The organism is Caballeronia sp. LZ016 (genome assembly GCF_031450805.1).
GTDB lineage: Bacteria > Pseudomonadota > Gammaproteobacteria > Burkholderiales > Burkholderiaceae > Caballeronia.
In genome coordinates, this window is the sequence record NZ_JARTVY010000005.1 from 634387 (window position 1) to 692057 (window position 57671).

The 57671-nt window shown below is 63.7% G+C and carries 50 protein-coding genes and 2 pseudogenes (2 of these 52 only partly in view); 27 read left to right on the forward strand and 25 right to left on the reverse strand.

From position 1 onward, the window contains the following. The 7 genes from P9220_RS26695 to glcD all read right to left on the reverse strand — a co-directional run. Positions 1-643 carry the beginning of a sugar efflux transporter gene (locus tag P9220_RS26695; protein ID WP_309768856.1) on the reverse strand. 653 nt of this gene lie to the left of the window's left edge, so the window shows 643 of its 1296 coding nt (coding positions 1-643); it begins with the start codon at positions 641-643; its stop codon lies beyond the left edge, outside the window. 108 nt (positions 644-751) lie between these two features. Beyond that, complete coding sequence (locus P9220_RS26700; RefSeq protein WP_309768857.1) at positions 752-1843, reverse strand: histidine kinase dimerization/phosphoacceptor domain -containing protein; 1092 nt, start codon at positions 1841-1843, stop codon at positions 752-754. Between the two features lie 216 nt (positions 1844-2059). Continuing rightward, a complete protein-coding gene (locus tag P9220_RS26705; RefSeq protein ID WP_309768858.1) occupies positions 2060-2461 on the reverse strand; it encodes a heme-binding protein in 402 nt (133 codons plus the stop codon). 75 nt (positions 2462-2536) lie between these two features. Beyond that, positions 2537-3865 (reverse strand): MFS transporter, encoded by a 1329-nt coding sequence (locus P9220_RS26710; RefSeq protein ID WP_404980221.1) that lies wholly within the window; start codon positions 3863-3865, stop codon positions 2537-2539. A gap of 37 nt (positions 3866-3902) precedes the next feature. Then, positions 3903-5120: a glycolate oxidase subunit GlcF gene (gene glcF / locus P9220_RS26715; RefSeq protein WP_309768859.1), complete on the reverse strand. Its 1218-nt coding sequence runs from the start codon at positions 5118-5120 to the stop codon at positions 3903-3905. Between the two features lie 34 nt (positions 5121-5154). Further along, a complete protein-coding gene (gene glcE, locus P9220_RS26720) occupies positions 5155-6228 on the reverse strand; it encodes a glycolate oxidase subunit GlcE (RefSeq protein WP_309768860.1) in 1074 nt (357 codons plus the stop codon). Continuing rightward, positions 6228-7727 (reverse strand): glycolate oxidase subunit GlcD, encoded by a 1500-nt coding sequence (gene glcD / locus P9220_RS26725; protein ID WP_309768861.1) that lies wholly within the window; start codon positions 7725-7727, stop codon positions 6228-6230. Before glcD ends, glcE begins: the two co-directional genes overlap by 1 nt. A 244-nt stretch (positions 7728-7971) precedes the next feature. Between glcD and glcC the strand changes: the two genes are divergently transcribed. The 5 genes from glcC (at position 7972) to P9220_RS26750 (ending at position 11940) form a co-directional block, all read left to right on the forward strand. Beyond that, positions 7972-8727 (forward strand): transcriptional regulator GlcC, encoded by a 756-nt coding sequence (gene glcC / locus P9220_RS26730; RefSeq protein ID WP_309768862.1) that lies wholly within the window; start codon positions 7972-7974, stop codon positions 8725-8727. A gap of 67 nt (positions 8728-8794) precedes the next feature. Further along, the gene (locus P9220_RS26735) at positions 8795-9862 is read left to right on the forward strand and encodes a tartrate dehydrogenase (RefSeq protein ID WP_309768863.1); all 1068 of its coding nucleotides are present in this window, start codon (positions 8795-8797) and stop codon (positions 9860-9862) included. A gap of 33 nt (positions 9863-9895) precedes the next feature. Then, positions 9896-10168 (forward strand): hypothetical protein, encoded by a 273-nt coding sequence (locus P9220_RS26740; RefSeq protein WP_309768864.1) that lies wholly within the window; start codon positions 9896-9898, stop codon positions 10166-10168. A gap of 368 nt (positions 10169-10536) precedes the next feature. Continuing rightward, on the forward strand, positions 10537-10833 hold the full coding sequence (locus P9220_RS26745; RefSeq protein ID WP_309768865.1) for a DUF6723 family protein: 297 nt from the start codon (positions 10537-10539) through the stop codon (positions 10831-10833). A gap of 489 nt (positions 10834-11322) precedes the next feature. Continuing rightward, positions 11323-11940: a recombinase family protein gene (locus P9220_RS26750; RefSeq protein ID WP_309768866.1), complete on the forward strand. Its 618-nt coding sequence runs from the start codon at positions 11323-11325 to the stop codon at positions 11938-11940. On the opposite strand, the gene P9220_RS26755 is transcribed toward P9220_RS26750, so the two are convergent. Next, positions 11924-12562 (reverse strand): aldolase, encoded by a 639-nt coding sequence (locus tag P9220_RS26755; RefSeq protein WP_309768867.1) that lies wholly within the window; start codon positions 12560-12562, stop codon positions 11924-11926. The genes P9220_RS26750 and P9220_RS26755 overlap by 17 nt on opposite strands. Beyond that, positions 12562-13863, reverse strand: coding sequence for a 3-oxo-tetronate kinase (gene otnK / locus P9220_RS26760; protein ID WP_309768868.1), 1302 nt, complete (start codon positions 13861-13863; stop codon positions 12562-12564). The genes P9220_RS26755 and otnK overlap by 1 nt, the downstream gene beginning before the upstream one ends. Before the next feature lie 10 nt (positions 13864-13873). Here otnK and P9220_RS27130 point away from each other — a divergent pair. Both P9220_RS27130 and P9220_RS26770 read left to right on the forward strand, forming a co-directional pair. After that, a pseudogene (locus P9220_RS27130) lies at positions 13874-14164 on the forward strand (permease DsdX); the annotation flags it as partial. 70 nt (positions 14165-14234) lie between these two features. Further along, a complete protein-coding gene (locus tag P9220_RS26770; protein WP_309768870.1) occupies positions 14235-14570 on the forward strand; it encodes a hypothetical protein in 336 nt (111 codons plus the stop codon). Positions 14571-14699: 129 nt separating this feature from the next. Here P9220_RS26770 and P9220_RS26775 read toward each other — a convergent pair whose 3' ends face one another. Both P9220_RS26775 and yghU read right to left on the reverse strand, forming a co-directional pair. Next, on the reverse strand, positions 14700-16280 hold the full coding sequence (locus P9220_RS26775) for a catalase (protein ID WP_309768871.1): 1581 nt from the start codon (positions 16278-16280) through the stop codon (positions 14700-14702). Positions 16281-16460: 180 nt separating this feature from the next. After that, a complete protein-coding gene (gene yghU, locus P9220_RS26780; RefSeq protein ID WP_309768872.1) occupies positions 16461-17330 on the reverse strand; it encodes a glutathione-dependent disulfide-bond oxidoreductase in 870 nt (289 codons plus the stop codon). A gap of 254 nt (positions 17331-17584) precedes the next feature. Between yghU and P9220_RS26785 the strand changes: the two genes are divergently transcribed. From P9220_RS26785 to P9220_RS26805, 6 genes are all read left to right on the forward strand, one after another. Then, complete coding sequence (locus P9220_RS26785) at positions 17585-20134, forward strand: filamentous hemagglutinin N-terminal domain-containing protein (protein WP_309768873.1); 2550 nt, start codon at positions 17585-17587, stop codon at positions 20132-20134. After that, positions 20131-20310, forward strand: coding sequence for a hypothetical protein (locus tag P9220_RS26790; protein ID WP_309768874.1), 180 nt, complete (start codon positions 20131-20133; stop codon positions 20308-20310). Before P9220_RS26785 ends, P9220_RS26790 begins: the two co-directional genes overlap by 4 nt. An 87-nt stretch (positions 20311-20397) precedes the next feature. After that, positions 20398-21777, forward strand: a complete 1380-nt coding sequence (locus P9220_RS26795) for a hemagglutinin repeat-containing protein (RefSeq protein WP_309768875.1) — start codon at positions 20398-20400, stop codon at positions 21775-21777. Positions 21778-21824: 47 nt separating this feature from the next. Further along, the gene (locus P9220_RS26800) at positions 21825-22850 is read left to right on the forward strand and encodes a hypothetical protein (protein ID WP_309768876.1); all 1026 of its coding nucleotides are present in this window, start codon (positions 21825-21827) and stop codon (positions 22848-22850) included. Then, positions 22847-23173, forward strand: a complete 327-nt coding sequence (gene imm45, locus P9220_RS27135; RefSeq protein WP_404980222.1) for an Imm45 family immunity protein — start codon at positions 22847-22849, stop codon at positions 23171-23173. The genes P9220_RS26800 and imm45 overlap by 4 nt, the downstream gene beginning before the upstream one ends. A gap of 283 nt (positions 23174-23456) precedes the next feature. Then, the gene (locus tag P9220_RS26805; protein ID WP_309768877.1) at positions 23457-25253 is read left to right on the forward strand and encodes a ShlB/FhaC/HecB family hemolysin secretion/activation protein; all 1797 of its coding nucleotides are present in this window, start codon (positions 23457-23459) and stop codon (positions 25251-25253) included. Positions 25254-25330: 77 nt separating this feature from the next. Here P9220_RS26805 and P9220_RS26810 read toward each other — a convergent pair whose 3' ends face one another. Further along, complete coding sequence (locus P9220_RS26810; protein WP_309768878.1) at positions 25331-26437, reverse strand: helix-turn-helix domain-containing protein; 1107 nt, start codon at positions 26435-26437, stop codon at positions 25331-25333. A gap of 310 nt (positions 26438-26747) precedes the next feature. On the opposite strand from P9220_RS26810, the pseudogene P9220_RS26815 reads away from it, so the two are divergent. The 6 genes and pseudogenes from P9220_RS26815 to P9220_RS26840 all read left to right on the forward strand — a co-directional run. Further along, a pseudogene (locus P9220_RS26815) lies at positions 26748-28325 on the forward strand (methyl-accepting chemotaxis protein); the annotation flags it as partial. A 55-nt stretch (positions 28326-28380) separates the two neighbouring features. Beyond that, a complete protein-coding gene (locus tag P9220_RS26820; protein WP_309768879.1) occupies positions 28381-30267 on the forward strand; it encodes an EAL domain-containing protein in 1887 nt (628 codons plus the stop codon). A gap of 78 nt (positions 30268-30345) precedes the next feature. Beyond that, positions 30346-30690, forward strand: a complete 345-nt coding sequence (locus P9220_RS26825; protein WP_309768880.1) for a hypothetical protein — start codon at positions 30346-30348, stop codon at positions 30688-30690. A gap of 226 nt (positions 30691-30916) precedes the next feature. After that, positions 30917-31735: an ABC transporter substrate-binding protein gene (locus P9220_RS26830; RefSeq protein WP_309768881.1), complete on the forward strand. Its 819-nt coding sequence runs from the start codon at positions 30917-30919 to the stop codon at positions 31733-31735. A 94-nt stretch (positions 31736-31829) separates the two neighbouring features. After that, positions 31830-32561, forward strand: a complete 732-nt coding sequence (locus tag P9220_RS26835; protein ID WP_309768882.1) for an amino acid ABC transporter permease — start codon at positions 31830-31832, stop codon at positions 32559-32561. After that, positions 32558-33286 carry an amino acid ABC transporter permease gene (locus P9220_RS26840; RefSeq protein ID WP_309768883.1) on the forward strand — a complete coding sequence of 243 codons (729 nt, stop codon included), beginning with the start codon at positions 32558-32560 and terminating at the stop codon, positions 33284-33286. The genes P9220_RS26835 and P9220_RS26840 overlap by 4 nt, the downstream gene beginning before the upstream one ends. Here P9220_RS26840 and P9220_RS26845 read toward each other — a convergent pair. The 11 genes from P9220_RS26845 to P9220_RS26895 form a co-directional block, all read right to left on the reverse strand. Then, positions 33283-34209: an ABC transporter permease subunit gene (locus tag P9220_RS26845; RefSeq protein WP_404980223.1), complete on the reverse strand. Its 927-nt coding sequence runs from the start codon at positions 34207-34209 to the stop codon at positions 33283-33285. The genes P9220_RS26840 and P9220_RS26845 overlap by 4 nt on opposite strands. Next, the gene (locus P9220_RS26850; protein ID WP_309768884.1) at positions 34155-34934 is read right to left on the reverse strand and encodes an ATP-binding cassette domain-containing protein; all 780 of its coding nucleotides are present in this window, start codon (positions 34932-34934) and stop codon (positions 34155-34157) included. Before P9220_RS26850 ends, P9220_RS26845 begins: the two co-directional genes overlap by 55 nt. After that, a complete protein-coding gene (gene tauA / locus P9220_RS26855) occupies positions 34931-35971 on the reverse strand; it encodes a taurine ABC transporter substrate-binding protein (RefSeq protein WP_309768885.1) in 1041 nt (346 codons plus the stop codon). The genes P9220_RS26850 and tauA overlap by 4 nt, the downstream gene beginning before the upstream one ends. A gap of 153 nt (positions 35972-36124) precedes the next feature. Beyond that, on the reverse strand, positions 36125-38506 hold the full coding sequence (locus P9220_RS26860; protein WP_309768886.1) for an EAL domain-containing protein: 2382 nt from the start codon (positions 38504-38506) through the stop codon (positions 36125-36127). A 155-nt stretch (positions 38507-38661) separates the two neighbouring features. After that, a complete protein-coding gene (locus P9220_RS26865; protein WP_309768887.1) occupies positions 38662-39108 on the reverse strand; it encodes an SgcJ/EcaC family oxidoreductase in 447 nt (148 codons plus the stop codon). Between the two features lie 203 nt (positions 39109-39311). Continuing rightward, positions 39312-40034 (reverse strand): FadR/GntR family transcriptional regulator, encoded by a 723-nt coding sequence (locus tag P9220_RS26870; RefSeq protein ID WP_309768888.1) that lies wholly within the window; start codon positions 40032-40034, stop codon positions 39312-39314. A gap of 8 nt (positions 40035-40042) precedes the next feature. Then, positions 40043-41077: a galactofuranose ABC transporter, permease protein YjfF gene (gene yjfF / locus P9220_RS26875; protein ID WP_309768889.1), complete on the reverse strand. Its 1035-nt coding sequence runs from the start codon at positions 41075-41077 to the stop codon at positions 40043-40045. After that, positions 41077-42132, reverse strand: coding sequence for an ABC transporter permease (locus P9220_RS26880; protein WP_309768890.1), 1056 nt, complete (start codon positions 42130-42132; stop codon positions 41077-41079). The genes yjfF and P9220_RS26880 overlap by 1 nt, the downstream gene beginning before the upstream one ends. After that, the gene (locus tag P9220_RS26885) at positions 42125-43666 is read right to left on the reverse strand and encodes a sugar ABC transporter ATP-binding protein (protein WP_309768891.1); all 1542 of its coding nucleotides are present in this window, start codon (positions 43664-43666) and stop codon (positions 42125-42127) included. Before P9220_RS26885 ends, P9220_RS26880 begins: the two co-directional genes overlap by 8 nt. 6 nt (positions 43667-43672) lie before the next feature. Next, positions 43673-44632, reverse strand: coding sequence for an ABC transporter substrate-binding protein (locus P9220_RS26890; RefSeq protein WP_309768893.1), 960 nt, complete (start codon positions 44630-44632; stop codon positions 43673-43675). A 329-nt stretch (positions 44633-44961) separates the two neighbouring features. Continuing rightward, positions 44962-46461: a tyrosinase family protein gene (locus P9220_RS26895; RefSeq protein ID WP_309768894.1), complete on the reverse strand. Its 1500-nt coding sequence runs from the start codon at positions 46459-46461 to the stop codon at positions 44962-44964. 453 nt (positions 46462-46914) lie between these two features. Between P9220_RS26895 and P9220_RS26900 the strand changes: the two genes are divergently transcribed. Continuing rightward, positions 46915-47808 (forward strand): ATP-grasp fold amidoligase family protein, encoded by an 894-nt coding sequence (locus tag P9220_RS26900; RefSeq protein ID WP_309768896.1) that lies wholly within the window; start codon positions 46915-46917, stop codon positions 47806-47808. 10 nt (positions 47809-47818) lie between these two features. Here P9220_RS26900 and P9220_RS26905 read toward each other — a convergent pair whose 3' ends face one another. Beyond that, on the reverse strand, positions 47819-48460 hold the full coding sequence (locus tag P9220_RS26905) for a CpsD/CapB family tyrosine-protein kinase (protein WP_309768946.1): 642 nt from the start codon (positions 48458-48460) through the stop codon (positions 47819-47821). 298 nt (positions 48461-48758) lie between these two features. On the opposite strand from P9220_RS26905, the gene P9220_RS26910 reads away from it, so the two are divergent. The 4 genes from P9220_RS26910 to P9220_RS26925 all read left to right on the forward strand — a co-directional run bounded on the left by P9220_RS26910 (position 48759) and on the right by P9220_RS26925 (position 52657). Continuing rightward, positions 48759-49361 carry a DUF1326 domain-containing protein gene (locus P9220_RS26910; protein WP_309768897.1) on the forward strand — a complete coding sequence of 201 codons (603 nt, stop codon included), beginning with the start codon at positions 48759-48761 and terminating at the stop codon, positions 49359-49361. A 22-nt stretch (positions 49362-49383) separates the two neighbouring features. Beyond that, complete coding sequence (locus tag P9220_RS26915; protein ID WP_309768947.1) at positions 49384-50175, forward strand: DUF2182 domain-containing protein; 792 nt, start codon at positions 49384-49386, stop codon at positions 50173-50175. 179 nt (positions 50176-50354) lie between these two features. Further along, positions 50355-51017: a carbonic anhydrase gene (locus P9220_RS26920; RefSeq protein ID WP_309768898.1), complete on the forward strand. Its 663-nt coding sequence runs from the start codon at positions 50355-50357 to the stop codon at positions 51015-51017. An 80-nt stretch (positions 51018-51097) separates the two neighbouring features. Further along, on the forward strand, positions 51098-52657 hold the full coding sequence (locus P9220_RS26925; RefSeq protein ID WP_309768900.1) for a SulP family inorganic anion transporter: 1560 nt from the start codon (positions 51098-51100) through the stop codon (positions 52655-52657). A gap of 21 nt (positions 52658-52678) precedes the next feature. Here P9220_RS26925 and P9220_RS26930 read toward each other — a convergent pair whose 3' ends face one another. Further along, positions 52679-53185, reverse strand: a complete 507-nt coding sequence (locus P9220_RS26930; protein WP_309768901.1) for a hypothetical protein — start codon at positions 53183-53185, stop codon at positions 52679-52681. A gap of 463 nt (positions 53186-53648) precedes the next feature. On the opposite strand from P9220_RS26930, the gene P9220_RS26935 reads away from it, so the two are divergent. The 3 genes from P9220_RS26935 to P9220_RS26945 all read left to right on the forward strand — a co-directional run. Then, entirely contained in the window at positions 53649-54434 is a 786-nt protein-coding gene (locus P9220_RS26935) for an SDR family oxidoreductase (RefSeq protein ID WP_309768902.1), read from the forward strand. A gap of 47 nt (positions 54435-54481) precedes the next feature. Next, positions 54482-55816 (forward strand): MFS transporter, encoded by a 1335-nt coding sequence (locus P9220_RS26940; RefSeq protein ID WP_309768903.1) that lies wholly within the window; start codon positions 54482-54484, stop codon positions 55814-55816. Positions 55817-56028: 212 nt separating this feature from the next. Next, positions 56029-57671, forward strand: the 5' portion of a protein-coding gene (locus P9220_RS26945) for a TonB-dependent receptor (RefSeq protein WP_309768904.1). It continues 562 nt past the right edge of the window; only the first 1643 of its 2205 coding nucleotides appear in the window; it begins with the start codon at positions 56029-56031; the stop codon falls past the right edge of the window.

Sequence of the window (57671 nt, forward strand, 5' to 3'; positions counted from 1 at the left end):
CTTCGAGCGACGATGCCGGATCGCCCGCGTAATGCGGCTCGGCGGACGCGGAGATTCGCGCTGCATCCTTCATGCGCCATACGATGACCGAACACGCCGCGAACGATACCGCGGCAAACACGAAAAGCCCGTGAAAACCGGCCCCGGCCAGAACCAGAGCGCCGACCGATGGCCCGAACACCCAGGCCATCGAGAGCACGGTGCGCAGCGTCGCGAGCGCGAGCGATCGTTCGGCATGGCTCGTGACCGGCAGCGCGACGCGTGCGAACGAGAACACGAGAGACATCGCCGAACTGCCGACACCGAGAAACACGATGCCGATCACGAGCAGCGACGCGTAACTGCGCAACAGGCACAGCAACAGAAAGCCGAGCGACGATGCGATCAGCGCGCTCATGAGCAGCATGCGATGACGCCCGTGCCTGTCGGTCCATTTTCCCGCCAGCGCGCTCGCGAGAACGCCGCTCGCCGCGATGAGCGTCATGAAAAGCCCGAGCTGAAGCGGCGTCATGCCGGCCTCCTGCACGCTGAAAAGCGACAGGTAAGGCGCGGTGAACGACATGGCGACGCCCAGCATCAGCGTCGCGCCTGCGAGAGGCAAGAAGGAATGCAGGCGCGCGAGGCGGAAGAGGCGTGCGTCCATCGACGGATGTGTCCTTGGGATGAGGGAAGACAGCGGGAACGTGCCGCAGGTTAGCGCAATCGGCGTTCCGCCAGTGTGGAAGTTTGAAGAAGGATGCCTAAGCGAACTTCAGGACGGCAGCGTCACCGACAGCAGCCATCGGGTTCCGGCGCCCGCTTGCGTTTCGACCGCGAGTTCGCCGCCTATGTTGCCGATCAGACGCCGTGCAGTTGCAAGCCCGGTGCCTTCGGTCGCGCCAGCCGCATAGCCGCTGCCGTTGTCGCGCACTTCGACGATCAGCGCCCGTGATGTGCGATGCATCGAGATGCGAATCTCGCCCGCCGCGCCGTTGAACGCGTGCTCGACGGCGTTCGCGACAAGCTCGTTGACCACGGTGCCGATGGCCGTGCAGGTATCGATGCCGAGCATCACCGCGCCTTGCTCGATGGATCGCGCGAGCGTGATGTGATGGCCCGCGAAGTCGTAGAAGCCGTCGAAGCTCGCGCACATCGACTCGAGGTACACGCCGGGGTCCACCGATTCGCCGTGCTCGCCCAGCCCGAGCAGGTGATCGTAGAGCGATGCCATCGCGAACACGCGCCGCTCGACATCGTGATAAGCCTTCTGCACGGACGGGTCCTGCGAATTCATCGCCTTCTGCGCAAGCAGCGCGGCGATCATCTGGAAGTTGTTGCGGATGCGATGCTGCTGCTCCCGCAAGAGCGTGACCTTCGCATCGCGGTCCTCGATCAACGCTTCGCGCTGCTGCCGGGATTCGATGCCGTCAGCGAGGATCGCGGCAACGGATGCGAGGAACGATACGTGGGACGCATCGACGGCATGCACGGTGTCGTAATCGACTTCAAGGATGCCGTACGCGCCCTCGGCGGCGATGAGCGGAAGGTTGATCGTCGTGACAACGGAGCATTCGCGCAGAAGATCCGGCACGGTGTCGCCGCGTTCCTTCATGACATCCGCCACGACGACGGGCCGGGCGGTGATCAACGCCTGTCCCGGTGGATTGCCGGCTTCGGCGGTGCCCGCGTCGCGTCCGATGACCGATGCGTCAAGGCCGTATTGCGCCTTGACGATGAGGAAATTGTCGGAGTGCCGGAGTTCCAGCACCTTGGCCATCGGCGCATTGCAGCCTGCTGCCGCGCATTGCACGGCGGCGTCGAGCAGTCGCGCGATGGAACGCTCGCCCTGAAAAGCATCGTGCATGACGGCTAACGCATTGCGTTGCCGAACCAGCAATGCGATAGGGACGGTGTCGTTTTCGGCGAACTGGAGGTCGCTTATCGATGCGGCCCAGGTCGCTCTGCGCGCGAAGCTCATTTGTTCTGACGATAGGTGGCTGACACGCCTGTCGATTCGACAGGGATCGTTACCGCGCATGCGGCAGAGATGCTCCGCATCCGCCATGCCACCGCACGCCGTTCACTGCAGCGCGCCTGCTCCCGCCTTGGCCACCTGCGCGTCCTGATCGGCCTTGACGCCCGATACGCCCACTGCGCCGATCACCGCGCCATCCGCCACGACCGGCACGCCGCCTTCGAGCGTCCCGACAAGCGGCGCACTCAGGAACGCGGTGCGGCCGTTGTTGATCATGTCTTCGTATTGCTTCGATTCACGCCGGCCGAGCGCGGCCGTGCGTGCTTTCTCGGTGGCGATATACGCGCCGATGGGCGCGCAGCCGTCGAGGCGCAACAGGCCGAGCGGATGACCGCCGTCGTCGGTCACGGCGATCGTTACCGCCCAGCCGTTCTTTTCCGCTTCGGCGCGCGCGGCGTCGAGAATACGTGTCGTTTCGGCGATGCCGAGGATCGGTTTGCTTTTCATGCGCTTCGCTCGTTGAGAGTTGAAAATGAACGCGCCGCCCATGAAGGCGGCGCGGTAAGTATGAAGCGTCAGGCGTTATCCGGCGAGACGCTCCGAAGCACGCGCGGCCTGCCGCGTTTGCAGCAACGCGAGCACCGCGCCGAAGATGAGCGCGCCCGACACGCAATAGATGCCTGCGTTCGTGCTATGCGTCACGTCCTTCAGCCAGCCGATGATGGATGCGCTGACGAAGCCCGCGAGGTTGCCGACCGAATTGATCATGCCGATGGCCGCCGCTGCCGAACCGCCCGCGAGGATCGCGCTCGGGTAGGTCCAGAAGACGGGCATCGTCGCCAGCATGCCGGCGGTGCCCACGGTGAGCGCGAGCATCGCAAGGGGGATGTTGCCGGTGAGTTGCGTGCTGACATAGAGTCCGATGCCCGCGAGCGCGGCGGGAATCGCGAAGTGCCAGCGGCGTTCGTTGGTGCGGTCCGAACTGCGCGCAACAAAGAACATGCTCGCCACTGCGACCGCATACGGAATGGCCGTCAGCAGGCCGACTTGCAGCGCGCTTTGCACCCCCGTCGCCTTGACGAGCGTCGGCAAATAGAAGCTGATGCCATAGAGGCCCATCATGCAGCAGAAGTAGATGATGGCCATCTTCCAGATGCGCAGATCGGTGAAGACCTTGCCGAGCGCTTCGTGCGTCTTGCCGGCATCGTCGCGCTGAATGTTCGCTTCGAGCACGCGCTTTTCTTCTTCCGTGAGCCACTTCGCCGCGCGAATGTTGTTCGGCAGGCAAAACAGCGTGACGACGCCGAGCACGGCGGAAGGAATCGCTTCGAGCAGGAACAGCCACTGCCAGTTCGACCAGCCGCCCACGCCCTGAAACGCGGCCATGATCCATCCCGACAGCGGCCCGCCGACCACGCCCGCCACCGGAATGCCCATCATGAAGAGGGCATTCATGCGCGAGCGCCGCGCGGCCGGGAACCAGTAGGTGAGATAAAGCACGATGCCGGGGAAGAAGCCCGCCTCGGCGACGCCGAGCAAGAAGCGCATCACGTAGAACATCGTCGGTGTCTTGACGAAAAGGGATGCGGCGGAGATGACGGCCCACGTGATCATGATCCGCGCGATCCAGACTCGCGCGCCGACGCGATGCATGATGATATTGCTTGGGACTTCGAAAAGAAAATAGCCAATAAAAAAGATGCCCGCGCCGAGACCATACACGGTCTCGCTGAACGACAGGTCGTTGAGCATCTGCAGCTTGGCGAAGCCGACGTTCACGCGATCGAGGTACGCCGCGACGTAGCAGAAAAAGAGGAAGGGCAAAAGCCGCCATGCGGCTTTCGAATAGGCGCGCGCTTCGAGTGCCGCATAATCGCGCGCGTTGCTGTCGGGATAGGTGTTGCTTGCCACGGTGTGTGTCTCCAGTCTCGTTATGAATGATGTGCGCTTACGCGATGGCCTCGTCGACGATCTCGATCCAGTGGCGCACCGCCGTGCGCCCCGCGCCGCCGAGATGCGTCTGGCAGCCGATGTTCGCGGTCGCGATGATATCCGGCTGCCCGCTTTCGAGCGCATCGAGCTTGTTGTCGCGCAGCTTGCGCGAAAGCTCGGGCTGCGTGAAGGCGTACGTTCCCGCCGATCCGCAGCACAGGTGCGGATCGGGCACGGAGGTCAGCGGGAAGCCCAGACGGCTCAGTATCGCTTCCACCGATCCGCCGAGCTTTTGCGCGTGTTGAAGCGTGCAAGGACAATGAAACGCCACGCGCTGGTCCGCCTTCACACGCAAATGTTCGAGCGGCAATGCGGCGAGCACTTCGCCGATATCACGCGCCAGTTCGCTCACGCGAGCCGCTTTGGCGGCATAGGCGGGATCGTTGCGCAGCAGATGGCCGTATTCCTTGATGAACGCGCCGCAACCGCTTGCCGTCTGGATGATCGCTTCCGCGCCGGCTTCGATCTTCGGCCACCAGGCGTCGATGTTGCGCCGTGCGCGGTCCAGTCCCGCGTCCTGCGCGTTGAGATGATAGTCGACCGCGCCGCAGCAGCCCGCTTCGTGCGCCGGCTCGATGCCGATGCCGAGACGGTCGAGCACCCGCGCTGTCGCCGCATTCGTGTTCGGCGACAACGAGCGTTGCGCGCAGCCTTCGAGCATGAGCATGCGCCGCGCATGACGCATCGGCGGGCGCGGCGTTGCGCGTGCGGCTTCGCGCGGAATCTTGTCGCCGATCTTCGCGGGCAATGCGCCGCGCATCAGGCGGCCGGCCGCAAGCAATGCGCCGAACGTGCGCGGACGCGTGATGACCTTGCGCAACCCCGCGCGCATCACGCGCTCGCTCATGGGACGCTCGACGCGCGCTTCCAGCATGTCGCGGCCGATATCCAGCAGCGCGTGATACTTCACGCCGGACGGACACGTCGTTTCGCAGTTGCGGCACGTGAGGCAGCGGTCCAGATGCAGTTGCGTCTTGTCGCTGGCGGGCTGGCCTTCGAGCATCTGCTTGATGAGATAGATGCGCCCGCGCGGACCGTCGAGTTCATTGCCGAGCAGTTGATAGGTCGGACACGTCGCGTTGCAGAAGCCGCAATGCACGCACGAACGGAGAATGTCCTCCGCTTCTTTCGCGCGCGGCAGCGTTAGAGCCTGATCGCTGAGATTCGTTTGCATGTCGATGAGTCGATAAAGCGATTCGGATGGCGAATCAATACGCGGCGTACATGCGCCCCGGATTGAAGATGCGGTGCGGATCGAGGCGTGCCTTCAGTTGCTCGTGCAGGCGCATGAGCGGCGCGGGAAGCGGATGGAACGGCTCCCCGCTGCCGTGCTCCGTGAAGCACGTGGCATGTCCGCCCGCCGCGTTCGCGATGGCGCGGATGTCGGGGACCTGAGCATCGCTCTTGAGCCAGCGTTGCGCGCCGGCCCAGTCGAGCAGTACCGCGCCGGGCAGGTCCACGAGCGGTGTCGCATTCGGCAGCGACAAACGCCAGAGCGTGCGCGGATCGTCGAAGAAGCCGAGACGTTGCTCGCGCAGATCGTCCCAGAAGCGCATATCGAGCACATTGCCGCCGATGCGATCGACCGCCGCGCGCACCGATCCCGTGCCGCCTTCGAGCCGCACGTGCAGCGCCTGATCGACGAAGCATGCGCCGGTCACGGGCAGCGCCGCGCGCCGCCATGCCGACAGCTCGCGCATCGCTTCGCTCGCGTCCATCGCGATGACGAGACTCGCGGATGCGCGCGGCTTGGGCAGCACCTTCAACGACACTTCGGTGATGAGGCCGAGGCATCCGAAACTGCCGCTCATCAGCCGCGATACATCGAAGCCGGCGACGTTTTTCATCACCTGGCCGCCGAAGCGCAGGTGCTTGCCTTCACCGGTGATGACGCGGCAGCCGAGCACGAAGTCGCGCACGGAGCCTGCCCACGGCCGGCGCGGTCCCGCGAGCCCGCTCGCCACCGCGCCGCCGATGGTCGCCAGCCCGTCATACGTCGGCGGCTCGCACGGCAGCATCTGGCCCGCTTCGTCGAGCGCCGCGTTGAGTTCGGCGAGCGGCGTGCCGGCGCGCGCGGTGATCACGAGTTCGCTCGGGTCGTAACTGACGATGCCGCGATGCGTGCGTGTATCGATCTCGCGCGCCCCCGTGTTCACAGGACGGCCGAGGAACGCTTTGGTGTTCGCGCCGCGTATCGAGATCGGCTCGTGGCGCGCAATCGCTTGTCGAACCTCGTCGGCGAGGCGCGCGCTGTCATCGAAAGATAAGGGGTCGCGCCGCATCAGAACCGCTCCAGTTCGGGGAAGGGCAGTGCGCCGTGATGCACGTGCATCGCGCCGAATTCAGCGCAGCGGTGCAGCGTCGGCACGTTCTTGCCCGGATTGAGCAGGCCGTGGGCGTCGAATGCCGCCTTGACCGCGTGAAAGAAGGTGAGCTCGTCTGCGTTGAATTGCGCGCACATCTGATTGATCTTCTCGCGGCCCACGCCATGTTCGCCGGTGATGCTGCCGCCCACTTCGACGCACAGTTCGAGGATGCGTGCGCCGATGGTCTCGGCGCGCTCCGTTTCGCCGGGCGCGTTGGCGTCGAAGAGAATCAGCGGATGCATGTTGCCGTCGCCCGCATGGAACACGTTCGCCACTTGCAGCCCATATTCCTGCGATAACGCCGCGATGCCCCGCAGCACGCGCGACAGTTCGCGGCGTGGAATGGTGCCGTCCATGCAGTAGTAATCGGGCGAGATACGGCCGACCGCCGGGAACGCGTTCTTGCGGCCGGCCCAGAAGCGCTGGCGTTCCGCTTCGTTCGCCGCGAGCCGGATGTCCGTTGCGCCCGCCGCGCGCAGCAGCGCTTCCACGCGCTCGCAGTCTTCCTGCACGTCGGACTCGACGCCGTCGACTTCGCAGAGCAGCAGCGCTTCGGCATCGACGGGATAGCCCGCGTGAATGAAGTCCTCGGCGGCGCGGATCGCGAGGTTGTCCATCATTTCGAGGCCGCCGGGAATGACGCCCGCCGCGATGATCTGCGCGACCGCATCGCCGGCGCGCTCGATATCGTCGAAGCTCGCGAGCAGCACTTTCGCGCTCTGCGGCTTGGTCAGCAGCTTGACCGTGACTTCGACCACCACGCCGAGCATGCCTTCGGAGCCCGTGATGAGCGCGAGCAGATCGAAGCCGGGCGAATCGAGCGCCTCGGAGCCGAGCGTCACGCGCTCGCCGTCGATGGTGACGATATCGACCTTCAGGATATTGTGGACCGTGAGGCCGTACTTGAGGCAATGCACGCCGCCCGCATTCTCCGCGACGTTGCCGCCGATCGAGCACGCGATCTGCGACGACGGATCGGGCGCGTAGTACAGGCCATGCGGCGCGGCGGCCTGCGATATCGCGAGGTTGCGCACGCCGGGCTGCACGCGCGCGATGCCGGCTTCGGCATCGATCTCGAGGATGCGGTTGAAACGCGCCATCACGAGCAGGATGCCTTTCTCGAGGGGCAGCGCGCCGCCCGAAAGCCCGGTGCCCGCGCCCCGCGCGACCACCGGAATGTGATGTGCCGACGCGTATTCGAGCAGCGCTTCGACTTCATCGACGGCGCCGGGCAGCGCGACGAGCATCGGCGTGATGCGATACGCGGAAAGGCCGTCGCATTCGAACGGGCGCAGGTCTTCCTGATCGTGCAGAAGCTGGAGGTCGGGCAGAAGCGCCCGTAAATCGCGGACGATCGCGGCTTTGTCGTGATCGCGCAGCGGGCCGTCGATTCTTTCGTCGTAGGCGTAGGTCATGCGGTGTCTCCGTGCCGACGGCGTTCATATCGACGCCTGTCTCGATTGCAGGTGTTGCGCATTCTTGCGGCCCGAGCGCGCCCTTGTCGATGCTTTTCGCACTGGTATGACCAGTTTATTTGCAGCGCAGCATGCGGACAAGCGGCCGTAGCTGAAGAAAACGCCTGCCGACAAGGGTTGGCGCCGCGCGCACGGTGTTACTATCATCGCTGGTCATACCAGTGACGAAAGAGAGGTGGACGGCATGGAACCGGACAAGCGCAAACTCGCGGATGTGGTCGTCGAGCGCGTGGAGCGCCTTATCGTCGATGGCGTGTTGAAAGAAGGGCAGACGCTGCCTTCGGAGCGTCGCTTGACCGAGAAGCTCGGCGTGTCGCGCACGGCGCTGCGCGAAGGGCTGCGAATCCTGCGCGCGCGCGGCTTGATCGAGACATCGCATGGAAAGGGCTCGTTCGTTGCGAAGCTGACGGTCGAGCCTGCTCAGACGCCGATGATGCATCTACTCGGCTCGCAACCGCGCACGCTTTACGACCTGCTCGAAGTGCGGGAGATGATCGAAGCGGAATCGGCGCGTCTCGCGGCCATGCGCGGCACGCCGGCCGATCACATTCTCATCAGGCGGCGCTACGAAGAGATGATGGCCGCGCAAGCGAAGGAAACGGATGCGAGCACCCATGCGCGGCTCGATCACGCGTTCCATCTCGCGATCTGCGAGGCTTCGCACAATCCCGTGCTGGTGCATACGCTCGGCATTCTCAACGACCTGATGCTGAGTTCGGTGTTCGCGTCCGTGAACAATCTCTATCACCGCGAGCAGCACAAACGCGTGATCGACCGGCAGCACGCGCGGCTCTATAACGCGGTGACGGGACACTTGCCCGAGCAGGCGCGCCGCGCCGCGAGCCAGCATATCCGCAGTGTGCGCGAGCGTTTTGCGGAGATCGAGCAGGAAGAGCAGCGGCTCGTGCGATCCACGTTGCGGCTCGAAGGCTGGGCATGAGCCAGCCGGCAAGCCTATAGAATGACTCGCGTCGAACGCATACTTACGAACGAGGAGACGGTCTGCAATGAGCAAAGAAGCGTATCGCATCGCGGTGATTCCGGGCGACGGCATCGGTGTGGAAGTGATGCCCGAGGGCCTGCGCGCGCTCGACGCCGCGGCCAGGCGCTTTGGTATCGCGCTGGAATACGACCATATCGACTGGGCGAGCTGCGATTACTATCTCGCGCACGGCCAGATGATGCCCGACGACTGGAAGAGCCGGCTTCAGCAATGCGACGCCATTCTTTTCGGCGCAGTGGGCTGGCCCGACAAGGTGCCCGACCACATTTCCCTGTGGGGCTCGCTGCTCAAGTTTCGCCGCGAGTTCGACCAGTACATCAATCTGCGCCCTGCGCGTCTTTTCGATGGCGTGCCTTCGCCGCTCGCGAATCGCAAGGCGGGCGATATCGACTTCATGATCGTGCGCGAGAACACGGAAGGCGAGTATTCGTCGGTCGGCGGCGTGTCCTTCGAAGGCACCGAGCGCGAGTTCGTGTCGCAGACATCCATCTTCACGCGCAAGGGCGCGGAGCGCGTGCTGAAGTTCGCATTCGATCTGGCGCAGCAGCGCGAGAAGAAGCTCACGGTGGCCACGAAGAGCAACGGCATCTCGATCAGCATGCCGTGGTGGGACGCGCGCGCCGCCGAAATGGCCGCGCAGTATCCGGACGTGACGTGGGACAAGCAGCACATCGATATCCTCAGTGCGCGCTTCGTGCTGAGCCCGGACCGCTTCGATGTCGTCGTCGCGACGAATCTGTTCGGCGACATTCTTTCCGATCTGGGACCGGCCTGCACGGGGACCATCGGCATCGCGCCATCGGCGAACATGAATCCCGAGCGCCGCTTTCCTTCGCTGTTCGAGCCGGTGCATGGGTCCGCGCCGGATATCGCGGGCAAGGGCATCGCCAATCCCATCGCGATGATCTGGTCCGCCGCGATGATGCTCGACTTCCTCGGCGAACGCGAGGCGCACGACGCGATACTCGATGCGATCACCGCCGTGCTGAAGGACGGCCCGCATACGGGCGACCTCGGCGGCAAGGCGGGCACGACGGAAGTCGGCGAAGCGGTGGCGGCGCGCATCGGCTGAGCGTCTGATCGAAAACACGAGGAGACGCGGCGGATGAACGAGAACGACAACGACAACGGCCACACCGCGCAAGGCGAAGTTCGATTGACGATCGATGGTGCGGCCGCGCATGTGGTCTTCGATCGCGCTGACGCGCACAACGCGCCCATCACGATGCGCGTCAGCAAGCAATCCATGTCGCCCATGCTCGCTGCGCTGCCGCTGCAAGGCGATGACCTCGTGCGTCAGCGCTACGGCAGCGAGGACTTTCACGAAGGCGTTGCAGCCTTTACCGACAAACGCCCGGCGGGGTGGATAGGCGTCTGAATCGCGCTCATGCGCGTCTGATGGCGGTTCGCTGACGGCCGCTCCGGTGTCCCCGGGCGGCGTGGCCGTCGCCGCTCCCTCATCGGCGTCCCAAGCCAAACGCGCGCGTTGCCCCTGTCGCGCATCCGTGATGCTGCTCGCTTCCCTCTCTTGCGCTCGCGCTTGCCGGCGACCCGGACCGACGCGTCCGTCCCCCGGCGACGCATGTGGCGGCAACGACATTCGCGGAATGGATCGGTCACTCCGTGGCCGGAGACGGCCGGCATGACAGGGAAGCGGTGTTCGTAAGTCCCGTGTTACGTACAGCGCAGCATGCCGGCGCGCCGCGCAAAATAGCTTCTACTGGACTGTTTTACTGGAGCGAATGCATGACCCATGTTAGCGGAAGACGCCCGAAGCTCGTGTTGTTCCCCACGCGTAGAGTCCCGCCTGCTCCCGGCGCGACCGAGGACGATTTCCATATCTACGCTTCTTATCGCGGCACGAGCGCGAGTGGCTATTACGGCACGCTGAAAGTCGTCCGCAAAACGGACGGACGGCTTCTTTTTCCATTCGATGGCGCCGATACCATCGGCCCCTATCCCACGAAGGCAGCCGCGATCGAAGCGGCGCAGCGGCGCGGCGATGAAGTCGTCAGCGCCGATCTCGTGCGGCCCGAACTCTGAGCGCCCGCAGTCGCATCGCGTGTCGATGCGACTGTTCTGGTTCTTCCTGACGTTCAAAGCCCATCGTTCGTCTATGCTGAATGTCAGTGTCCTTCCATCGTGAAGCCGTGGCCGTCTTCCGTGCTCCTCTAATGGTCTGCCCCGAAGCGCCGAGGGCCGGTATCGCATCGGCTATGTCTTGGCGAGGCGTCGTCATGTCCAGGACAAAGCAACTGCGTCGTCGCCAGGGAGGCGTTCGGGAGTAGACCTTGCTATTTCGAACGGTATGACGCATGCCACGAAGCGCTCACGCGAGAGCGGCACGTGGCGTCCGCATCGGTACACCGCATTCAATCAGCAATCCGCTTCGGGCGAGTCGGAAGAATCCTCCGTCAGCCAGTCGCTCCCTGGCGGCGAAGCGCGCATTTTTTGCGGACCGGAATCGACCGATACGATAAGGAGCACAGCAAATTGGGAATCGTCGTGTACGTCCTGGAGGATACCGAGGGCGTGTCAAGTCACGAACGCGCGCTGTTCGATATCGACGCCGCCGGCTATCTCGTGGAGATGAGCGCGGTCTTCGTCGAGCAATGCAGTTGCGCCACGCCGATGGGTTCGCGCCCCGCGTTTCAACGTGCGTTGCGGCGGCTGCAAGCAGGCGATACCTTCATCACGACGAAACTCTGGGGACTGGGCAATACCATCGGGGAAGTCATTTCCACGCTCGGCCACCTGGAGTCGCGGCAGGTTTCGGTGGTGTGTCTCGACTACGGCAACGAGGACATCGGCGCGGGCCACGGCGGCGCTTTCCTGCGAGCGTTGCAACTTGCGCAAGACCTGGAACGCTTCACGCGCCAGATTCGCGCGCGCGAAGCAGTGAGCGCCGCGCGGGAACGCGGCGTCGCTCAGGGACGGCCTAGCTCCTTGTCCAGGGCACAGCAGCTTGAAGCGCTGAAGGAGTTGAAGGCGGGCGCGTCGGTCGCGGAGGTTGCGCGGTCGCTCAATACGTCCCGGCAGACCATCATGCGTCTGCGCGACGCCCACCGCGATTCCACTCCCGACGACCTGTCCGCCGAACTCGACGAACTCGCCGTCGATTCGCCGCAGGGCATCACCAGCGAGCGTTGAAGCTCCGGCGCAGTTCGTCGATCGCGGCTTCGTCGAGCGGCGCGGGGCGCGGCGTCGTCATGAGCCAGAGGCGCGCCGTCTCCTCCAGTTCTTCGAGCGCATACGACGCGTGCGATACGCTGCGCTCCCACACCACCGGCCCGAGCCGCTCGAGCAGTACCGCGCGGACCTTCGCCGCAACTTGCGCGATTTCAGCGGCGACTTGAGGATCGCCCGGGCGGCGGTATCGCACGAGCGGAACATGGCCGACTTTCATTACGTAGTACGGCGTGATGGGCGGCAGCACGTCGTCGTCGCGCCAGGCACCGGCGAGCGTCAGCGCGACGAGCGATGTCGAATGCGTATGCACCACACCGCGCGTTTCGGCGTTGGCGTCGTAGATCCGGCGATGCAGCTCCAGTGTCTTCGATGGCCGCCCGCCCGACAGATGCTGGCCGTGCGCGTCGACCTTCGCGATGTCGGCGGGATCGAGCCTGCCGAGGCACGCGTCCGTGGGCGTGATGAGCCAGCCGTCGTCGCATCGTGCGCTGATGTTGCCGGCCGTGCCGACCGTATAGCCGCGCGCATAAAGGCTTGCGCCGACCGTGCAGATTTCCTCGCGGAGTCTGGCGTCGCTATTCATCACGCGCGCTCCCCGACGGTGAAGCGCAGCGCCTTCGCGAAGAAATCCTGCGCGCCGAAATTGCCCGACTTGAGCGCCAGCGCAAGCGGCGTATCGCCGACCGTCACGGTGACGGGTACGCCCGGATCGATCGGCGGCCCGATGTGCAGCATGTCGACGCCGAGCGCCTGCACCACCGCGCCCGATGTCTCGCCGCCCGCCACCACGAAGCGCCGCACGCCGCGCGCCTTCGCCTCGCGCGCGATGGCCGCGAGCGCGTCTTCGACCAGCTTGCCCGCCGCCGCGACGCCTATCTCCTGTTGCACCGCCTTCACTTCGTCAGGCGTGGCCGTCGCATAGACCAGCACCGGTTCAGGCGCGTTTTCGTCGATGAAGGCGAGCGCCGCATCGACGACGTTTTCGCCGCGCGACAGCGAACGCGGATCGACGCGAAAGGCGGGCCGCGACGCGACCCATTCGGCCACTTGCGCGTTCGTCGCTTTGGACGCGCTGCCCGCCAGCACGAGCGCGGCGCCGTCGACCAGCGGCAGATCGGCGGCTGTCTCGTTGGACTCGATGAGCCCCGCGCGCCGGAAGTTCTCCGGCAAGCCGATGGCAACGCCCGAGCCGCCCGTGACGAGCGGCAGGTCCGCGCATGCCGCGCCGAGGATGCGCAAATCGGCGTCGGTGAGCGCGTCGGCGATGGCGAGGCGCACGCCGTCCGCACGCAGCCGCGCGAGCGCATCGCGCACGGCGGCCTCGCCCGCGGCGACGGTTTCGCTCCCGATCAGCCCGACCTTCGACTTCGACTGCCGCTGCAGCACGCGCACGAGGTTGGGATCGCGCATCGGCGTCAGCGGATGATTCTCCATGCCCGATTCGCTCAGCAGCGCGTCGCCCACGAACAGATGCCCGCGATACACCGTGCGCTTGTTCTCCGGAAAAGCGGGGCAGGCGATGGCGAAATCGTCGCGATCGTTCCCGGCGAGCGCATCGAGCAGCGCTTCCGCGACCGGGCCGATGTTGCCCGCATCGGTGGAATCGAAGGTCGAGCAGTACTTGAAGAAGAACTGGCGGCAACCCTGCTCCCGCAACCACTCGAGCGCGGCCAGGGATTGCGCGACGGCGTCGGCCGGGTCGATGGTGCGCGACTTCAGCGCGACGACGAGCGCGTCTGCGTCGATCGGCTGCGTGGACGCCGGCACGCCGATGGTCTGGATGGTACGCATGCCGCCGCGCACGAGCATGCTCGCGAGGTCGGTGGCGCCGGTGAAGTCGTCGGCGATGCATCCCAGGACGGGACGCCGGGTAGATGTCTGCATGTGGGCCTCCATGAGTCGATTGTACGGGCGTTTGCCGGGGCTGTATGTCTCGCACGGCCTGTTGCCGCCGCATCCGGCGCCGACGCTCGCCGTCACCGCGTATCACGCGAACACCGGCCTGACGCTGCTCTACGGCCTATTGATCGCGATTCCGAGCGCCGTGATCCGCGGCCCGCTCTTCACGGCGTTCGCTCGACGCAGCTTCGGTCCCGCGCCCGATCTCGCGGCCGGTCCGGGCGGCACGCGCAGCGATGCGGCGAGCAAGGCGAACGTTTCGCTCGCGCTGTCGGTGCTGTGCCTGCTGATTCCGCCGGGGCTGATGCTCGCGGGGACCATCGGCATGGATCACAGCGTGAAGGGCCCGGCGTCCTATGTGTTCTTTCAGTCGCTCAACGCTCGGCACGAAGGGTGGCTTCACGCTCGCGGACATGCAGAAGATGATCGGCCGGGGCATCGCGCCGCTTTCCGCCATCCTGCTGATTCTCGGCGCGGGCGGCGGCTTCAAGGAGATGCTGACATCGATTCATCCCGGCACGATCATCGTCGCGCATACGTCGCACTGGTCGGTGAGCCCGCTCGTGCTGGCCTGGGTGATCGCGGCGCTGCTGCGCGTCAGCGTCGGATCGGCGACGGTGGCGACGGTGGCCGCGAGCGGGATCGTCGCGCCGCTGCTGCTGTCGCATCCGGAAGTGCCGGTGATGACCTGATCGAATCGCTCGAGACTCGCGACCTTCCATGATGCGCTCGCGCCCGCCGCCGCCACAGGCATCCGGCAATCGGGCATCGATCTGGTGCTGGCCGAAGTCCGCTAGGCTTCGGCCATACCGGCGACGCGCCTACTTCATCGCAGGCGTCGCTTCTTCCGGCTCGTTGCTCGTATAGACCTGCGCATCGCGGCGCTCGCCCGGCGCGGGCTTTCCTTCGAGCGGCGGCAGCTTCTTCGCCTCTTCCAGATCGATGCCCGCGCCTTGCGCGACGCGCGTGCCGTAGTCGGGATCGCAATGCCAGAAATGCCACACCATGCGCAGCGCAATGGGCTTCGGGCACGCCTTCATGTCGGCGACGAGATTGGCGATCAGATCGTCGCGCTCCCAGTCCTCGAACGTGCGATAGCGCTCGCCGGCCTGCTTGTAGTCGTCCTGCGTGCGCGTGGCCTGATAGCGCCCGAGATGCCCTTCGACCCATTGGTGATAGTCGTGCTGCTTCTTCGGCGCTTCCTTCAGGCCGCCCATCATGCTCGGCTCGTAGTTCACGTGCGGATTCTCTCCGGCGTTATCGACGTAATAGGCCATCTGCCCGTCGCGCTGATTGGTTTGCGCGCCGTTCTTCGGCGCGTTGACCGGCAATTGCAGATAGTTCGGCCCCACGCGATACCGCTGCGTATCGGAGTACGAGAGCGTGCGGCCCTGCAGCATCTTGTCGTCCGAGAAGTCGATGCCGTCCACCAGCACGCCCGTGCCGAACGCCGACTGCTCGGTCTCGGCGAACACGTTCTTCGGATTTTGATCCAGCACGAGCCGGCCGACCGGCAGCAGCGGGAACTTGTCTTCCGGCCAGCGCTTCGTATCGTCGAGCGGATCGAAGTCCAGTTCCGGGTGATCGTCGTCGGACATGATCTGCACGCACATTTCCCATTCGGGATGATCGCCGCGTTCGATGGCATCGTAGAGATCGCGGGTTGCGTGTCCGACATCGCGCCCCTGAATCTCCGCAGCCTGCTCTGAGGTCAGATTCTTCACGCCCTGCTTCGGCTCGAACGAGAACTTGACGAGCACCGCTTCGCCCTCATCGTTGACGAGCTTGTACGTGTTGACGCTCGACCCTTGCATGTGACGATAATCCGCCGGAATGCCCCACGGACTCTTCACCCATGTGACCATGTGCAGCGACTCGGGATGATGCGCGATGAAGTCATAGAAGCGCCACGGCTCCTGCCGGTTGGATAGCGGATCGGGCTTGAACGCGTGGATCATGTCGGGGAACTTGATCGCATCGCGGATGAAGAAGATCTTCAGGTTGTTGCCGACGAGATCCCAGTTGCCATCTTCCGTATAGAACTTGATGGCGAAGCCGCGCGGATCGCGCGCCGTCTCGGGAGACTCCTTCGCGCCGATCACGGTGGAAAAGCGCAGGAATACGGGTGTTCTCACGCCGGCTTTCGTCAGCACCTTGGCGCGCGTGTACTTTTCGGCCGGTTCGTCGCCGATTTTGCCGTAGGGCTCGAAGTATCCGTGCGCCGCCGTGCCGCGCGCGTGCACCACGCGCTCCGGAATGCGCTCACGATCGAAGTGCGTGATCTTTTCGATGAACGGATAGTTCTCCAGCGTCGCCGGACCACGTTCGCCGACGGTTCGCATGCTCTGATTGTCCTGAACAGGATGTCCCTGCCGCGTGGTCAGGACTTTCTCGTCGCTCATATCTCGCTCCTTGCTCCTGGCTGGACTAGCAGCCTCACAGTTGACCGTTTGCTCCGGCGCGCTGTGCGCGTGCCGGCCCGTTGCCGGGGGAAGCAAACACCATACCGATGCACGTGATGTCGTGGACGCGGTCAGGCACGATAAGGCGTCCGCGTTTCATCCACGTGTCTCCTGCGCGCATTACTCCGCGAGCTTGTCCTGCGTGCGCGTCTCGAAGTCCGATGCATCGTGACGCTCGTGCAGCTGGGTCGACGGCTCGCCGAAGGTGCGGTTCACCATGCGGCCGCGCTGCACGGCGGCGCGTGCGCCGATGGTGTCCGCCCAGCGGCGCACATGCGTGTATTCGTGTACGGACAGGAACTCCGCTGCATCGTAGAGCCAGCCGCTGACGAGGCCGCCGTACCACGGCCAGATGGCGATATCGGCGATGGTGTACGCATTGCCTGCGACATACGCGCTGTCTGCGAGACGCTTGTCGAGCACGTCGAGCTGGCGTTTCACTTCCATGGCGAAGCGGTCGATCGGGTACTCCATCCTGGTCGGCGCGTAGGCGTAGAAATGGCCGAAGCCGCCGCCGAGATACGGCGCGCTGCCCATCTGCCAGAAAAGCCAGGAGAGGCATTCGGCGCGCTGGGCCGGATCTGTCGGCAGAAACGCGCCGAACTTCTCCGCGAGGTAAAGCAGGATGGCGCCCGATTCGAACACGCGCACGGGAGCCGCGCCGCTGCGATCGAGCAATGCGGGAATCTTCGAATTGGGGTTCACGTCCACGAAGCCGCTGCCGAACTGGTCACCTTCACCGATGCGGATGAGCCATGCATCGTATTCGGCCCCTTCGTGGCCGAGTGCGAGCAGTTCTTCGAGCATCACCGTGACTTTCACGCCGTTGGGCGTCGCGAGCGAATAAAGCTGCAACGGATGCCGTCCGACCGGCAGGGGCTTGTCGTGCGTGGGACCGGAGATCGGGCGATTGATATTGGCGAAACGCCCGCCGCTTTCCTTGTTCCAGGTCCAGACGGCCGGTGGGGTGTAGTCGGACGGCTCGCTCATGCTTCAGGCTCCTTCGCGGGGGATGGGTTCCGCTGAGGTTAGCAGGTCCGTGCGGATCGTGCTTTTTTGTCGCCGGCGTGGCGAGGCTCGTTCGCCGGTGCGTCCGTCGGGGTGCGAAGGGCGGTGGCGGTGAGTTCCCACGGGCTCGAGAGAAGATTGCTTGTGATCAAGAAAATTAGGAACTGTCTGGCTGTGGCAGCAAATTAGGATACCGATAATTTCGGGCTCGCTGGAACGCCCGAAAGATTCGAAGAATGAACAAAGGTTTGCACAAGGTTGTTTTCTGTCGCATGCGCCGCATGCTGGGTGCCGTCGCCGACTTCGCCACCTCGCATACGAGCGAGCCGGTCAGCGGCGGGAGCACGGGTCGCGCGATGCGCGGTCTTTTGAGCGCTGTGCCTGACTTGCGCGCCACCGCATTCGCCGCGATGCTGCTGCTCGGCACGGTCTCGACGATCGCCGATGCGCAGATCGTCGCTGCGCCGGGGTCGGGTGCGCAGGTCATTCAGACACAGAATGGGCTGGATCAGGTGAATATCGCGCGTCCGTCCGGGGCTGGCGTTTCACTCAACAATTTTTCGCAGTTCGACGTGCCGGGCAAGGGCGCGATTCTGAACAACTCGCCGACCATCGTTCAGACCCAGCAAGCGGGTTACATCAACGGCAACCCGAATCTTTCGCCGGGGCAGTCCGCTGGCATCATCGTCAATCAGGTGATGAGCAACTCGCCGTCGCAATTGCGCGGCTATCTTGAGGTCGCTGGATCGCGAGCCGAAGTGGTCATCGCGAATCCGAACGGGATCGTGGTCGATGGCGGCGGCTTCATCAATACGTCGCGCGCCATCTTGACGACCGGCACGCCGAACTTTGGCGCGACCGGAAATCTCGCGGGCTTCAGCGTATCAGGCGGCAATATCACCGTGCAAGGCGCGGGACTGAATGCGACGAATGTCGACCAGGTCGATCTGCTGGCCCGCGCGATTCAGGTCAACGCCGCCATCTATGCGAATAGCCTGAACGTCATCGCAGGCGCGAATCAGATCGATCACAACACGCTGTCGGCGACGGCGATCGCCGGCAATGGCGCCGCGCCAGCGATGGCGATCGATGTGAGCGCGCTGGGCGGGATGTACGCGAATCGGATTTTTCTGACGTCCAACGAGTATGGCGTCGGGGTGTCCAATAAGGGCGTGCTCGCGGCGCAGGCCGGCGACCTGACGCTCAAGTCGAACGGGCAACTGGTGCTGGCCGGACAGACGAACGCGAGCGGCAGCATCAGCGCGACGGCACGCGATGGCATCGACAACAGCGGCATGACCTATGCCCGGCGCGATGTGATCGCATCGACGTCGGGGACGCTGACGAATACGGGCGTGCTGGCGGCGCAACAGAACACGACGCTGAACGCGGGCGCGATCGCCTCGACGGGCACGCTCGGCGCGGGCGTGAACGCCGATGGCACCATCGCCAATTCGGGCGATCTGACGGTGCTCGCGAGCGGCGCAGTAACCGCGACGGGACGCAACGAAGGCGGCGGCAATACCGTCATCCAGGGCACGGCGGTCAATCTCGCAGGCAGCAACACCTCGGCCAATGGCGCGCTCACGCTCGCGGCCAACAACGGGGATCTGAACCTCGCGGGCGCGGCGACGACCGCTGGCGGCGCGCTCAACGCGAGCGCCACCGGTAAGCTCGTCAACGAAGGCGGCAAGCTGTCGAGCGGCGACGCCATGCAACTGGCTGCGGGCAGCATCAGTAACGCAGGCGGTCAGGTCGTCACGCAATCGACGCTCGACGTCAATTCGACGGCTGCGCTCGACAATCGCCAGGGCGTGATGCAGGCAGCAGGCCGCGAGACGATCCGCGCGGGTTCCGTCGATAACACGGCAGGTCGCATCACTTCGCTGAACGCAGAGGGCTTGAGCATCACCGCGAATGGCGCACTCGTGAACGGCGCGGGCGGCAGCATCGGCACCAATGGGGCGCTCGGCGTAGCGGCGGGCACGCTGTCGAATCAAGGACAGATGAACGCGGCGGGCAACGCCACGCTCAACGCACAAAGCATCGACAATCACGCGGGCAGCGTTGTCGCCGGTGGCGCACTGAGCGCGACCACACCGGGCGCGCTCAATAACGCAGGCGGCACGCTGTCGGGCTCGGCGACGACCGTTTCCGCTGCATCGATCGACAACACCAGCGGCGACATCAACGGCGATGCGCTCGCCGTGTCCACGCCCGGCGCGCTCGTGAACCGCGGCGGCAAGCTCACGCAGTACGGCGCGAGCGATCAAACCATCAGCGCAGGCGGCGCGCTGGACAACACCGGCGGCACGATCGCATCGAATGCGAACAATCTGAGCGTCAGGGCGCCAGGCATCGCCAATGACAACGGCACGATTCAGCACGCTGGCGCAGGTGCGCTGACGGTGAAACCGAACGGTACGCTGTCGAACGCATCGGGCAGCATCGTGAGCAACGGCGCGCTCGCGCTTCAGGCCGCGCTTGCGCTGAACAACACGCAAGGCGCGATTCAGGCGGCCCGCCGCGTGGATATCAATGCTGCATTGCTCGACAACACGGCGGGACGCATCGTCTCGCTCAACAGCGATGGGTTGAAGGTCACAACCACCGGCGCACTCGTGAACGGCACGGGCGGTGTGATCGGCACGAACGGCGCGCTGGATGTCCGCGCCGCGTCGCTCTCGAATCAGGGGCAGCTCAATGCGGCGACCGATGCCACGCTCAACGCGCAGAGCATCGACAACCACGCGGGCAGGGGCAGACTGTCATCGGCTCGGGCGTGACGGGCGGCAGCGCCGATGGCACGCAGGCGGGCATGATCGCAGGTCAGGGCGGCAGCACGCAAGGCGTCAAAGGCAGTCAGACGCAAGCGGTGAGCGGCCAGTCGAGCGCGCCGCAGACGCTGGGCGGCGCCACTGGCGGCATTCCGAACCTGAAGCTGCCGGTCAATGGCCTCTAAACGTACAACACCGCGCCGGGCGCGACCTATCTGATCGCCACCGATCCGCGCCTGACGCAATACGGGCAGTTCATCAGCAGCGACTACATGCTCAGGGCGCTGAACCTCGATCCGGCCAAGACGATCAAGCGGCTGGGCGATGGCGCGTATGAAGAGCAACTCGTGCGCAACCAGATCACGCAACTGACGGGCCGCACGTTCCTGGACGGTTTCCACGACAACCTGAGCGAATACACCGCGCTGATGAACAACGGCGTGACGTATGCGAGGGAGTTCGGCCTTACGCCGGGCATTGCGCTGAGCGCCGAGCAGATGGCGCGGCTCACGAGCGATATGGTGTGGCTCGTCGAGCAGGATGTGACCTTGCCGGATGGCTCGCACCAGACGGTGCTGGTGCCGACCGTGTATCTCGCCCAGGCCAACGCGGTCGATCTGAAGCACAGCGGCGCGCTCGTCGCGGGCAACAGCGTGACGCTCAACGCGAGCGGCGACGTGAACAACAGCGGTCACGTCACGAGCAATCTGGCGACGACGATCATCGGCAACAATGTGGTCAACAGCGGCATCATCGGCAGCGGCGGGACCACGGCGGTCGTCGCGGTGCAGGATGTGCGCAACACGAGCGGGCGCATCGGCGGCAACGATGTGGTCGTGCAGGCCGGACGCGATGTCATCAACGAGACGCAGACGTATGGCGTATCGAAGTCGTTCACGGATAGATCGTTCTCCGGGACGACGACGAACACGAGCGCCGATGCAATCGGCACGATCTCGGCGACGAACAGCGCGACGGTCATCGCGGGCCGCGACGTCAATCTCAACGGCGCGCTGATCCAGAGCGGCGGCGACGCGACCGTCATGGCAGGACGGGATCTCAACGTCGGCACGACGACGCTGACCTCGACCAAGGATTCATCCGGACACGGCGGACAGGACTTCCGTCACGACACGGTGACGCAGGAACTCGGGAGCGGCATCGTCGCGGGCGGCAACGTGACGACGGTTTCCGGTCGCGACGCGACGCTGACGGGATCGACGGTTGCAGCCGGCGGCGACGCCGCCATGATCGCCGGTCGCGATGTGACGGTGACGGCGTCGAAGGACACGCGCACGTACAGCGAGCAGTCGCTGAGCAACAGTCAGAGCCAGCACGCGAATTCGAGCTACGACGAGCGCGTGAACAGTTCGAGCGTGAGCGCGGGCGGCAACGTGGTGCTTGCGGCGGGGCAGGCGGGCGGCGGTGATCTCGCGGTGATGGGCTCGAGCGTCACGGCCGACAAAGGCGGCGTGGCGCTGGTTTCGACGGGCGATGTCGCTATCGGCAGCGTAAGCGAAACGCACGACTCGCAGGGCTGGTCTCGCAGCATGATAGCGGCAACGAGACTGCGACGACGAAGAGTGCGGTCGGTGCGGGCACGATCAATATCACGGACAAGGATCATCAGACGCAGGACGTCGCGAGCCTGAATCGTGATACGACGGACTTAAATGGCACGGTCAGCAAGTTGCCGGATTTGAACAATCTGCTTCAGCAGCAAGCGAGCACGCAACAGGCAGCGGCGATCGTGGCGCAGACGGTGGCGACGCAGATCGGAAACTATGCGCAGCGGCAGAAGGAGGCGGCCGAGGCGGCGGGCGATCAGGCGACGGCGGACAAGTGGAAGGAAGGTGGTGAGTATCGTATTGCGATGCATATCGCGGGCGGGGCGGCGGTGGCGGGACTGGGAGGCGGGAGCGTTGCGGGCGGTGCGGCTGGAGCAGGGGTATCGGCAGCGCTGGCGGGCAATCTGAACGACCTCAGTAACGCCATTACCAGAGCAAGTCCGACGGGTAACGCGGACGCGGACCGCGCGCTGGGAAATATCATCGCGAACGCGCTGGCGGCCGGAGCGGGTGCGGTCGTCGGCGGCAGCAGCGGCGCATCGATCGGCTCGGCCGTGGATATGTACAACGCTGAAGCGCACTGTTCGAATCAGAAGTGTGAGGGGAGCACACCGGGATCCATATCAGCGGGAATACGAAACGGGATTGTCTCGATCGCCGAGATGGCCGTGAATCTGCCCAATGGTGGGCCGTTCGCTTCGCCTAGCGATCCTGGGTATATCTCGCTCGACGGCTTGCGTGTACCGTACTCGCCAGGCGACGCAGTAGGGCCGGATGTGGAGTTCTGGACGGCTGTGCTGGCGACCAGAGGTTCAAAGGGAACTGCAGCCGAAGCGAGAGCGCTGACGGAAGCGGAAGCGTTCGAACGGTCCCTTGTCAATTTGCCGCCCGGAGAGAGAGTTGCGCAGGTCAAACAAACGGCCCAGACGGTCGCGGCGGACAACGGCTGGGCGAAGGACTCGCAACTCAGCCGACTCAATGGACGCGATGTATACCGTGCAGACGACGGTACCCTTTATGCTGTCGATTCACAACATGGACGCTTCGAACAGGTCAATGGAAAAACCGGTGCACACATGGGTGAAGTGAGTATGCTGGATCTGAAGACGACGAAACCTGCTGACACGTCTGGACAACACGACCTTCGACTGAAATGACGAATTGGAAAAGACTAATTGAGAGCCCAAATTCAGAACTCGAGCGAGGCACATTGCTTCGCTTCGTGGCTGGGCAGCCATTCGAGAGCCATGTCGTAATGATGGTTTGCGAAGCGCCGGATAAATCTGATAGGCTCGGACTGATAGCTATCAGTGGCTACAAGGCAGGAATCAATTGCTATGTGGTATTCCCACAAGACACTGCCTCATATCGCTTGTCAACTCGCTGGCTCATCGAGAATTGGCAGCATTGGGTTTGGCCAAACGGCGATGTTAGTCAAGTGGAAGTCCACGAACCGCTAGATGCGTTGGAGATCGACTGAGAGGGAATTAGACGGTCGCCCTAGATCTCGTGTTTCGTCGTGCACGCAGCCAAGGCGGTGACCGTCCTTCTTCCGCTAGCACAGATACGGCCATGAGGTTTGAACGCGGTTGTTGAGGCCCTCTGCTGCGAAGCTGTGGGCGCGGCACAGACAGTGGTGCCGGATGCAGGTTGCCGTACCGTTGTAGTCGAACCTTGCCAAGCGGTAACCGCCGGCACCACGTGGAGAGGCGCAAAGGCGCAAGGTGAGTCGACTTTCGTCGATTAGTTCTTCGAGTAGAGTAATGGCAATTAGTTTGAGGCTGGCGGCGTTGCCGCTTACAGCCCTGGTATCGCTCGCCGTTCAGGCGCAACAAGCGCCTGCGCGCGCCGATGAGGCAGCTGCGGCACGTGCGAACGCTGAGCAGAGTCAGCAGATTCAACAACAGCGCGAAGCGCAGCAGCGAGAAGCAGCGGTACAGGCACCCACGGTGCGTTCGACGCTTCCGACTGTGGGGGCCTACCCCGAACTACCCATCGAGTCGCCATGCTTTCGCATCGACACGTTCGCGCTCGATGTGCCTGCGACATTGCCCGATGCGGTGCGTATCAAAGGCGCATCGGCGCTGCCGCTGGACCCGTTCGCGTTTGCGCGTGAATGGCTCGACCATTACACAGGCCAATGCGTCGGCAAAGACGGCGTCAATCTGATCACGAAAGGCTTGCAGCAAGCGATTCTCGGTCGCGGTCTCGTGACAACGCGCGTGCTGTTGCCCGAGCAAGACTTATCGACGGGTACGCTCAAGGTTGCACTCGTGCCGGGGCTCATCCGGGAGGTGCGCTTCGCCGACCCAATCTCGTGGGGCACGTGGAAAACCGCCTTCCCCGCAAGACCCGGTGACGTGCTGAACCTGCGCGATCTCGAACAGGGCCTCGAGCAGATGAAGCGCGTCGCCAGCCAGGACGTCTCGATGAAGATCGAGCCGACCAGCGTCCCGGGCGAAAGCGATGTCGTTCTCACGCTCAAGCGATCGAAGCCATGGACGTTCGTCGCATCGGTCGATAACTCAGGCAGCCGCGCGACTGGCAAGCTGCAAGGCAATGTGAGCCTCGGCATCGACAATCTGCTCGGCCTGAACGACATCCTGACCCTCGGCGCGAGTCAGGATCTGTATTTCAAAGACAAAGCGCTCGGCTCCCACGGCTTCAACGGCTCGTACTCGATGCCGTGGGGTTACTGGACGGCGACGCTGTTCGGCAACACGAACACGTACTACCAGCAGATTGCGGGCGTGAATCAGACCTTCGTATCGAGCGGCAATTCGCAGTCGGCCGGGGTGAAGCTGGCTCGCGTGCTGCGTCGCGATCAGAACGACGTGTTCGGCGGTTACGTGCAGTTGTCCAAACGCTTCGGCGCGAGTTTCATCGACGACACGGAAATCGAAATCCAGCGCCGCAACAACACGTTCTTCGAAGCGGGCCTGACCGATCGTCACTACTTCGGCGGCGCACAGTTCGATGGCACGCTTGCGTATCGACAGGGCATCGGCGCATTCGGCGGGAAGGCCGATCCATCGCTGGCGTACGATCCGAACATCGCGCCGACGCCAGCAACGAAACCCGACGGCCCGACCTATCGGTTCCACATGGCCGTGCTGGATGCCAACCTGTCGGTGCCCTTCGCGATCGCATCGCAGGCGCTCAGATACGTGACGACCTTCCACGGTCAATACACGAACGACACGCTGTTCTACGTCGACGATCTCACCATCGGCAGCCGCTACACAGTACGCGGCTTCGACGGCGAACAGATGCTGGCAGGCGAGAAGGGTTTCTATTGGCGCAACGAGTTGCAAGCGCCGATCGGCAAGACTGGCCAGTCGCTTTACGCCGGTATCGACTATGGCCGCGTGTTCGGACCGAACACGGCGTTTCTGGCGGGCACGCAACTGGTCGGCGCAGTCATCGGCGTACGCGGCGGCGTCCCGGGTAAGTACGCGGGGCTCAGCTACGACCTATTCGCCGGCACGCCGATCCACAAGCCGTCGGCATTCACGACATCGCGCGTATCGGTCGGCTTCCACGTCACAGCCCAACTCTAGGAACAAGCCTCAAAAGAAATCGCGATTCATTCGCTCGTCGAGCTTTCTCAACGAGCGAACGATCGCGCGCCACAGCGTCACCCCGCCTTGTTCCACCGCTCCGCCCGCCGCCGCGTCACCAGCCCGATCCGGTCCGACGCAAGCCCCGCGAGATTGACTAGCCGCCGCTTCTGCACCGCATCGATCACACGCGGCTGCCGGTCGATGCCGCACAGCGCCCCAAGCGCATTCCCCTGAGCATCGCGCAAAGGCGCGCCCGCATAGAACCGGATGCGCGGCTCGCCGGTCACGAGCGGATTCGCGTTGAATCGCACATCGGCGGCGGCATCGTCGACGACGAACACATCGTTCTGCATGATCGTGAAATTGCAGAACGCCCACGGCCGCGGCGTCTCTTGCGCGTTGAGTCCCCACCGCGCCTTGAACCATTGACGATCCGGCGTCAACAGCGTCATCAGGCTGATCGGCACGCGCAATATCTCGGCCGTGAGTTGAACGATCTCGTCGAATTCGGGCTCGTTGACCGTATCGACGAGCCCCGTGCGCGCCACGGCCTGCACGCGCGCCTCCTCGTTCGCGGCAATCGGATAGGACGATGCAGCATCATCGGGCGGCGTAAGTGCGAGGCACCGCATCAGCGCCGCCGTGAACGCAGCGCGGTCGGCGGGCGTCTGCAGCACCGTCACGCGCGACAGCCTTCCGAGATCCGCTTCGAGTTGCGCGCTGCTCATGTCGGTCACGATGAGCATCCGCATATGCCCGAGATCGCGCGACTGGAGCAGACGCCGCGCCATCGACAGACGTTCCCAGTCGCCGCGCATCAGCTCGATTGCAATGACAGCCGGCATCGCGACGCCCGCATCGAGCATCGCGTTGAACGGATCGCTCTGGCCGATGCCGCGCAGGCCCGCCGCAGCCACCGCCTCCAGATAGGCCGGCAACGCCGCATCCGACGCCACCACGAGCGCAATCGCATTCTCGACGCGCGCCGCAGGCTGCCGCCCATTGCCGAGCTGGTCGCGCAGCGCGATGACCGCGCTCGTACGCACGCGACGATGCCCGCCCGGCGTCTTCCACGATTCGATCATCCCCTGCTCGATCCACGTTTGCGCCGTCTTGACCGATACGCCGAGAATGGCCGCCGCGTCGCGGGTCGTCAGGATGGGATCGTCGTTCAATGACATGAGGCTCCTTGCGTTGAGGGCGCAAACGATAGCTGGCTTCGGCTTAAAGCACAATCGCCGAATTTGATAGAAACGGCAATTTTCCGCTTGCGCTATTCTTCAGTTAAATCTACGCTTAACGCGCTTATCTCGCTGTCTTCTGCGGTCATCGGTCGCAATTACCAACGGTTGTGCGGTGTGTCGGTAATTATGGCTTCCATCGAGCCGAAGAGCAAGACGGCGAAAATTGATAAAAACGGAAAGTCTCGATAATGCAGCGGGTACGCATCTCCCGCACGCCGCGGACCACGGCGCACTACACAACAACACCATGAATCTCAAGACCATGTCGATCAAGGCGAAGCTCGCCTTGTCATTCAGCTTTCTCACGGGCGTCGTGCTGATCGTATCGGCGGTATCGATCAACGCGCTCGGCGATGCGAACCGGCGCTTCACCGGCTATGTCGAAGGCGCCAATGCGCGGGCCGCGATGGCGGAGCAGGTTCGCGCCGCAGTCGACCGGCGCGCAATCGCCGCGCGCAACATGGCGCTCGTGTCGACGCCCGCCGATTTCGCGCTGGAGAAGGCGGCGGAAGCACGCGCGCAGGCGGACGTCACCGCGAACCTCGGCAAGCTGAGCGCGATGATCGCGTCCGCCACGGATACGACCGACGAAGCACGCTCGCTCGTCGCCGAAATCAACCGCGTCGAAGCGCTCTATGCGCCGGTCGCGCAATCCATCGTCGAACTCGCGAGCGAGCACCGGCAGGACGAAGCGGTACGCAAGATCAACGACGAATGCCGCCCGCTGCTGGCCGCGCTGGTCGGCGCCACCGACGCTTACTCGCGCCACACGCATCGGCGCGCCGAAGCGCTCGTGGCCGACGCGCACGAACACTATGCGGTGCAGTTGCAGATTCTCGCGGCCATCTGCCTCGGCGCCGTCGCGGCTGCGGTGCTGGCGGGCGTCGTCATCACGCGCGGACTCACGCGCGCGCTCGGCACCGAGCCGGCCACGCTCAAGGAAATCACGCAGCGCGTTGCTTCGGGCGATCTCAGTCCGGTCGGCATGACGCGCGCGGCGCCCGCAGGCAGCGTGCTCTCGTCGATGGACGCCATGCAGAAGAGCCTCGTCACGCTGATCGGCGAGGTACGCATGGCCGCCGACGGCATCGCGACCGGTTCGATGCAGATCGCCTCCGGCAACGCCGATCTCTCCGCGCGCACGGAAGAGCAAGCGTCGTCGCTGCAGGAAACGGCGGCGAGCATGGAAGAACTGACGTCGACGGTTCGGCAGAATGCCGACAACGCTCAGCAGGCGAGCACGCTGTCGGCGAACGCGTCGCACGTCGCGCAGCAGGGCAACGCAGTGGTGACGCGCGTCGTCGAGACGATGACCGCCATCAGCGAGAGTTCGCTCAGGATCGCGGACATCATCGGGATCATCGAAGGCATCGCATTCCAGACCAACATCCTCGCGCTGAACGCGGCAGTCGAGGCGGCGCGCGCGGGTGAGCAAGGGCGCGGATTCGCCGTCGTGGCATCCGAAGTGCGCTCGCTCGCGCAGCGTTCCTCGCACGCGGCCAAGGAGATCAAGGAGCTGATCGGCGCGTCGGTGGCGAAAGTGGAAGCGGGCTTCGTGCTCGCGCAGGATGCGGGCGCCACCATGAGCGACGTGCTCCGCGCGGTGGCGCGCGTATCCGACATCATGGACGAGATCGCCGCGGCCTCCGGGGAACAGAGCCGCGGCATCGAGCAGGTCAATCAGGCGATCGCGCAGATGGATCGCGTCACGCAGCAGAACGCCGCGCTCGTCGAACAGGCCGCGGCCGCTTCTCAGGCGCTCGACGATCAGGGGCGGCACCTGTCGCGAACCGTCTCGCAGTTTCGCATCGAACACGCTCGTGCATGACCCGCGCGCGGCCCGCGAATCGCAATACTGAGAGGTAGTCGTGCATCACGAGATGAAGACGCCGCCAGGCGTCGCCACCGCGCAGTTCAGATCGTTTGCAGCCAAGATCCCGCCGTTCTACGCATCGCTTGCAGTCACGATGCTGTCGGTCATGTTCGTGTTCGCGCACCGCGCGCCCGCGTGGCTCGCGCTCGGCGTTCCGGGCATTTTTATCGTCCTGCTCGCGTGGCGGGGATGGTGGTGGCTCGATCATCGCCACGACGAACTGACCGATGCGCAAGCGCGCCGGCATCTCGCGCGCGCGACGACCGTGCTCATCGTCTGCGCGCTCGTCGCGATGGGCGTCGACGTGATGCTCTTCAAATACGCCGACGTGCACGCGAAGTACTTCATTCTGATGCAGATCGTCGCTTCGACGATGGCAGGCTTCTTCTGCCTGATGCACCTTCGCGCGGCGGCCGCGCTCGTCGCTTTCGCGATGATGCTGCCGTTCATCGGCTTCATGCTGTGCATGGGCGATATCGGCGCGACGGCATCCGCAGTCGACATCGCGATCACCGTCGGGCTGATGAGCATCGTGATGTTCGGCTACCAGCGCGACTTCGCGAACCTGATTCGTTCGGAAGCCGAAACATCCCAGCTCAGCAGGGAAAATGTGTGGCTCGCGAATCTCGACATGCTCACCGGGCTGCCGAACCGCCGCCAGTTCTTCGAAGAGCTGCAGGCATCCATCGCCAGCGCCACGGTAACGAAACGGTCGGTTGCGGTCGGCATCGTGGATCTCGATGGATTCAAACCCGTCAACGACACGCACGGGCATCGCGTGGGCGATCATGTGCTCGCGGAAATCGCGCGGCGCATCGAGGGGGTATCGAGTCATAGCGCGTTGCTCGCGCGGGTCGGGGGCGACGAGTTCGCTTTCATCGTCACCGATGCCGACGAAGCCGCGCTGCTCGCATCCGCCGAGGTCATCATTCAGACGGTGAGCAGGCCGATCACCGTGGGCAACCTGACGACATCGGTCGGATGCTCGATCGGCTTCGCGGTCTACCCGAACGCGGCCGCGACCGCCGATCTGCTCTACGAACGCGCCGACTATGCGCTGTATCACGCGAAACGTTCGGGTCGATCGCGCTCGGTGATGTTCTCGGTGGAACACGAGCAGTTGCTGAAGGAACAGGGCGCGGTCGAGCAGGCGTTGCGCAGCGCAAATCTTGCCGACGAGTTCTATCCCGTGTTTCAGCCCATCGTCGATGCGCAGTCGAAACGCACGCTCGCGCTCGAAAGTCTCGCGCGCTGGCAAAGTCCCGTGCTCGGCGCGGTGCCGCCCGGCACCTTCATTCCAATTGCGGAGCAGGCGGGCATCATCGCCGAACTCACGCCGATTCTGCTGCAGAAGTCGCTCGCCGCTGCGGAGCTGTGGCCGGAGGACGTGCATCTTTCGTTCAACGTCTCGCCCTACGATATCTCGAGCGAGATCCGCACCCGCAGGCTCATCGAGATCATCAAGGCGAGCCGCGTGCCGCCGCATCGCGTCGCCATCGAACTCACGGAAACGGCGTTGCTGCACAGCTTCGTGCAGACGAACGCGAACATGGCGCTGTTGCAGGCCGTGGGCGTACGCATCTCGCTCGACGACTTCGGCACCGGCTATTCCAGCCTCAGCTATGTGCACGCGTTGCCGTTCAACAAACTCAAGATCGACAAGCGTTTCATCGGCGATATCGAAGCGAATCCGCGAAGCAGGAACATCGTGCGATCGCTGATCACGCTGTGCCATGACCTCGGCGTGACATGCATCATCGAGGGCGTCGAGACGACGGATCAGTTGCGTATCGTGCGCGAACTCGGCGGCGCGGCGATTCAGGGTTACTACTTCGCGAGGCCGATGCCGGCCGCGAACATCGACGCGTACCTGCGCACGAGCGCGAGTTCCTGACGCCACTCTCCGTGCGGCATGCGTATTGCGTGCAGCGCTGTCATGCCGCCCAATCGAGGGGCACAGAAGGAGGCTCAATTGGAAACGATGATCGCACGTGTATTTCAATCCATGGAAGCTGCGGAACAGGCACGCGACGCGCTCGTGCAGTCGGGCGTTGCGACCGATGCAGTCGAGTTGAACTTCCAGGCGGACGAAGCCGGGCCGGTGCGCGGCAACTTTCTGACAGGCGACAGCACCGAGTCCATCGGCTGGAACGAAGAATATGACGCGCGATTCAGGCATCAGGGCGAGGTGTCGCGCTTCATTCTTACCGCGCGGGTGGAAGAGGCGCGCGCGAAAGACGTCGAGTCGATCCTGCAGCAAGCAGGCGGGCGCACGATCGATGCAGTGACAGCGGCGCCGAAGACCGGCGAAGCGTAAGCCGGCACTTCAGAAAACCCATAACCTGTCTTCAGCGCGCGGGAAGTTGCCGTATGGTCGGCGAGGCAGACCGCGCGCCGCCATCATCGAGCCGCCCTGGTCATCAGCCGAGGCCGTGCCACGCATATCTCCCGAATCGCTTTGCACCTGACAATTCCTTCGTTCACGCGGGCGCCATGCATCGTTAAAGTGCAAGCCTCGCAAAAAGAACCGAAGGAACAGCAGAATGAAAACGAGAACCTGGGGTGCAGTGCTTGGCGCACTGCTGATCGTGGCGTCGCATGCGGCACAGGCGGATCGTCTCGACGACATCAGGAAGGCCGGCGTTTTGCGCGTCGCCGCGTTCGACAGCAATCCGCCGTTCGGCTATGTCGATCCGAAAGACAACCATATCGTCGGCCTCGATGTGGACTACGCACGCGCCGTCGCGCAGAGCCTCGGCGTCAAGCTGGAGATTCAGCCGACCAATCCCGCGAACCGTATTGCCTTCCTGAAGTCGGGGAAGGTGGACCTCGTCTTCGCCAACTTCACCATTACCGACGAGCGCAAGAAGGAAGTCGATTTCAGCACGCCGTACTTCGCATCGGGCACGCAGTTCATCGCGAAGAAGGGCGTGTTGAAGTCACCGGAGCAACTGAACAGCCTGCGCATCGGCGCGGACAAGGGAACCACCAACGAGCAACAGGTCCGCGCGCAGTTCCCGAGTGCGACGATCGTCGCGTATGACGACACACCGTTTGCGTTCGCGGCGCTGCGCACGGGCAATGTGCAGGCGATCACGCAAGACGGACCGAAGCTCGTCGCCTTGCTCGCGCGCGTGCCGGACAAGGCGAACTACGAAATCTCCGCTTTCACGATCTCGAACGACTATGAAGGCGTTGGCGTGCCGAAGGGCGAAACGCGGCTGCTCGATGCGGTAAACGGCACGCTCAGGCAGCTCGAAGCCGATGGCAACGCCGCGAAGATCTACGACACGTGGTTCGGCCCGAAGAGCGCCGCACCGCTGCCGCGACTCTTCAAGATCGGCGATCCGCAGAAGAGCTGAAGCCGCGCTGGCTTCGATACGGCCCGGACCGCTTGCGCTGCGAGCGGTCCGGGCTTTGCGTTTTCCTCGTCCAACGATGCTTCCACCGTCACTCATGCATAACTGGCTCGACCCCCGCTACATCGCGTGGCTCGGACAGGGCTTCGCCGTCACGCTGCTGCTGTCCGCCTGCGCCTCTGTTTGCGCGACGCTGCTGGGCTTCGTGATCGCCATCGCCCGCACCGCACGCAATCCGATGATCGCGCGCGCCGCTGCGCTCTATGTCTTCGTGTTCCGCAATTCGCCGCTGCTCGTGCAACTGCTTTTCTGGTACTTCGGCGCAGCGGCCCTGTTGCCCGCCGACTGGATGACATGGCTCAACACGCCGCATGCGGTATCGTTCGGAAGCCTTACGTTGCGATGGCCGAGCTTCGAACTCTTCGCGGGATGGATCGGCCTCACGTGCTACACGACCGCGTTCATCGCGGAAGAATTTCGCGCCGGCATGCGCGGCGTGAGCGTGGCGCAGGAACAGGCGGCCGCTGCGCTCGGCATGGGGCGCTACATGACCCTGCGTCACGTGATTCTGCCGCAGGCGCTCTCCATCGCCACGCCGCCGCTCGCGGGCCAGTACATGAATGCCGTGAAGAATTCCTCGCTCACGATGGCGATCGGCGTCGCGGAACTATCGTATATGTCGCGTCAGGTCGATACCGAATCGTTCAAGACGTTCGAAGCGTTCGGCGCGGCCACGCTGCTTTACGTGCTGACCATCGCGATCATCGAAGTGGCACTCGTGCTCTGGCAACGCACCGGCGTGCGCGCATTGCAGCGAGGCCACGCATGAGCGACTTCGCATGGCTTCCCACGTTGCGCTATCTGCTGCTCGGCGCATTCCCCGCAGGTCCGCTCGGCGGCGTCGCGCTGACGGTGGTGCTGTCGGTGTCGTCGGCGTTGCTCGCGGCCATCGCGGGTCTGGCGGGCGGCGTCGCGCTGGCCATGACGCGCGGCATGGCGCATCTCGCATTGACCGCGATCGTCGCCTTCTTCCGCGCGATTCCGGTGCTGATGCTGATTTTCTGGACCTTCTTCCTGATGCCGATTCTTCTGCACGTGAACGTGCCGGGTCTCGCGACCGTGATATGCGCGCTCGCGCTGATTGGCGGCGCGTATCTGTCGCATTCGGTCCATGCGGGCATCGTATCGGTGGGCGAGGGTCAATGGCAGGCTGCGCTGTCGCTCGGACTCACACGATGGCAGGCGTTGCGCGAAATCGTCCTGCCGCAGGCGGTGCGCGTGATGATGCCGTCGTTCGTGAATCAATGGGTGTCGCTCATCAAGGATACGTCGCTTGCGTACATCGTCGGCGTGCCGGAATTCACGTTCCTCGCCAATCAGCTCAATAACCGGCTCATGGTGTATCCCGCGCAGATATTCCTGCTCGTCGGCGTCGTGTATCTGACGCTGTGCGGCGCGCTGCAATGGACGGCCAATCGCTTTCTCGTCGTCCGCAAGAAGCGAGCGCCGCGCAACGAGTCGCGCGCTGCGGCGACGATCCGGACCCGCGCTTAGTGCCGGCCTTTCCAGGGTACGAGCCGGCGTTCGAGCGCACGCATGCCGAAGTCGAACACCCACGCGATAGCGCCGATCAACACGATGCCCATCACCACCACATCCGTGCGCAAGAAGCTCGATGCGTTGAGGACCATCTGCCCGAGGCCCGCGGTCGCGGCGACCATTTCCGCGGCGACGAGCGTGGTCCAGCCGAAGCCGACGGCGATTCTCAGGCCCGTGAGAATCTCCGGCAAGGCGGCGGGCAGCACGACATGCCACACGACTTGCCGAAAGTTCGCGCCGAGCGACCAGGCCGCATTGACCTGTTCGGCGGTCGCGCTTCGCACGCCGGCTCGCGCGGCCATCGCGATCGGTGCGAAACATGCGAGCCAGATGACGACGATCTTCGCGGTCTCATCGATACCGAACCAGATCACGACGAGCGGCAGATACGCGAGCGGCGGCAGCGGCCGATAGAACTCGAGCGGCGGATCGAGCAAGCCGTGCGCAATGCGGCTCACGCCCATCAGCAGGCCGACCGGCACGGCCGTGACGACCGCGAGCGCGAAGGCGCCGAACACCCGGAACGCGCTCCATAACAGATGTTCGGACAGCGGCAGACCGCCTTGCAGGCGGCCATGCACGGCATCGACGAACGCTTGCCACACGGCTTCCGGCGATGGCAGGAAGAGCGGCGGCAGCCAGTGCAGATGCGTGGCCGTCCACCACAGCGCGGCCATCGCGACGACGCACGCGATGCTCCATGCGGCAGTCGGGCCTGCGCCCGGCATGCCGCGATATCGCGCGGGGCGCTGCCTGGCGGCGACAGTGCGCCCATGCGGCGTGACTGCGCGATGAGACAGCGGCGCGTTCTGAACGGGCTGCGTCACATGGCCTCCGCGACGGGACGATGCAGCCGGCGCGTGAGGCGCTCGCGCCATTCGATGAACGCAGGCGACGACTTCACCGCGCGCGCATCGCGGTTGCGCACGTATTCGCGCGAGAACGGCAGTTCATGCACTTCCTCGATGCGCCCGGGCCCCGGCGTCATCAGCACGAGCCGCGTGGCGAGGAACAACGCTTCCTCGACGCTATGCGTGATGAAGAAGACCGTCTTCGCGGTGCGCGACCAGACATCCAGCACCAGCTCCTGCACGTTCTCGCGCGTGAGGGCGTCGAGCGCGCCCATCGGTTCGTCCATCAACAGGACTTCGGGATCGCTTGCCAGCGCACGCGCGATACCCACGCGCTGCTGCATGCCGCCCGACAACGCGTGGACTTTCGCGCGTTCGTATTGCGCGAGCCCGACGAGCGCGAGCGTGCGCCGCGCAATCTCCTGCCGCTCCGCACGCCTGACGCCGCGAAAGCGCAGGCCGAGCGCGACGTTATCGAGCACGTCGAGCCACGGCATCAGCGCATGTTTCTGAAACACGACGCCACGTTCCGCGCCCGGCCCGACGATGGCTTCGCCGTTGAGCGAGGCGTCGCCTTCGGTCGGCGCGAGGAAGCCTGCGAGGCAGTTGAGCAGCGTGGTCTTGCCGCACCCCGATGCGCCCAGCGCGACGACGAACTCGCCGCTGCCGATGTGCAAGTCGACGCCCGCGAGCGCGGGCGCGCTCGCGCCTTCATAGGTGACGCCGAGATTGCGGATCGAGAGCGATGTCATTTCGCGGCCTGTTGCACGAAGCGCGGATCGACGCCCGTCGAATAATCGGCGAGCACGTTCTGAATCGTGCCTTGCTGCTTGAGGAATTGCGCGGTCGCGGTAAGCGATCTGGCCGCGCCCGATTGCTGCCCGCCGCCGAGCCACGTCGGCGATGCCTGTTCGGCGGCGCTCGGGAACGCATACAGCGCGAGGCTCGCGGGAACGTCGGCGGCGGCCGCGCCGGATTCCTGAGCCACGGCCTGCACCTGTTTCGAGCCGGCGCTCCAGTCGGCTTTGTGATCGCGGTATTGGGCGTCGGTATCGGCGAGCACTTTCACGAGCCCGGCCATGAACGCGGCGTTGTCCTGCGCGAACTTGCGCGACGCGACGAAGCCGTCGAACGTGGCCTTGCCGGTTTCCTTCGCGACATCGCCGGACGTGATCAGCACCTTGCCGTTCTGCTTCACTTTCGCGAGGACAGGGTCCCAGATATAGGTCGCATCGATGTTCCCGCGCTCCCACGCCGCGGCGACTTCGGGCGGACGCAGATTGACGATCTTCACCGACGCGGGATCGACGCCTGCCTGCTGCAACGCGACGAGCGCATGAAAATGCGAGGTCGACACATACGGCAGGCCGAGCGTCTTGCCCTTGAGATCGGCGAGTCTGGTCACGCCCGAGCCGTTGCGCACGACGAGCGCTTCGGCGTCGTTGATGTTGTCGAGAATCCAGAAGAGCGACAGGTCGACGCCTTGCGACAACCCCGCCGCGATCGGGCTCGATCCTGCTTCGCCCAGTTGTATCGATCCCGATGCGAGCGCACGAATGACATCCGCGCCGCTGCCGAGCTTGCGATACGTGACTTTGTAGCCGGTCGCCTTCTCGACCGCACCGCTTGCCTGCGCATAGCGCCACGGGACGACCATGTCCTGATAGCCGATCACGACTTCGCGCGTGTCGGCGCGCGCGGCTGCGGGCGTCGCGATGAGCGTGACGGTGATCGCGAATGAAAGCGCGCCGGCGATGGGCCGTGCGAGAAGGCGAAGCATGGATTTCATGGAGCGGGGCGAAGGTCGTGGACGAGCTTATGAATATAAGCACTTTGTCTGCCGCGGCTTCGAATGATTCGTGCGTAGCAAATCAGAACGCAGGTGCGTTGCTTGTGATGACTTGCGTGGCCGATGGCGCGTGGCCCCGGCGCGATGCGGGGACTATGGCCGTTCGTTCGGCGAACCGATCTTGCATGTGCCGTCGATCGACAACCCCAGCACTTGTTCCGGTGCAACCGGCCGGCTCAACAGGAAGCCTTGCACGAGGTCGCACGCAGACTCGCGCAGCAACTCGAGCTGACCCGTCTGCTCCACGCCTTCGGCGGTGACGCTGACACCGAGCGTGCGCGCCATCTGGATAATCCCGCTCACGATGCTGCGCGTCGCGCGATCGTCCTGCAGCCGCGCGACGAACGACCGATCGATCTTCAGCGTGTCCGGCGAGAAATCCGCGAGATAACGCAGGCTCGAATAGCCGGTGCCGAAATCGTCGATCGCGATACGCACGCCCAGCGCCTTCAACGCGGACAACGTGCGCTGCGCGAGCGCGGGGTTCTCCATCAACGCGCTTTCGGTCAGCTCGACCTGCAGGCTCGACGCCGGCAACGCGTAGCGGCTCAGCGCATCGTTGACGACCTCGACGATCGCCGCATCGCGCAACTGTCGCGACGACACGTTCACGGACACGCCGAGCGAATGCGCGCCCGCGCCTCGCCAGAGCGCGAGCTGGCGCAGCGCTTCGTCCATCACCCATGCGCCGATCTCGTTGATGAAGCCCGTTTCTTCGAGGATCGGAATGAACACGCCCGGCGACACCAGCCCGCGCGTCGGATGCCGCCAGCGAATCAGCGCTTCGACGCTGCGCACTTCGAGCGTGCGCGGCTCGTGTATTGCCTGATAGTGCAGAAGGAACTCGCGTTTCGCGAGCGCGGCGGGCAAGTCGCGCTCCAGCTTGAAATCGACGATGCGCTCGGTCGACTCCTTGTCCGCGAACGAGAAGCCATTGCGGCCGGCCTTCTTCGCGGCATACATGGCGATGTCCGCGCTCGTCAGGAGCGTCTCGTGATCGGCGCCGTTCTCCGGATACACCGAGATGCCGATGGAGGCCGTGACGAACGCATCCGCGCGCGACGGTTCGGCGGATCGCGCGAGCGCGGCCAGAATATTCTTTGCGATGCCGGCCAGGCGTTGCTTGTCCGAAGCATCATCGATCAGGACCGCGAACTCATCGCCGCCGAGGCGGGCGAGAACGGCGTCGCGCGGCAACGCGGCCTGAATCAGTTCGCTCAGTGACTTGAGCAGACGGTCGGCGGCGGTGTGGCCGAGCGTATCGTTGAGCACCTTGAAGCGGTCGAGGTCGATGAACATCAGCGCAAACGCGGCGTTGCGCCGGCAACGCTCCTCGATCTGGAGCACGAGCGCGCCGCGGTTCGCGAGGCCGGTCAGCGAATCCGAGAAAGCCAGGCGGTCGAGTTCCGCGAGGCGTTCCTGTTCGACGGTGATGTCCTCGCTGATGCCGACGACGCGCACGACATTGCCGCTCGCATCGAGCACCGGATTGCCGGTGCTTTGAATCCAGCGGACGCCTCCGGCCGGATGTTGAATGCGGTATCGCGCGCGGCCGCCGGTCTTGAGTTGCGCGATGCGGTGCATCGCCGCCTGAAGCGTCGGCCGGTCCTCCGGCAACACGAGTTCGATCCATCCTTGCGGGCATTCGCGCATCGCTCGTGCGTCGATGCCGAAGACGGACTTGCAGCCCGCACTCACATGATGAAAGTAGCTGAAATCCGCGCTGTAAGAGTAGAAGCAGAGCCCGACATGCGCTTCCATTTCGGACATGAGCAGCTCTTTCGCGCGCAGGTCGGCGGCGAGTTCCGCTTCGTGCGTGATGTCGAGCGATGCGCAAAGGATCGCTCGCGTGCCGCCGCGGCCGTCGTCAATCGGGATCAGGCGCGATTGCCACGTCTTCGGCACGCCGGCCGTCGTCGGACACGATCCCACGAATGCGCTGCGCGAGCCGTTGAGCGCGGCGTCGAACGCGTTGCGGGCGGTATTCGCCTCATCGCCGGACCAGAAGCCGAGCCAGTTCGCGCCGGCGAGTTGTTCGGGCCTGCTCGCCTGCATCAGTTCGGCGCCATATTCGGAGATGCGCAACATGCGGCCGTCGGCGTCGAGCAGCTTCAGGCATTCGCGGTTGGCGTCGAGCAGGGCTTTGGCGAGCGCCGATGTCGCGTTCGCGCGCGCATGGTCACGTCGCGCGTGACGCAGCCCCGCCATGAGCACGAGCATGGCAGCGCCCGCGCCGATGCAGAAGGCCGCTTCCTCCGATACCGATGCCAGCGCGAACCAGGCCAGCGCCCACGCGCCCACGGCTGCGAGAAAAATCTGCGCGACGCTCGCGAGCGGCAGCGCCGCGGCGCTTCTCGTGCGCGTCGAGAGGAAGAACGACAGGAAACCCTGGTTACGGGCGGACGACGGGCTTCGCGGTGTATCGCCGCGAAAAGGGATGGCTGCCGAAGCTCCGGGACGAGTGGTTTGAGACATGTGCAGGCGATACCGACGTGCGGTGGACGAGCAGCCGCTCGGCCCGAAGTGGCCGAGAGAGGCTATAGCTGGTTTACGTCGCGAAGGCGCGATGCTTTAGGGTGATCGCGCGAAGGATCGGCGGCAGCGCCGATCCTTTTCCACACGGGGCCGCTTCACTGCGCCGCGTTCCACGTATGCGCGGTCGTGCGCCACTGTCCGTCGCTGCTCCTGGTCATCACCTTGAGCAGCACGCCCTGGTACTGCGTCTTCTTGCCGTCCTTATCGGCGACGGCGGTCCAGTTGGCGGTCTCGTACATGACGTTGCCGACGCGGCGCGCATGAACCACATCCGTCGTGTGGTGGCCGACGCCTGCCTTGAAATAGCCGTCGAACAGTTTTTCGATATCGGCGCGGCCCTTGACCGTCTTGCCATTTCCCGGCGATACCACCGCGTTCTCGTCATACAGCGAGGCGAGCTTTTTCGCGTCCCCGCTGTTGAACGTCTTGTCCCAGGCCGCGTTGGCCTTTTCCACTGTCGCGTCTTCCGCGGCATGCACGGAATACGGCGCGGCCACGAACAGCGCTGCGCAGGCGCTCAGGCACGCAATCGTCTTCTTCATCGCTTGTCTCCATGATTGTTTCGTCGTACGTAGAAGTACCGACAATGCGAGACGCTGCCGTAAGCGGCGTGCGGCGATGCCTGCAGTCTGTTGGCGCACGAAGTATAGAAAGCGCGCAACGGGGTAAGCAATTAAGGGAAGTTCGAGGCATGAACGTTCGCACGGCACGCACGGGACTTGCGCGTGCTGGCGATGCTGCGCGGCTACTCCTGATAGACCGCCGACAGCACGTTTTCCGCATCCGCCTGCGCGTTGTCCAGTTGCACGAGGCTCGCATGACGCGCGCCGAGCGGATCGCGATTGATGATCGCGGTGAGGATGGCCTTGTGACGGGGCAGCGAGAGCGCGTGCGTGTCCGGATGCCGGCTCGTCAGCTTGATCGACTCCGACAGCGCGAGCGACAGCATATGCCCGATGTACGTCAGCATGTCGTTGTGCGTCGCCGACATGATCGCGCGATGAAAGTCGAGGTCGGGTGCGAGCAGCGCTTCGGGCGTGTCGGCATGTGACATGCGCTCGAAGGCATCGCGAATGCGCGCGAGGTCGTCGTCCGTTGCGTTCGATGCCGCGAGCGCCGCCGCAGCCGGCTCGATGATTCTCCGCACGACCAGCAGCGAGCGGAAGAACGCGCCTTCGTTCACGCTGTTCATGGTCCAGAAGAGCACATCGGGATCGAGCATGTGCCATTCGTCGCGCGGCCGCACGATGCTGCCGAGGCGCGGCTTCGACAGCACGAGTCCCTTCGCGACCAGCACGCGCGTCGCTTCGCGCAGCACGGGACGGCTCACGCCATAGGCCTCGCACAGCTTGGCTTCCGCGGGCAACCGCTCGCCCGGTGCGAGCCTGCCGCTCACGATTTCGATGCCGAGCTCCTGCACGATGCGCGCGTGCATGCTCTTGCGGGGCAAGGGATGGCGATAGTCCATGCCGTTCCTCAGCGCGGGGCCGCGCGATGACCGAACGCGCGCTGCGAGAGGCAGAACACGAGCAGCAGCGCGCCTACCGCGATCTTCGTCCACCAGGAACTGAGCGAGCCGTCGAACGAGATCAGCGTCTGAATGATGCCGAGCAACAGCACGCCGAAGAGCGTGCCGATCACATAGCCGACACCGCCCGTCAACAGCGTGCCGCCGATGACGACGGAGGCGATTGCATCGAGTTCGAGCCCCATCGCGTGCAGGCCGTATCCCGACAGCATGTAGAACGTGAACAGCACGCCGCCGAGCGCCGAGCAGAAACCCGATAACGCATACGCGCCGATGGTCGCGCCGTGCACCGGCAGGCCCATCAGCAGCGCGGAGTGCGGATTGCCGCCGACCGCATAGATGGAGCGGCCGAACGGCGTGTAATGCGCGACGAACACGGCGATGGCGAGGACCACGAGCGCAATGACCGCCCCGATGGACAGCGATGCATCGCTCGTCACCGGTATGCGGATCTGCGATACGGCCGCATACCACGGATGCGTGATGCTGATCGAATCGATGCTGATCAGATAGCACAGCCCGCGTGCGAGGAACATGCCGGCGAGCGTCACGATGAACGGCTGCAGCCTGAAGCGCGCGATCAGCCAGCCCATGAACGTGCCGAATGCGGTGCCCATCGCGAGGACAAGCGGAATGACCACGAGCGGATGCCAGCCCGCCTTCTCGACGAGCGCAGCGGAGACCATCGTGGTCAGCGCGATGACCGATCCCACGGACAGGTCGATGCCGCCCGACAGAATCACGAAGGTCTGTCCGACGGCGACGACGATCAGGAACGCGTTGTCGATCAGCAGATTGAGAAAGACCTGCGGCGAGAGAAAGCCCGTGTACATCGTCGAGCCGAGCACCGAGACGGCGATGAACAGGGCGATCGTCGCGGCGAGCGGCAAATAGCGGTTCTGCGCGCAATTGCGTCGCGGCGTGCCGCTGCCGTGATTCGGCGCGATCGGCACACTCGGCGGCTTTGGCAAGCGCGAATTCATTAGTGAACCTCACGATCGGAAGTGGCGGGGCGGCGCGCGAACTTCGCGACGGCGGCGCGGAATTCGCCAGATTGCAGCATCATCACCGCGAACACGACGACCGCCTTCACGACGAGATTCACTTCGGGCGGCACGCCCAGCGAGTAGATGAGATACGTGAGCGTCTGGATGATGAGCGCCCCGATCACGCTGCCCGCCAGCGTGAAACGTCCGCCCGTGAGCGCCGTGCCGCCGAGCGTGACGGCGAGGATCGCATCGAGTTCGAGCAGCAGGCCGGCGTTGTTGCCATCGGCGCTCTTCACGTTGGAACTGATGAGTATGCCCGCGACGCCCGCACAGAGGCCGCTGAACGCGTAGGCGCCGAGCGTGAGCCGCCGCGCCTGCACGCCTGCGACGCGCGCGGCAGTCGGATTGATGCCGACGGCCTGAAGAAACAGCCCGAGCGCCGTGCGCGTGATGGCGAGATAGAGCAGCACGAACACGAGCGCGACGATCAGGATCGACACTGGCAGGCCGAGAAAATATCCGCCGCCGAAGAAGAAATACGGGGAATAGTAGATCGTGATGATCTGACCGCTCGTGATGAGCTGCGCGATGCCGCGTCCCGCAACCATGAGGATCAATGTCGCGATGATCGGCTGCATGCCCGCGCGCGCCACGAGCAGGCCGTTCCACACGCCGCACAGCAACGCGACGCCGAGCGCCGCCAGCAGCACGACGGGCAATGGAAAGCGCGTGACGTTGCCCGCAATCGAGCCGCCGATGGCCCACGCGGCCACCGCACCGGCAATGGCGACGATCGCGCCCACGGAAATGTCGATGCCGCGCGTCGCGATCACGATCGTCATGCCGAGCGACACGACCGCGAGCGGCGCCGCGCGATTGAGAATGTCGATGAGACTGCCGTACAAATGGCCGTCGCGCCATTCGATATGCAGAAAGCCGGGGTTGAACGCCGCGTTCAGCGCAAGCAGCAGCGCAAGCGTGACAACGGGCCAGCCGAGCCGATGTTCGAGCGCCGAGCGTAGCGCGTTGGGTCGCACGGACTCATCCATGTTCCGCTCCGATCATTTCGCATACGGTGTCCTCGCTCGTGCCTGCCGGCAGTTCGCCGACCTTGCGCCGGTCGCGCAGCACGACGATTCGATTGGCAATCCGAACGACCTCCGATATCTCCGACGAGATGAAAAGCACCGCCATTCCGGTCGATGCGAGCCGCAGGATCTCGTCCATGATTTCCTGTTTCGCCGCGACGTCGATGCCGCGCGTGGGTTCGTCGAGGATCAACAGGCGCGGTTCGGTCGCGAGCCATCGGGCAATGAGCGCCTTCTGCTGATTGCCGCCCGACAGAAGGCCGATCGGCATGTCGAGCGTCGCGGCCTTGATGCCGAGCGCGCGCACGAAGCGTTCGGCAAGCGCATTCTGCTCCGCGCGCGAGAGGCAGCGCCGCGCGCCGAGCCGCGCCTGCAGCGCGAGTGCGATGTTCTCGCGCAGCGACAGCTCCGCGACGATGCCATCGGCCTTGCGCTCTTCCGGGCAGAACGCGAGACCGTGCCGGATCGCGTGGGCGGGCGTCGTGAATTCGACCGGGACGCCGTCGATGCGCAGTTCGCCCTGGTCGGGCTTTTCCAGGCCGAACAACAGTCTCGCAAGCTCCGTGCGTCCGGAGCCGAGCAGGCCCGCCACACCGACGACCTCACCCGCGCGCACGCGCAGGTCGAGCGGCTGCAATTGCCCGGTCTGCCCGAGGCGCGATGCATCGAGAAGGACATCGTCGGTGGATGCGGTATCGGCTTCTTCGGGCGGCGCTTGCCGCGCTTGTGCGGCGGCCAGTTCGCGGCCGAGCATCGCGGCGATCAGCGCTTGCGTGTTCAGTTCGCTCGCAGGCCATGCGCCGACGAGGCGGCTGTTGCGCAACACGGTGATGCGGTCCGAGATCGCATAGACCTGGTTCAGAAAGTGCGTGACGAAGAGAATCGCGATGCCTTGTGCGCGCAAGCGGCGCAGCACGTCGAAGAGAAGGCGCACTTCGTCTTCGTCGAGACTCGACGTCGGTTCGTCTAGGATCAGCACTTTCGATGACAGCTTCAACGCACGCGCGATCGCCACCATCTGCTGGACCGCGACGGAGTAGCTCGTGAGCAGGCGCGTCACATCGATATCGAGGCCGATGCGCGCGAGCAACTCGCGAGCCTCCCGATTCGTCGCGTCCCAATCGATGCGATACGCGTGCAACGCGCCGCGTCGCGGAAACGATCCGCTGAAAATGTTCTCGGCGACGGACAGGTTAGGGCAGAGATTCACTTCCTGATAGACCGTGCTGATGCCGAGCCGCTGCGCCTCCTGCGGCGAACCGGGGCGAATGGCGCGGCCATCGAGCAGGATCTCGCCCGCGTCGAGACTGACGACGCCGGTGAGCACCTTGATGAGCGTCGACTTGCCCGCGCCGTTCTGTCCCATGAGCGCGTGAACCTCGCCCGGATACAGGGTTAGATTCACGCCCGCCAAGGCGTGCACGCCGGCGAAGCGCTTGTCGATGCCGCGCAGTTCGAGTACGGGCGCGGCGTCCGTCGGCCTTGGCGATGTCATCGTCGCTCAGTACTTGCGGTTGGGGAATTCCTTCGCCGCGACTTCCATCGGGAAGATGCCTTCCTGAGTCACGATGCGCTTCTGCACGGGCTTGCCTGCCTTGATGTCCTTCACCACCGCCATCAATTGCGGCCCCAGCAGCGGACTGCATTCGACGGACACGTTCAGCTTGCCGGCCATCATCGCTTCGAACGCGCCCTTCACGCCATCGACGGAAATGATGATGATGTCCTTGCCCGGCTTCATGCCGGCTTCTTCGATCGCCTGAATGGCGCCGATGGCCATGTCGTCGTTGTGCGCGTAGAGCACGTTGATTTTCTTGCCGTCGGCCTTGAGGAATGCCTCCATGACCTCCTTGCCTTTCGCGCGCGTGAAGTCGCCGGTCTGCGAGCGAATGATCTTGTACTTCGGGTCCGCCTTGATGATTTCCTCGAAACCCTTCTTGCGATCGATGGCGGGCGCGGAGCCGACCGTGCCTTGCAGCTCGACGATATTCACCGGCCCCGCGTTGTCCTTCATCTTGTCGACGAGCCAGCGGCCCGCCTTGCGACCTTCCTCGGTGAAGTCCGAGCCGATGAACGTCACATAGAGCGATTCGTCCTTGCTGCTGATTGCGCGATCGGTCAGCACGACGGGAATCTTCGCGTTCTTCGCTTCGATGAGCACGGTGTCCCATCCCGTCTCGACAACCGGCGAAAACGCGATGACGTCCACGCGCTGCGCAATGTACGAGCGGATCGCCTTGATCTGGTTCTCCTGCTTCTGCTGCGCGTCGGAGAACTTCAGGTCGATGCCCGCGTCCTTCGCGCTCGACTTGATCGACTGAGTATTCGCGGTGCGCCATTCGCTCTCGGCCCCGACCTGCGCGAAGCCGAGCACGATAGGTTTCTGCGCGAAGCTCAGGGCCGGCAGCATTCCGCTCAACGAGGCAGCGGCCATCGCGGCCAATACGGTGCGGCGTCTCATCGGTGTTTCCTCCATTCGTACGCTGTCGATTTTTTTGGTCTTCGAATGCTCGTGGAATGCACGTCTGAATCTCGGATTCTCGATCTCGTAGCCGCTTGCGTGACCTTTGTTCTCGCTATGTGGGTTGCTCGATCCACGACGGCGCGGCGATGAGATAGATAGACTATATGAATGTCTTCAAGCGGTTTTTATTGATGTAAACCCGCTCAGTGGTGGACATAGTCTGACGATCTGTGTGATTGCTCGCCAACCATGCAGACGAAAAAAACCCGCCGGGATTCGGCGGGTTTCTTGCACGACGAGTCCGGCGCGAAGCCGGACCCGCTGAATCAGTAAGTTCCGGCCGGCGGGCGCTGGCTGGTCGAAATGATGTACGGCGCTTCAGTACTGAGTTCGACGCGAAGCTCTCCCACGGACAGCACATCGCCCTTGGGTGCGGCGCTGCCGTTCACGCGAACGAACGACACCGCATACTCACGGCCGTTGCCCGACCCGATCTTCAGCAGCGCCGTGGTTGCCGGAAACTCCAGCGTCACCATGCCGTGATGCGCCGCACCTGCGATTTCGAACGCACCGACCGTTCCGAGGAAATGCTTGGAACGCACTTCATCGATATCGACGCCTTCGGGCAGGTTCAGATAGACGTTGTAGAAGTAACCGCCGGCCGCGCCTGCGGTCGTCAGCATCACATCGTCCAGCACGATCTTGACGGACTTGTACTGGCTCGACTTGCCGGGCGCGAGCGATGCCGCATTGGACGCGCCGCGCGCTGCCGCTTCGAAGCCTTCGGCAGTCGCCGACAGAAGATCCTGCAGCGGCTTAGCCGAATTCGCTTCGCCGATCACGCGCGCACTCACCGACTGTTCGCGGAGCACGAGTCCCTTCACGCCGCCGATCGACCGGCGTCCGTTTGCAATGTTACGGGCCGCCGTTGCAGCGAACGTCGCGATCGGCGGACGGGCGCGAATCTGTGCAACCTGCGCCTGCACGCGGATGATGCGGCCGGTTTGCGCCGACGGCGGCATCGTCGTGGGACGGGTCGTATCAGCATAGTCGTAACCGAGCCGCGAGCGGTTCGAGTACGTCTGTTCCTTGTTGATGGTCAGGCCCGGCGCATACGTGAACGTGCCGGCCCAGTACGGATCGGTCGGCGGCGGCATGGTGCGGCCATCGGGCAGCGCCCATGCATGCCAGAGGCGGTCGACGTTCGCGTGATGCAGATAGAAGATCGGATCGCGCGGGGACTGCATCGTCGCCATCGCATTACCGATGATGTTGTGCACGGGGTTGTGCGGCGCGCTTTCAAACTTCTCCTCGAAAGAGTTCGCGGTGCCGCGCTGAAAATTCACGACCGAGTACGAGAACGGCGACAGGTCCAGCGCGTTATAGACGTTCGTGTTCAGACGCGGACAGTACAGCGGGTTGCCGCTTGCATTGTCGGTGAATTCGCTCGGGATATGCGGGTTCTTGAACCAGTCCCAATACGGCAGGGTGAACGACGCATCGCCGGTGATGCGCTTCATCTGCTGCTCGAGATAGTACAGATAGCCGCGGTGCCACGCGAGGAAATAGGGTGCGCGGTGCGGGCAATAATTCGCATGCACATTCGTCCAGTATTGCCACGAGTTCGGATCGTTGGCATTGGTATTGGCCATCATGGAGCGCACGCAGTTCAGAAACGACGCGTAGTGCGGGGTTTGCTTGTACTGCTGCCACTCCACGCGGACTACGTTGGTCGCCGCAACTGCCATATAGGGAAACGCAGCCCATGAAAGCGTCGATGCAGCGCCGCCGAGGAAGGCTCGTCGGGTAATTTTTAGGCGGCTCAAGATATTCTCCGGTACATAGTACGACGAATTAAGCGGGTCACGATCAATCCATGCGAAGCCGGCGATCCGGTAAGTGACCGCTTCTTCGATGCTCGTGCTGGGTGACGAACGGGAGACCGTGGCGACGAACAACGTGTGCCTTTACAGTCAGGCCATCGAGAAAGGAACGCGTGCCTTGCAGTCGATATGCGTCGTGGGTTGTCAGAAAGGAATGTACGCCGATCAGTCGTCCTTTTATCGTGCGCTTCCGCACGTAAATATCCGACTAATGTCGTTTATACATGTGTTGTCGCACAGTGACTACAGCGGCGCTTCCGATTGCAGCTAATCGCGTGCCACGAGCAGATCGAATGCATTAGTAATTCACTGAAATCCGCTCGTCATTTGATAATTGTCTGCGGAATAAGCGATGGAAATAACGCAGTCGGAGCGGCGCAGTTCAGGAGAACGATGATGTCGATCGGCAAAGGCCTTGTGAAAGCAGTACTGGATTGTCTTCCGGACCGCGTATTCTTGAGCATAGCGCACAGACGCAAGGTCGGCAGATTTCCAAACATCAGCCATCCGAGAACGTTCAATGAAAAGATACTTCATCGCTGTCTTTATCCCGATGCACGTTTCGTCGATCTGACCGACAAGCTGACCGTGCGCGACTACGTGCGTCGCAAGGTCGGCGAGCAATATCTGATACCGCTGATCGCGACGCCGCCCGCATTCACGCGTGAAGTGTTCGATGCATTGCCGCGCGCCTTCGTGATGAAAGCGAATCACGGCAGCGGTTTCGTCGAAGTCGTGCGCGACAAGTCGAAGACATCGTTCGACGAATTGCAGCGCCTTGCGCAACGCTGGCTTGCAACGGACTTCTATCGCGTGGCGCGCGAACGTCACTATCGGACTATCAAGCCTCGCATCTATTTCGAGCAATTGCTGATCGAGTCCAACGAAGACATTCCGGCCGACATCAAGATTCATTGCTTTTTCAGCGACGGTCAGGCGAGGCCGACCATTTATATCGCGGTGATTTCGGATCGTTTCGGCGAGCATCCGCGTGGCGACATGTACGACGGAGAGTGGAATCGTCTGGATGTCGCCATCGGGCACTATCCGCGCAGTCCGCAGCCCGCGCCGCGTCCTGCAAATCTCGATGCGCTGTTATCGGTTGCCACGTCGCTTGCGGAAGGCTTCGAGTATGTGCGCGTCGATCTTTACGCGCCGAGCGACAAGATTTATTTCGGCGAATTGACTTTTACGCCGGGCGCGGGCGTCTTTCCGATGGACCCGGAGCATCTCGACTATGAATGGGGCCGCTTGATGAACCGGCCCTTCATGCAAGGCGCGCGCGCATAGAGGGCTCGATTCAGCATGCGGCGAACACGCGGCGTCGCCGCGCCACCATGTCGCCAGCGCGGCGGGGCGCCGTGTTGAACACGACGCCGGCCACGTTGGCGCCGCTTCGCTGAAGCACGCTGACCGCGTCATCGATCTCTTCTTCGCTGCGCGGGCCAGGGCGCGCGACGACGATCGTCGAGCCGCCAAGCGCGGCTACGGTGCTCGCATCGTCGAACGCGAGTATTGCAGGCGTATCGATGATGATGAGGTCGTAAGCGGGCGACAGCTCTCGCAGCAGTTCCTGCAAGCGCCCGTTCGCGAGCAGTTCGGAGGGATCGGCGAGCGTGCCGCCTGCGGTCATCACATGGAGGCCCGGGACATCGACGGGACGAACCGCGGCCGTCGCGTCCGTTCTGCCGGCAAGCCAATGCGCCAGTCCCGCGCCGGGGGGCAATCCGAACAACGATGCGACGCGACCGTGGCGCAAGTCCGCATCGATCAGCAACACGCGCTTGCCGGCTCGCGCGTTGACGCCTGCGAGATTGGCTGCGATGAACGTCTTGCCGACGCCTGCGGTCGGCCCCGTGACAACGAGCACGTTGGACCCACTGCGATCCGCCACGAGCGCCGAGCGTTGTCTTCTTCCAAAGCGAGAGTGTTCGATCTGCATGATCACGAAGCGCTCCTCGGTGGATGGTGTCGATGCAATTCGCGAAACGCACGATCGGACGCTTTCGCGCCGCTGCGGCCTTCGCGGAAATCAGCGTAGTACGCCGAATTGCATATGGACAAGCGCCGTCGAAATGCGTTCGTGACTTTCGCTTTTCATCCGCTGCCCGAGCGCCTAAAACAGGAACAGGGCCGACTTCCTGCCATTGAGTCGGCGCGGGCGGACGTCGCTCGAACGCGAATTAATCGATTAGGAAAACGACGCCCGAACGTTCGATCATCGACGGATGAGGGCGGAAATGAGCTATCAACTGGAAGGCAGCATTCTCGAAGTATGCGAATGCAAGGTGCTGTGTCCTTGCTGGATCGGAGAAGATCCCGACAACGGCACGTGCCGTAGCGCGCTGGCTTATCACTATGAAAAAGGCGTGATCGACGGCGTCGACGTGTCGGGCGTCACGGTCGCATTCGCCGCGTTCATTCCGGGCAACGTGCTCGAAGGGAACTGGCGCGTTGCAATGTTCGTCGATGACAGGGCGACCGATGCGCAATTCGATGCGCTCCTGAGCGTGCATCGCGGAGAACGCGGCGGGCCGCTCGCTGAACTCGTGAAACTCATTGGCGAAGTCGTCGCGGTCGAACGCGCGCCTATCGAATTCACCGTGCAGGACGGCAAGGGCAGGCTGACCGTCGGAAAGACGATCGATGCCGAAATGGAGCCTTATCGCGGCCCCACAGGCGAACCGACAAAACTCGTCGAAAGCATCTTCTCGACGATACCCGGCTCGCCTGCCTACGTCGCCAAAGCGAACGTGTTCCGCCTGAAGGACGAAAAGCTCGGCATCGACCTTTCGCTAACAGGGCATAACGCCATTCAAGGCTCGTTCAGCTTCGCGTCATAGCGTCGGACGAAGCGTGGCCCGGATGCATAACGACGCGCGCACACGGCTGTTCGCACCGATCTTCGCTGCATTGGTGGCGAGCGCATGGGTCGTCCTCTGGGCATGGGGCGCGGGACCCTATGCACGCTATGTGCGCCACGCGAGCTGGTCTGACTTGCCGGGTGTGGCGGCGTTATGCCAATCCATTCCGGGTGCGAATCTGCTGTTCGACGCATTGCTGCATAGCGCAGCGTGGTTGTTGATGATCGCCGCAATGATGCTGCCCACTATCTTTCCCCTGCTAACGAGCTTTAGACGGCTCACGGCGGCTCGTTCGGACAGACGTGCGCTATTCGCTTTGCTCGTGTCGGGTTACGCGAGCGCATGGGCGTTGTTCGGCCTGGTCGCGCACGGTTTGGATGCGGCCCTGCATCGGCTTGCGGAAAGCGCGCCGGTGATAACGCTGTATGCGTGGCTCCTCGGCGCGGGTGTCGTCGGGCTGGCGGGTGCTTATCAATTCACGCGCATCAAGTATCGATGCCTCGAGAAGTGCCGCTCGCCGCTCATGTTCGTGATGGAGCATTGGACGGGCCGCAATGCCGGCCGCAACAGCTTCGCGCTGGGCGTGAGTCATGGTGCGTTTTGCGTCGGCTGTTGCTGGACGCTGATGCTGCTGATGTTCGCGGTCGGCACGGGAAGCATCGGGTGGATGCTCGCCTTAGGCGCGGCGATGGCGGCTGAAAAAAACCTGCCGCAGGGACGAATCATCGGCCGCACGCTTGGCGTCGCGTTGATCGGGTGGGCCGCGTGGATGATCGCGCCGCACATGCTTTGACGCACCGAAACAAGGCAATCGTGCACGCTTTTGGTTCGATTGGAGAGCTCTAAAGAAAACTTCCAAGGCGGGATTCTTTTTCTTTAGACATTTGTGAACTTTTCATGCGAAAGTATTTCGTAAGCATTGGCGCGCCGACAAGCCGAGGCGCGTTGCCAATCTTTGATGAGAGACAACGCATGAATAGACCCAAACGGATGCTCCTCGAAAATATTGCGTGGGCTCGCGAGGCCGCGCATGCGGACCCGCAGTTCTTTCCGAGACTCGCGCAAGGGCAAAGCCCCAAAGTGCTATGGATCGGCTGCTCCGACAGCCGCGTTCCGGCGGAAACCGTCACGAACGCGAATCCTGGCGATCTCTTCGTCCACCGAAATATTGCCAACCTGTTTTCGCCGACCGATGACAACACGATGAGCGTACTGGAGTACGCGGTGCGCGTGCTGAAGGTCGATCACGTGATCGTGTGCGGGCACTATGGATGCGGCGGCGTGCGCGCCTCGCTGCTGCCGCTGTCGAATGAATTGCCGCACGTGAACCGGCGCATTGCGCCGTTATGTGCGCTGGGTGAGCGTCATCGAAAGGAACTGGACGCGTTTTCCGAACTCGATGCGCGCGCCAATCGTCTCGCCGAACTGAACGTGCTGGAGCAAGTGCGCCTGTTGCGCGAGTCGCCGGTCGTTTCCGGCCGGGACACGCCGCCGCTCGTGCACGGCTGGATCTTCGGGCTGCATGACGGCCGCATCAACGTGCTGTCCTCAGGCTATGAGGACGAAGCGACGCCCGATACGCGCCTCACCGTGCAAGCCGGCATCTGCGAAGCGGTCGAATCACCCGGCCGATAACCGACTCACCTTCTTTGGCTTTTTCCTGCATGCGACGTGGTTCGGATCATGTTGCAGGCATCACCTCGCCTCAAGAAACCATGAACTCAATAAAACGCCTGACTCATTTTCCGCGCGATATTTTCGCGGGCACGGTCGTCTTTCTCGTCGCCATGCCACTGTGTCTCGGCATCGCCAATGCATCCGGCGTCGATGCCTTCGCGGGCCTCTTGTCCGGCATCATCGGCGGTCTCGTCGTCGCGTTGCTGAGCGGTTCGCACCTGAGCGTCAGTGGCCCTGCGGCCGGGCTCATCGTGATCGTCGTCGATGGCATCGCGGGGCTCGGCAGCTTCTCCTCGTTCCTGCTCGCGGTGCTATTGTCGGGCGCGATTCAGTTCGGTTTCGGCATGCTCAAAGCAGGGCGCTTCGCGGCCTACGTGCCGTCCTCGGTCATCAAGGGAATGCTTGCCGCAATCGGCCTCTTGCTCGTCATTAAACAGATACCGCTTGCCGCAGGCTTCGCGAACGTCGGCGCGCAAGGCGAGAGCGGTGCGGGCATGATCGATACCTCGTTCGGCGCGATGTCCATCGCCGCGTGCTTCGTCGCGCTCGTCTCTCTCGCGATGCTCGCTGCGTGGGAAACGCGCGCGCTGCGCCGCTTCGCACTCGTGCGCGCGGTGCCGGCTCCGCTTGCCGTCGTTGCGTTCGGCATCGGCGTGACGTTGCTGCTCGACGTCATTGCGCCGGGGTTTGCGCCGCCCGCGCAGCATCGCGTCGCATTGCCTTCGATGCAAACGTTTGCCTCTTTCACCGATGCGCTCTCGTTGCCCGATCTCTCTCAGTTCGTCAATCCCGACGTGTGGCGGCTCGCATTGACGCTTGCCATCGTCGCCAGCCTAGAGACGTTGTTGTGCCTCGAAGCCGTGGAGCAGATCGATCCGAAGAAGCGCGCGGCGCAGCCGGATCGCGAGCTGAAGGCGCAAGGCATCGGCAACATGATGGCGGGCGCAATTGGCGCGCTGCCGATCACGTCGGTGATCGTGCGAAGTTCGGCCAACGTTCATGCGGGCGCGCAAAGCCGCTGGTCGTCGTTCATTCATGGCGTGCTGCTGCTGGCGAGTGTTTTCGCGCTGACGAGCATCATCAATCTGATCCCGCTCGCGTGTCTCGCTGCGATCCTGATCTTCACGGGACTCAAGCTCGCGAAGCCGTCGCTGTTCGCGGCGGTCGCGAAGCAGGGTATCGAGCGCTTCGCGCCGTTCATCGTGACCATCGCGGGCGTGTTGCTGACGGATCTGCTGATGGGCATTCTGCTGGGCATCGCGTGCAGCCTCGCGCTTGCCGTGCGTGCGAATCTGAGAAGGCCGATCACCGTCGCGCAGCATGATGACCACTACCTGTTGTCCTTCCGCAAGGACGTCTCGTTCCTCGGCAAGGTGTCGCTCCGGCAGCATCTGCACGCGATTCCCGACGGGGCAACCGTCATCTTCGATGCCTCGCGCGCAGATTACATCGACCCCGACGTGCGCGAAATCATCGAGCAGTTCATGGCCGATGCGCCCGCGCGGCGCATGCATGTGGAATGCCGCCAGATGCCGCGTGCGGGCGCGGAACCGGTGAAAAGCGGCTGGTTCGGACTGACGCGGCAGCGGGGGAGTTGAGGCCGCGCTATTCGAAAGGCTTCACGGAATCCGATAGCTGCCCGTCTTCTTGCCGATGTAGTTATACGTGCCCTTGTCGGAGGGCAGGGCGACTACTTGCTCCCAGTCGAACTGCCCTTGTATGCCCTTGTATTTTCCGGTGCCGGAGCTGAGCGTTCCCTTTCCTTTCGGCGAGCCTCCCTGGTACGTGTAAGTTTCGATGAACTTGTCGCCGTCCTTGTCCGAGTAGACACAATATCCCGTTGCCGAGCCGGCGCTAAAGCCCGCCTCGACGCAACGCGCGGTGACGTTCTGCATCAGCGGGGACTTGTTGTTGTTCGTCATCAGCAGCGTGGATTCGAAGAGGAAGACGGCGTCATCGCCGCTGACGGTGAGGTTGCGCACATCCGCGCCGGACGCGGTGTAAGTCGCCTCGATCGTGCCTTGCTTCGGAACCGACTGACACCACGCGAGCGATGTCCACATTGCTGCGGCGACGCCCGCCATGCTGAAAGTCAGAAATCTGCCTGAAGGGCTGGTGCTCCACATGATCAACCTCCACCTTTTTATCTCCGATATGCGGGTGAATCGAACAGGTGTGCGGCAGCGGAAGGGGCGGTCAGAGGCGATGGCGAATGCTTCGCGCACCGAACTATCTGAATCGGTGTGTAGTTATAAAAGGGCTTTCCTGCGCTAGACGGCACACTCACGTTTTATAGAATTTTCGCCCTGAAAGGTCTAGTACAAATTCTCGACAGTCGATAGTTCGACTGAATAATATGAATGCGCCGTCATCGCCGGGCAACCGGCATGCTGTGCTGCAACAACGCGCGAAGGTTGCCGCGCCACGGCTGCGAATGTTGCCGGTTGGCGAGCCATTGCGCCGCGAAGGTATAACCGTCTCTCATACCCCTATCGCAAATCGTCAATATTAGGGCGGCCGTATTTTAGCTAGATTCGCTAGTTAGTACGAAAGCCGCACTGGACGAAAACATACAAGGGGACGAGATCGATGAATCAGGAAGCACGCCCGCAGGCAATGCGGGTCGCCATTGTGACGGGCGCGGGAAGCGGCATCGGCAGCGCGACGGTGCACGCGCTCGCCGACGATGGCTGGCATGTCGCGCTCGCGGGCCGTCGACGGGACGCGCTCGATGCCGTCATCCGCAGCTACGCGGAGCGTCACCCGCAAGCCGCCGACCGCCTGCTCGCCATCGCCACCGATGTCGCCGATTCCGCATCGGTGCAACATCTCTTCGAAACGGTGCAGCGCCGCTTCGGCCGGCTCGATCTGCTCTTCAACAACGCAGGCATCGGCGTGGAAGGCGTATCGGTAGAAGATCTGTCGATCGAGCGCTTCAGAAACATGCTCGATATCAACGTCACCGGGACACTGCTGTGCACGCAGGCCGCGTTTCGTCAGATGCGAGCACAAGAGCCGGGCGGCGGCCGGATCATCAATAACGGCTCCCTGTCGGCGCATACGCCGCGTCTTCATTCCGCCGATTACACCGCGAGCAAGCATGCGGTGAGCGGCCTCACGAAAGCATGCGCGCTCGATGGCCGCAAATACGACATCGCCGTGTGCCAGATCGATTTCGGCAACGTGCTGACGGAAATGGCCGCGAAGATGCAGGGCGGCGTGCTGCAGGCAAACGGCGAACGCGCGCCAGAACCGACAATGGACCTGACGCATGCGGCGCGCTCGGTCGCCCATATGGCGAGCCTGCCGCTCGAAGCGAACGTTCAGTTCATGACCGTCATGGCGACGAAGATGCCGTTCATCGGACGCGGCTGAAGCACCCGGCATCACAGACTAAAACAATCATTCGACGGAGACACACCATGCTCGATACCCTCGCGGACGTCGGCTCTAAAGCCAGCGCGCCCGATGAAGCGCGCATCTTCAACAAGGTGACGTGGCGCATCGTCCCGCTCATTCTCGCGTGCTTCGTGGCGGCTTATCTGGACCGCGTCAACATCAGTTTCGCCAAGCTGCAGATGCAGTCGCAACTCGGCCTGAGCGAAGCGGCATACGGTCTCGGCGCGAGCGTGTTCTTCATCGGCTATCTGCTGTTCGAGATTCCCAGCAACGCGATCATGGTGCGCACCGGCGCGCGGCGCTGGATCGCGCGCATCATGATTTCGTGGGGCCTGGCATCGGCCGCGATGATGTTCGTGCGCGACGAGACGTGGTTCTACATTCTGCGCTTTCTGCTCGGCACGCTCGAAGCCGGCTTCGTGCCGGGCGTGCTGTACTTCTACACGCAATGGTTTCCGGCCGAGCGGCGCGGACGCATGAACTCGCTGTTCTTCGGCGCCATCGCGCTGTGCGGGATCATCGGCGGACCCATCTCCGGCGGCATCCTCAAGTTCTTCGACGGCGTCAACGGCATGCCCGGATGGCAGTGGCTGTTCCTGCTCGAAGGATTGCCGTCTATTGCGCTCGGCCTGATGGTGCTCTTCGTGCTCGACGACCGCGTCGAGGATGCCAAGTGGCTCACGCCCGCCGAAAAGAGCCTGCTTTCCGCGATCATCGCGCGTGACCGCAAGGTGGACAGCACGCATTCGTTCATGGTCGCGTTGCGCCGGCCGGTGATCTATCTGTTCTCACTGATCTACTTCGGGCTGTGCATGGGCATCTATGGCTTCCTCTTCTGGATGCCGCAGCTCGTGAAAAGCGCGGGCAATAGCGATCCGCTCGTCATCGGTCTCATCACGATGATTCCATATCTCGCCGCGATGGTCGGCACCGTGGTCATCAGCCGCAGCTCCGACCGCACCGGCGAGCGACGCTGGCATCTGACCGGCTGCGCGCTGGCTGCCGCGTTCGGCTATCTGATCAGCGCCGCATGGCCGACGAGCACCGTGCTGCTCGTGCTCGGCCTCAGCATTTCGGCGACGGGGGTCATCGCTTCGTTCGGCATCTTCTGGATGTTCCCGGCGCGCATCCTCACAGGCGCCGCGGCGGCGGCCGGGCTTGCGCTGATCAACTCACTCGGGCAGTTCGGCGGCATCGTCGCGCCGTACATGGTCGGCAAGGTCAAGGACGTGCTCGGCAGCGCGTCGATGGGCCTGTATGCGATCGCCGTCGTCTGCATCTTCACCGCGGCGCTGATCGCGTGGGCCATGCCGCACAAGATCCGTTTCCGCGACGCCCGCACGGCGCGCGCCGAATAAACCCATCCCTCACCGCCGCGCCACGTGAGAACGTGGCGCTGGCCGGCCGCATCGCCTCCCCGCCGCTTTCCAGCAACAAACGCCCCGCTTCGTCAAGTCGCCGCAACAATTCTTTACCGCAAATCGCTCGCTTGCCCTACAATTGCGAACGATTCTCAATTCGCGGCGACGTTCGACCTGCCGTCCTATCATTCAGCACAAGTCAAAGAACAATGTCTCAACGGGTAATCGAAGCGCCGCGCAGCCGGCGCACGGGGGTATCGCGGGCGGCGCGCAGCCTCTTCGTCGGTGTGGTGGGCGTCGCGGCGACGATCGCGGCGCCGGGCGTGGCGATCGCGCAGGAAGCGGCGGCACCGGAATCGGGCGCGGCGGGTTCGTCCACGGTTCTGCCGGCGGTCGTCGTGAAAAGCACGGCGACAACCGACCAGTTGCCCGCGCCGTACGCGGGCGGCCAGGTCGCGCGGGGCGGCGGCATCGGCGTGCTGGGGACATCGAACGTGATGGATCAGCCGTTCAACACGACCAACTACACCGAGCAGGCGATGCAGGACATCCAGGCCCGCACGCTCGGCGATATCGTCGTGAACAACGCGTCGGTGCGTACGCAGCAAAGCAGCGGCGGTTTCGGCGATGTCTTCGAGATTCGCGGCTTCGACGTACAGGCAACCGATGTGGCGCTCAACGGTCTCTACGGCATGGTGTCGGCCGCGAAGATGCCGGTGAATCTCGCCGAGCGCGTGGAGGTGCTGCAAGGGCCCGGCTCGCTGATGTACGGCATGGGACCGTCGGGCAGCATCGGCGGTGCGATCAACATCGTGACGAAGCGCGCCGACGACGAACCGTTGACGCGTCTCACCGCGCTCTACCAGTCGAAGGGACAGTTCGGCGTGGCCGCCGACGTGGGCCGCCGCTTCGGCGATGAAGGGCAGTGGGGCATCCGCGTGAACGGCCAGATCAAGGACGGCCAGACGGGCATCGCGCACGGCAATCAGCTTCAGGGCGATGGCGCCATCGGCCTCGATTATCGCGGCAAGCAGCTGCGCTGGTCTTTCGACGCCTACAACGTCTCCGAGAACACCGATGAAGTCCGCTCGCAGATCGGCTTCGGCACGGCAACCGCAATACCGGCCGCGCCGTCGGGCTATGCGAACCTGTATCCCGGCTCGAAGCTGAAGCTGCGTGATACGGCGGTGGTGACGCGTCTCGAGTACGACATCAATCGCTACGTCACCGTGTATGGCGCAGCGGGCGAGCACTACGGCACGTCCGAGCAGAACTTTCCGTACGCGAGCGGCATGACGGCCGCAGGCGCGTTCAACGTGACCAACGGCTATTACGACGCGTATAACCGCACCAAAACGGTCGATGCCGGCCTGCGCTTTCACTTCGATACATTCGGCGTGAAGCACACGCTTGTCACTGGCGTGACATCGCTGAATCAGGAACAGGGCTATTTCTACGCGCTCGGGTCTCAATCCGTGGCGTCGAGCCTGTATAACCCCACGCCGCTCCTGCCGATGGACGTCGCGCGCGGCGATGCGCAACGCAGCAGCCAATTGCGACTCAACAGCCAGCAGATCATCGATACCATGTCGTTCTTCGACGACCGCCTGCTGCTCACGGGCGGCTTCCGTCGACAGACCATCGGTCTCGATAACTACGATCCGACGAGCGGCGCGCAGACGAGTTCTATCGACCAGCAAGCGATCACGCCGCTCGCGGGCATCGTGTTCAAGCCGGTGTCGAACATCTCGGTGTACGGCAACTTCACATCCGGCCTCACGAACGGCGACACCGCGCCGGCCGGCACGGCCAACGCGGGGCAGGCGTTCGCGCCGTACAAGTCGAATCAATA

Bases quoted from the DNA above. Each gene is read 5' to 3' on its own strand.
- P9220_RS26700 (WP_309768857.1), bottom strand. From the start codon at position 1,843: ATGCACGATGCTTTTCAGGGCGAGCGTTCCATCGCGCGACTGCTCGAC.
- P9220_RS26705 (WP_309768858.1), bottom strand. From the start codon at position 2,461: ATGAAAAGCAAACCGATCCTCGGCATCGCCGAAACGACACGTATTCTC.
- glcF (WP_309768859.1), bottom strand. From the start codon at position 5,120: ATGCAAACGAATCTCAGCGATCAGGCTCTAACGCTGCCGCGCGCGAAA.
- glcE (WP_309768860.1), bottom strand. From the start codon at position 6,228: ATGCGGCGCGACCCCTTATCTTTCGATGACAGCGCGCGCCTCGCCGAC.
- glcD (WP_309768861.1), bottom strand. From the start codon at position 7,727: ATGACCTACGCCTACGACGAAAGAATCGACGGCCCGCTGCGCGATCAC.
- glcC (WP_309768862.1), top strand. From the start codon at position 7,972: ATGGAACCGGACAAGCGCAAACTCGCGGATGTGGTCGTCGAGCGCGTG.
- P9220_RS26735 (WP_309768863.1), top strand. From the start codon at position 8,795: ATGAGCAAAGAAGCGTATCGCATCGCGGTGATTCCGGGCGACGGCATC.
- P9220_RS26740 (WP_309768864.1), top strand. From the start codon at position 9,896: ATGAACGAGAACGACAACGACAACGGCCACACCGCGCAAGGCGAAGTT.
- P9220_RS26745 (WP_309768865.1), top strand. From the start codon at position 10,537: ATGACCCATGTTAGCGGAAGACGCCCGAAGCTCGTGTTGTTCCCCACG.
- P9220_RS26755 (WP_309768867.1), bottom strand. From the start codon at position 12,562: ATGAATAGCGACGCCAGACTCCGCGAGGAAATCTGCACGGTCGGCGCA.
- otnK (WP_309768868.1), bottom strand. From the start codon at position 13,863: ATGCAGACATCTACCCGGCGTCCCGTCCTGGGATGCATCGCCGACGAC.
- P9220_RS26770 (WP_309768870.1), top strand. From the start codon at position 14,235: ATGTGTTCTTTCAGTCGCTCAACGCTCGGCACGAAGGGTGGCTTCACG.
- P9220_RS26775 (WP_309768871.1), bottom strand. From the start codon at position 16,280: ATGAGCGACGAGAAAGTCCTGACCACGCGGCAGGGACATCCTGTTCAG.
- yghU (WP_309768872.1), bottom strand. From the start codon at position 17,330: ATGAGCGAGCCGTCCGACTACACCCCACCGGCCGTCTGGACCTGGAAC.
- P9220_RS26785 (WP_309768873.1), top strand. From the start codon at position 17,585: ATGAACAAAGGTTTGCACAAGGTTGTTTTCTGTCGCATGCGCCGCATG.
- P9220_RS26795 (WP_309768875.1), top strand. From the start codon at position 20,398: ATGCTCAGGGCGCTGAACCTCGATCCGGCCAAGACGATCAAGCGGCTG.
- imm45 (WP_404980222.1), top strand. From the start codon at position 22,847: ATGACGAATTGGAAAAGACTAATTGAGAGCCCAAATTCAGAACTCGAG.
- P9220_RS26805 (WP_309768877.1), top strand. From the start codon at position 23,457: ATGGCAATTAGTTTGAGGCTGGCGGCGTTGCCGCTTACAGCCCTGGTA.
- P9220_RS26810 (WP_309768878.1), bottom strand. From the start codon at position 26,437: ATGTCATTGAACGACGATCCCATCCTGACGACCCGCGACGCGGCGGCC.
- P9220_RS26820 (WP_309768879.1), top strand. From the start codon at position 28,381: ATGAAGACGCCGCCAGGCGTCGCCACCGCGCAGTTCAGATCGTTTGCA.
- P9220_RS26830 (WP_309768881.1), top strand. From the start codon at position 30,917: ATGAAAACGAGAACCTGGGGTGCAGTGCTTGGCGCACTGCTGATCGTG.
- P9220_RS26835 (WP_309768882.1), top strand. From the start codon at position 31,830: ATGCATAACTGGCTCGACCCCCGCTACATCGCGTGGCTCGGACAGGGC.
- P9220_RS26840 (WP_309768883.1), top strand. From the start codon at position 32,558: ATGAGCGACTTCGCATGGCTTCCCACGTTGCGCTATCTGCTGCTCGGC.
- P9220_RS26845 (WP_404980223.1), bottom strand. From the start codon at position 34,209: ATGGCGCGAGCGCCTCACGCGCCGGCTGCATCGTCCCGTCGCGGAGGC.
- P9220_RS26850 (WP_309768884.1), bottom strand. From the start codon at position 34,934: ATGACATCGCTCTCGATCCGCAATCTCGGCGTCACCTATGAAGGCGCG.
- tauA (WP_309768885.1), bottom strand. From the start codon at position 35,971: ATGAAATCCATGCTTCGCCTTCTCGCACGGCCCATCGCCGGCGCGCTT.
- P9220_RS26860 (WP_309768886.1), bottom strand. From the start codon at position 38,506: ATGTCTCAAACCACTCGTCCCGGAGCTTCGGCAGCCATCCCTTTTCGC.
- P9220_RS26865 (WP_309768887.1), bottom strand. From the start codon at position 39,108: ATGAAGAAGACGATTGCGTGCCTGAGCGCCTGCGCAGCGCTGTTCGTG.
- P9220_RS26870 (WP_309768888.1), bottom strand. From the start codon at position 40,034: ATGGACTATCGCCATCCCTTGCCCCGCAAGAGCATGCACGCGCGCATC.
- yjfF (WP_309768889.1), bottom strand. From the start codon at position 41,077: ATGAATTCGCGCTTGCCAAAGCCGCCGAGTGTGCCGATCGCGCCGAAT.
- P9220_RS26880 (WP_309768890.1), bottom strand. From the start codon at position 42,132: ATGGATGAGTCCGTGCGACCCAACGCGCTACGCTCGGCGCTCGAACAT.
- P9220_RS26885 (WP_309768891.1), bottom strand. From the start codon at position 43,666: ATGACATCGCCAAGGCCGACGGACGCCGCGCCCGTACTCGAACTGCGC.
- P9220_RS26890 (WP_309768893.1), bottom strand. From the start codon at position 44,632: ATGAGACGCCGCACCGTATTGGCCGCGATGGCCGCTGCCTCGTTGAGC.
- P9220_RS26900 (WP_309768896.1), top strand. From the start codon at position 46,915: ATGTCGATCGGCAAAGGCCTTGTGAAAGCAGTACTGGATTGTCTTCCG.
- P9220_RS26905 (WP_309768946.1), bottom strand. From the start codon at position 48,460: ATGCAGATCGAACACTCTCGCTTTGGAAGAAGACAACGCTCGGCGCTC.
- P9220_RS26910 (WP_309768897.1), top strand. From the start codon at position 48,759: ATGAGCTATCAACTGGAAGGCAGCATTCTCGAAGTATGCGAATGCAAG.
- P9220_RS26915 (WP_309768947.1), top strand. From the start codon at position 49,384: ATGCATAACGACGCGCGCACACGGCTGTTCGCACCGATCTTCGCTGCA.
- P9220_RS26920 (WP_309768898.1), top strand. From the start codon at position 50,355: ATGAATAGACCCAAACGGATGCTCCTCGAAAATATTGCGTGGGCTCGC.
- P9220_RS26925 (WP_309768900.1), top strand. From the start codon at position 51,098: ATGAACTCAATAAAACGCCTGACTCATTTTCCGCGCGATATTTTCGCG.
- P9220_RS26930 (WP_309768901.1), bottom strand. From the start codon at position 53,185: ATGTGGAGCACCAGCCCTTCAGGCAGATTTCTGACTTTCAGCATGGCG.
- P9220_RS26935 (WP_309768902.1), top strand. From the start codon at position 53,649: ATGAATCAGGAAGCACGCCCGCAGGCAATGCGGGTCGCCATTGTGACG.
- P9220_RS26940 (WP_309768903.1), top strand. From the start codon at position 54,482: ATGCTCGATACCCTCGCGGACGTCGGCTCTAAAGCCAGCGCGCCCGAT.